Source organism: Klebsiella sp. NPDC088457 (genome assembly GCF_044900465.1).
Taxonomy (GTDB): Bacteria; Pseudomonadota; Gammaproteobacteria; order Enterobacterales; family Enterobacteriaceae; genus Klebsiella.
On sequence record NZ_JBJDNH010000001.1, the window covers coordinates 115,051 to 172,084 of the forward strand.

General features: G+C 58.2%; 51 protein-coding genes and 3 pseudogenes (1 of these 54 cut by a window edge). 19 read left to right on the top strand and 35 right to left on the bottom strand.

The annotated features are described in order from the left end of the window. The 6 genes and pseudogenes from ACI2JR_RS00500 to ACI2JR_RS00525 form a co-directional block, all read left to right on the top strand. Nucleotides 1-603, top strand: partial view of a NarK family nitrate/nitrite MFS transporter gene (locus ACI2JR_RS00500; protein WP_462477566.1) — the 3' end only. Its footprint begins 786 nt before the window's first position; the window shows 603 of its 1,389 coding nt (coding positions 787-1,389); its start codon lies beyond the left edge, outside the window; it ends in the stop codon at nt 601-603. Nucleotides 604-664: 61 nt separating this feature from the next. After that, a pseudogene (locus tag ACI2JR_RS00505) lies at nt 665-4,405 on the top strand (nitrate reductase subunit alpha). Then, nucleotides 4,402-5,928, top strand: a complete 1,527-nt coding sequence (narH, locus tag ACI2JR_RS00510; protein ID WP_462477567.1) for a nitrate reductase subunit beta — start codon at nt 4,402-4,404, stop codon at nt 5,926-5,928. The pseudogene ACI2JR_RS00505 and the gene narH overlap by 4 nt, the downstream one beginning before the upstream one ends. Then, complete coding sequence (gene narW, locus ACI2JR_RS00515; protein ID WP_132730911.1) at nt 5,928-6,623, top strand: nitrate reductase molybdenum cofactor assembly chaperone; 696 nt, start codon at nt 5,928-5,930, stop codon at nt 6,621-6,623. Before narH ends, narW begins: the two co-directional genes overlap by 1 nt. After that, the gene (gene narI / locus ACI2JR_RS00520) at nt 6,620-7,300 is read left to right on the top strand and encodes a respiratory nitrate reductase subunit gamma (RefSeq protein WP_132730910.1); all 681 of its coding nucleotides are present in this window, start codon (nt 6,620-6,622) and stop codon (nt 7,298-7,300) included. The genes narW and narI overlap by 4 nt, the downstream gene beginning before the upstream one ends. 185 nt (nt 7,301-7,485) lie before the next feature. Beyond that, nucleotides 7,486-7,758, top strand: a complete 273-nt coding sequence (locus ACI2JR_RS00525) for a hypothetical protein (RefSeq protein ID WP_132730909.1) — start codon at nt 7,486-7,488, stop codon at nt 7,756-7,758. Nucleotides 7,759-7,788: 30 nt separating this feature from the next. Here the strand turns inward: ACI2JR_RS00525 and ACI2JR_RS00530 are convergent, their stop codons facing one another. Next, nucleotides 7,789-8,712 carry a LysR substrate-binding domain-containing protein gene (locus tag ACI2JR_RS00530; protein ID WP_462477728.1) on the bottom strand — a complete coding sequence of 308 codons (924 nt, stop codon included), beginning with the start codon at nt 8,710-8,712 and terminating at the stop codon, nt 7,789-7,791. A gap of 105 nt (nt 8,713-8,817) precedes the next feature. On the opposite strand from ACI2JR_RS00530, the gene ACI2JR_RS00535 reads away from it, so the two are divergent. Together ACI2JR_RS00535 and ACI2JR_RS00540 are read left to right on the top strand one after the other, a co-directional pair. Beyond that, complete coding sequence (locus ACI2JR_RS00535) at nt 8,818-9,132, top strand: carboxymuconolactone decarboxylase family protein (RefSeq protein WP_132730908.1); 315 nt, start codon at nt 8,818-8,820, stop codon at nt 9,130-9,132. A gap of 10 nt (nt 9,133-9,142) precedes the next feature. Next, nucleotides 9,143-9,568, top strand: a complete 426-nt coding sequence (locus ACI2JR_RS00540; protein WP_462477568.1) for a tautomerase family protein — start codon at nt 9,143-9,145, stop codon at nt 9,566-9,568. Nucleotides 9,569-9,655: 87 nt separating this feature from the next. Here the strand turns inward: ACI2JR_RS00540 and nhoA are convergent, their stop codons facing one another. The 4 genes from nhoA to ACI2JR_RS00560 form a co-directional block, all read right to left on the bottom strand. Then, a complete protein-coding gene (gene nhoA, locus ACI2JR_RS00545) occupies nt 9,656-10,501 on the bottom strand; it encodes an N-hydroxyarylamine O-acetyltransferase (protein WP_462477569.1) in 846 nt (281 codons plus the stop codon). Between the two features lie 79 nt (nt 10,502-10,580). Next, on the bottom strand, nt 10,581-12,236 hold the full coding sequence (locus tag ACI2JR_RS00550) for an ABC transporter permease (protein ID WP_462477570.1): 1,656 nt from the start codon (nt 12,234-12,236) through the stop codon (nt 10,581-10,583). 101 nt (nt 12,237-12,337) lie between these two features. Further along, nucleotides 12,338-13,306 carry an ABC transporter substrate-binding protein gene (locus ACI2JR_RS00555; protein WP_132730904.1) on the bottom strand — a complete coding sequence of 323 codons (969 nt, stop codon included), beginning with the start codon at nt 13,304-13,306 and terminating at the stop codon, nt 12,338-12,340. Next, nucleotides 13,303-14,007, bottom strand: a complete 705-nt coding sequence (locus tag ACI2JR_RS00560) for an ABC transporter ATP-binding protein (protein ID WP_462477729.1) — start codon at nt 14,005-14,007, stop codon at nt 13,303-13,305. The genes ACI2JR_RS00555 and ACI2JR_RS00560 overlap by 4 nt, the downstream gene beginning before the upstream one ends. Before the next feature lie 211 nt (nt 14,008-14,218). Here ACI2JR_RS00560 and ACI2JR_RS00565 point away from each other — a divergent pair, with 211 nt between their 5' ends. Continuing rightward, a complete protein-coding gene (locus ACI2JR_RS00565; RefSeq protein ID WP_132730902.1) occupies nt 14,219-14,800 on the top strand; it encodes a flavin reductase family protein in 582 nt (193 codons plus the stop codon). Nucleotides 14,801-14,900: 100 nt separating this feature from the next. Here the strand turns inward: ACI2JR_RS00565 and ACI2JR_RS00570 are convergent, their stop codons facing one another. The 13 genes and pseudogenes from ACI2JR_RS00570 to ACI2JR_RS00630 form a co-directional block, all read right to left on the bottom strand. Further along, nucleotides 14,901-15,752 carry a DMT family transporter gene (locus ACI2JR_RS00570; protein WP_462477571.1) on the bottom strand — a complete coding sequence of 284 codons (852 nt, stop codon included), beginning with the start codon at nt 15,750-15,752 and terminating at the stop codon, nt 14,901-14,903. A gap of 199 nt (nt 15,753-15,951) precedes the next feature. Further along, on the bottom strand, nt 15,952-16,137 hold the full coding sequence (locus ACI2JR_RS00575) for a hypothetical protein (protein WP_462477572.1): 186 nt from the start codon (nt 16,135-16,137) through the stop codon (nt 15,952-15,954). Nucleotides 16,138-16,215: 78 nt separating this feature from the next. After that, nucleotides 16,216-16,446, bottom strand: a complete 231-nt coding sequence (gene pptA / locus ACI2JR_RS00580) for a tautomerase PptA (RefSeq protein ID WP_132730899.1) — start codon at nt 16,444-16,446, stop codon at nt 16,216-16,218. Between the two features lie 68 nt (nt 16,447-16,514). Beyond that, entirely contained in the window at nt 16,515-17,132 is a 618-nt protein-coding gene (locus ACI2JR_RS00585; RefSeq protein WP_462477573.1) for a glutathione S-transferase family protein, read from the bottom strand. Nucleotides 17,133-17,468: 336 nt separating this feature from the next. Further along, the gene (locus tag ACI2JR_RS00590; RefSeq protein ID WP_462477574.1) at nt 17,469-18,362 is read right to left on the bottom strand and encodes a transporter substrate-binding domain-containing protein; all 894 of its coding nucleotides are present in this window, start codon (nt 18,360-18,362) and stop codon (nt 17,469-17,471) included. After that, on the bottom strand, nt 18,359-19,135 hold the full coding sequence (locus ACI2JR_RS00595) for an amino acid ABC transporter ATP-binding protein (protein WP_132730896.1): 777 nt from the start codon (nt 19,133-19,135) through the stop codon (nt 18,359-18,361). Before ACI2JR_RS00595 ends, ACI2JR_RS00590 begins: the two co-directional genes overlap by 4 nt. Further along, nucleotides 19,119-20,045, bottom strand: coding sequence for an amino acid ABC transporter permease (locus ACI2JR_RS00600; RefSeq protein ID WP_132730895.1), 927 nt, complete (start codon nt 20,043-20,045; stop codon nt 19,119-19,121). Before ACI2JR_RS00600 ends, ACI2JR_RS00595 begins: the two co-directional genes overlap by 17 nt. A gap of 9 nt (nt 20,046-20,054) precedes the next feature. Beyond that, on the bottom strand, nt 20,055-20,564 hold the full coding sequence (locus ACI2JR_RS00605; protein WP_132730894.1) for a GNAT family N-acetyltransferase: 510 nt from the start codon (nt 20,562-20,564) through the stop codon (nt 20,055-20,057). 11 nt (nt 20,565-20,575) lie between these two features. Continuing rightward, nucleotides 20,576-22,846: pseudogene (locus ACI2JR_RS00610) on the bottom strand (NtaA/DmoA family FMN-dependent monooxygenase). A 52-nt stretch (nt 22,847-22,898) separates the two neighbouring features. Next, on the bottom strand, nt 22,899-24,020 hold the full coding sequence (locus ACI2JR_RS00615; RefSeq protein ID WP_462477575.1) for a M20 peptidase aminoacylase family protein: 1,122 nt from the start codon (nt 24,018-24,020) through the stop codon (nt 22,899-22,901). Then, nucleotides 24,017-25,018 carry an MsnO8 family LLM class oxidoreductase gene (locus ACI2JR_RS00620; RefSeq protein WP_462477576.1) on the bottom strand — a complete coding sequence of 334 codons (1,002 nt, stop codon included), beginning with the start codon at nt 25,016-25,018 and terminating at the stop codon, nt 24,017-24,019. Before ACI2JR_RS00620 ends, ACI2JR_RS00615 begins: the two co-directional genes overlap by 4 nt. A 105-nt stretch (nt 25,019-25,123) precedes the next feature. Continuing rightward, complete coding sequence (locus ACI2JR_RS00625; protein ID WP_462477577.1) at nt 25,124-25,669, bottom strand: AAA family ATPase; 546 nt, start codon at nt 25,667-25,669, stop codon at nt 25,124-25,126. A gap of 115 nt (nt 25,670-25,784) precedes the next feature. Further along, the gene (locus ACI2JR_RS00630) at nt 25,785-26,183 is read right to left on the bottom strand and encodes a (R)-mandelonitrile lyase (protein ID WP_132730888.1); all 399 of its coding nucleotides are present in this window, start codon (nt 26,181-26,183) and stop codon (nt 25,785-25,787) included. Nucleotides 26,184-26,297: 114 nt separating this feature from the next. Between ACI2JR_RS00630 and ACI2JR_RS00635 the strand changes: the two genes are divergently transcribed. Then, a complete protein-coding gene (locus ACI2JR_RS00635) occupies nt 26,298-27,185 on the top strand; it encodes a LysR family transcriptional regulator (RefSeq protein WP_462477578.1) in 888 nt (295 codons plus the stop codon). 189 nt (nt 27,186-27,374) lie between these two features. Beyond that, the gene (gene ansP / locus ACI2JR_RS00640) at nt 27,375-28,838 is read left to right on the top strand and encodes an L-asparagine permease (protein ID WP_132730886.1); all 1,464 of its coding nucleotides are present in this window, start codon (nt 27,375-27,377) and stop codon (nt 28,836-28,838) included. A gap of 45 nt (nt 28,839-28,883) precedes the next feature. Here ansP and ACI2JR_RS00645 read toward each other — a convergent pair whose 3' ends face one another. Both ACI2JR_RS00645 and ACI2JR_RS00650 read right to left on the bottom strand, forming a co-directional pair. Continuing rightward, entirely contained in the window at nt 28,884-29,105 is a 222-nt protein-coding gene (locus ACI2JR_RS00645) for a YgdI/YgdR family lipoprotein (RefSeq protein ID WP_462477579.1), read from the bottom strand. Nucleotides 29,106-29,248: 143 nt separating this feature from the next. Next, a complete protein-coding gene (locus ACI2JR_RS00650) occupies nt 29,249-30,310 on the bottom strand; it encodes a 7-bladed beta-propeller protein YncE (RefSeq protein ID WP_132730884.1) in 1,062 nt (353 codons plus the stop codon). Nucleotides 30,311-30,571: 261 nt separating this feature from the next. On the opposite strand from ACI2JR_RS00650, the gene pqqU reads away from it, so the two are divergent. After that, nucleotides 30,572-32,683, top strand: a complete 2,112-nt coding sequence (gene pqqU / locus ACI2JR_RS00655) for a TonB-dependent receptor PqqU (RefSeq protein WP_462477580.1) — start codon at nt 30,572-30,574, stop codon at nt 32,681-32,683. 269 nt (nt 32,684-32,952) lie between these two features. Next, a complete protein-coding gene (gene rihA, locus ACI2JR_RS00660; RefSeq protein WP_462477581.1) occupies nt 32,953-33,888 on the top strand; it encodes a pyrimidine-specific ribonucleoside hydrolase RihA in 936 nt (311 codons plus the stop codon). Nucleotides 33,889-34,155: 267 nt separating this feature from the next. On the opposite strand, the gene ACI2JR_RS00665 is transcribed toward rihA, so the two are convergent. From ACI2JR_RS00665 to ACI2JR_RS00685, 5 genes are all read right to left on the bottom strand, one after another. Beyond that, nucleotides 34,156-34,521, bottom strand: coding sequence for a DUF596 domain-containing protein (locus tag ACI2JR_RS00665; RefSeq protein ID WP_462477582.1), 366 nt, complete (start codon nt 34,519-34,521; stop codon nt 34,156-34,158). An 8-nt stretch (nt 34,522-34,529) separates the two neighbouring features. Continuing rightward, nucleotides 34,530-39,878 (bottom strand): DUF637 domain-containing protein, encoded by a 5,349-nt coding sequence (locus tag ACI2JR_RS00670; protein WP_462477583.1) that lies wholly within the window; start codon nt 39,876-39,878, stop codon nt 34,530-34,532. Between the two features lie 53 nt (nt 39,879-39,931). Further along, nucleotides 39,932-41,488 carry a ShlB/FhaC/HecB family hemolysin secretion/activation protein gene (locus ACI2JR_RS00675; protein WP_462477584.1) on the bottom strand — a complete coding sequence of 519 codons (1,557 nt, stop codon included), beginning with the start codon at nt 41,486-41,488 and terminating at the stop codon, nt 39,932-39,934. A 421-nt stretch (nt 41,489-41,909) separates the two neighbouring features. Further along, nucleotides 41,910-42,947, bottom strand: a complete 1,038-nt coding sequence (locus tag ACI2JR_RS00680) for an NADP-dependent oxidoreductase (protein WP_132730882.1) — start codon at nt 42,945-42,947, stop codon at nt 41,910-41,912. A 65-nt stretch (nt 42,948-43,012) separates the two neighbouring features. Next, nucleotides 43,013-43,588, bottom strand: coding sequence for a helix-turn-helix domain-containing protein (locus ACI2JR_RS00685; RefSeq protein WP_462477585.1), 576 nt, complete (start codon nt 43,586-43,588; stop codon nt 43,013-43,015). 205 nt (nt 43,589-43,793) lie between these two features. Here ACI2JR_RS00685 and ACI2JR_RS00690 point away from each other — a divergent pair, with 205 nt between their 5' ends. Further along, nucleotides 43,794-44,312, top strand: coding sequence for a GNAT family N-acetyltransferase (locus tag ACI2JR_RS00690; RefSeq protein WP_462477586.1), 519 nt, complete (start codon nt 43,794-43,796; stop codon nt 44,310-44,312). Then, nucleotides 44,309-44,758: a DMT family transporter gene (locus ACI2JR_RS00695; protein WP_132730879.1), complete on the top strand. Its 450-nt coding sequence runs from the start codon at nt 44,309-44,311 to the stop codon at nt 44,756-44,758. The genes ACI2JR_RS00690 and ACI2JR_RS00695 overlap by 4 nt, the downstream gene beginning before the upstream one ends. A gap of 9 nt (nt 44,759-44,767) precedes the next feature. On the opposite strand, the gene ACI2JR_RS00700 is transcribed toward ACI2JR_RS00695, so the two are convergent. Together ACI2JR_RS00700 and ACI2JR_RS00705 are read right to left on the bottom strand one after the other, a co-directional pair. Beyond that, nucleotides 44,768-45,001 (bottom strand): YdcY family protein, encoded by a 234-nt coding sequence (locus ACI2JR_RS00700; protein ID WP_132730878.1) that lies wholly within the window; start codon nt 44,999-45,001, stop codon nt 44,768-44,770. Between the two features lie 16 nt (nt 45,002-45,017). Beyond that, nucleotides 45,018-46,616 carry an ABC transporter substrate-binding protein gene (locus tag ACI2JR_RS00705; RefSeq protein ID WP_462477587.1) on the bottom strand — a complete coding sequence of 533 codons (1,599 nt, stop codon included), beginning with the start codon at nt 46,614-46,616 and terminating at the stop codon, nt 45,018-45,020. Between the two features lie 257 nt (nt 46,617-46,873). Between ACI2JR_RS00705 and ACI2JR_RS00710 the strand changes: the two are divergent. Continuing rightward, nucleotides 46,874-48,308 (top strand): annotated as a pseudogene (locus tag ACI2JR_RS00710) (aldehyde dehydrogenase). Between the two features lie 108 nt (nt 48,309-48,416). On the opposite strand, the gene ACI2JR_RS00715 reads toward ACI2JR_RS00710, so the two are convergent. Continuing rightward, nucleotides 48,417-49,187 (bottom strand): alpha/beta fold hydrolase, encoded by a 771-nt coding sequence (locus ACI2JR_RS00715; RefSeq protein ID WP_132730875.1) that lies wholly within the window; start codon nt 49,185-49,187, stop codon nt 48,417-48,419. 71 nt (nt 49,188-49,258) lie between these two features. Then, nucleotides 49,259-49,432 (bottom strand): GhoT/OrtT family toxin, encoded by a 174-nt coding sequence (locus tag ACI2JR_RS00720; RefSeq protein WP_132731002.1) that lies wholly within the window; start codon nt 49,430-49,432, stop codon nt 49,259-49,261. A 190-nt stretch (nt 49,433-49,622) separates the two neighbouring features. Here ACI2JR_RS00720 and yncL point away from each other — a divergent pair, with 190 nt between their 5' ends. After that, on the top strand, nt 49,623-49,718 hold the full coding sequence (gene yncL / locus ACI2JR_RS00725) for a stress response membrane protein YncL (protein WP_071844919.1): 96 nt from the start codon (nt 49,623-49,625) through the stop codon (nt 49,716-49,718). Between the two features lie 48 nt (nt 49,719-49,766). Here yncL and ACI2JR_RS00730 read toward each other — a convergent pair whose 3' ends face one another. Beyond that, nucleotides 49,767-50,066, bottom strand: coding sequence for a hypothetical protein (locus ACI2JR_RS00730; protein ID WP_462477588.1), 300 nt, complete (start codon nt 50,064-50,066; stop codon nt 49,767-49,769). 604 nt (nt 50,067-50,670) lie between these two features. Between ACI2JR_RS00730 and ACI2JR_RS00735 the strand changes: the two genes are divergently transcribed. Continuing rightward, complete coding sequence (locus tag ACI2JR_RS00735; protein WP_165905756.1) at nt 50,671-50,793, top strand: small membrane protein; 123 nt, start codon at nt 50,671-50,673, stop codon at nt 50,791-50,793. Nucleotides 50,794-51,408: 615 nt separating this feature from the next. Beyond that, a complete protein-coding gene (locus ACI2JR_RS00740) occupies nt 51,409-52,080 on the top strand; it encodes a hypothetical protein (protein WP_132730873.1) in 672 nt (223 codons plus the stop codon). 161 nt (nt 52,081-52,241) lie between these two features. Here the strand turns inward: ACI2JR_RS00740 and ACI2JR_RS00745 are convergent, their stop codons facing one another. From ACI2JR_RS00745 to ACI2JR_RS00765, 5 genes are all read right to left on the bottom strand, one after another. Further along, nucleotides 52,242-52,415: a GnsA/GnsB family addiction module toxin gene (locus tag ACI2JR_RS00745; RefSeq protein ID WP_132730872.1), complete on the bottom strand. Its 174-nt coding sequence runs from the start codon at nt 52,413-52,415 to the stop codon at nt 52,242-52,244. 414 nt (nt 52,416-52,829) lie between these two features. Beyond that, the gene (patD, locus tag ACI2JR_RS00750) at nt 52,830-54,254 is read right to left on the bottom strand and encodes an aminobutyraldehyde dehydrogenase (protein WP_462477589.1); all 1,425 of its coding nucleotides are present in this window, start codon (nt 54,252-54,254) and stop codon (nt 52,830-52,832) included. A gap of 22 nt (nt 54,255-54,276) precedes the next feature. After that, nucleotides 54,277-55,083, bottom strand: coding sequence for an ABC transporter permease (locus ACI2JR_RS00755; protein ID WP_132730870.1), 807 nt, complete (start codon nt 55,081-55,083; stop codon nt 54,277-54,279). Then, nucleotides 55,073-56,002, bottom strand: a complete 930-nt coding sequence (locus tag ACI2JR_RS00760; protein WP_132730869.1) for an ABC transporter permease — start codon at nt 56,000-56,002, stop codon at nt 55,073-55,075. Before ACI2JR_RS00760 ends, ACI2JR_RS00755 begins: the two co-directional genes overlap by 11 nt. A gap of 1 nt (nt 56,003) precedes the next feature. Beyond that, nucleotides 56,004-57,017: an ABC transporter ATP-binding protein gene (locus ACI2JR_RS00765; protein WP_462477590.1), complete on the bottom strand. Its 1,014-nt coding sequence runs from the start codon at nt 57,015-57,017 to the stop codon at nt 56,004-56,006. Nucleotides 57,018-57,034 lie beyond the last annotated feature (17 nt).

Genomic DNA, 57,034 nt, shown 5'->3' on the forward strand with positions numbered 1-57,034 from the left:
GCGACTTTTGGCTCGTTTATTGGCTTTTCGGCAGGCTTCGCCATGCTGGCCAAAACCCAGTTCCCGGACGTCAATATCCTTAAACTGGCCTTCTTCGGGCCGTTTATCGGCGCGCTGGCCCGCTCTTTCGGCGGCATCATTTCCGACCGGCTGGGCGGCGTCCGGGTGACGCTGGTTAACTTTATGCTGATGGCGCTGTTCAGCGGACTGCTGTTTCTGACCTTACCCGGCTCGGGCGCCGGTAGCTTCCTCGCCTTTTACATCGTGTTTATGGGGCTGTTTATCACCGCCGGTCTTGGCAGCGGCTCCACCTTCCAGATGATCGCCGTGATCTTCCGCCAGATGACCATCGATAGCGTCAAGCAGCGCGGCGGAAGCGATGAGCAAGCCCAGCGCGAAGCGGTAACCGATACCGCCGCGGCGCTGGGTTTTATTTCCGCCATCGGCGCCGTCGGGGGCTTTTTCATCCCCAAAGCCTTTGGCACCTCCCTGGCAATGACCGGTTCGCCGGTTGGCGCGATGAAAGTGTTCCTGATCTTTTATGTCGTTTGCGTGCTGGTGACCTGGCTGGTCTACGGCCGCCGCAGGCCCGCCGCGAAATAAACAGAAAAAATGCTGAGCAGTGTAACCCCGGGGGCTCCCGCCTCCGTCAGGAGATAATGTCATGAGCAAACTACTGGATCGCTTTCGCTACTTTAAGCAGAAAGGCGAAACCTTTGCCAACGGCCACGGCCAGGTGCTGGACACCAACCGCGACTGGGAAGATAGCTACCGCCAGCGCTGGCAGTTCGACAAGATAGTCCGCTCCACGCACGGCGTGAACTGCACCGGCTCCTGCAGCTGGAAAATTTATGTCAAAAATGGGCTGGTCACCTGGGAAACTCAGCAGACCGACTATCCGCGCACCCGTCCGGACCTGCCCAACCACGAACCGCGCGGCTGCCCGCGCGGCGCCAGCTACTCCTGGTATCTCTACAGCGCCAACCGCCTCAAGTACCCGCTGGCGCGCAAACGGCTGATTGAGCTGTGGCGCGAGGCGTTGACCCGGCATCCGGATCCGGTGGCGGCCTGGGACAGCATCATGCAGGATCGGCAACAATGCCTTAGCTACAAGCAGGCGCGCGGTAAAGGCGGCTTTATTCGCTCGACCTGGCAAGAGCTAAACCAGCTGATTGCCGCCGCCAACGTCTGGACCATCAAACGGTACGGCCCGGATCGCATTGTCGGTTTCTCGCCGATTCCGGCAATGTCGATGGTCTCTTATGCCGCCGGGACCCGCTACCTGTCGCTGATTGGCGGCACCTGCCTGAGCTTCTACGACTGGTACTGCGACCTTCCCCCCGCCTCACCGATGACCTGGGGCGAGCAAACCGACGTGCCGGAATCCGCCGACTGGTATAACTCCAGCTACATCATCGCCTGGGGCTCTAACGTGCCGCAGACCCGGACGCCGGACCCCCACTTTTTTACCGAAGTGCGCTACAAAGGCAGCAAAACCATCGCCATTACGCCGGACTATTCGGAAGTGGCAAAACTGTGCGATCAGTGGCTGGCGCCGAAACAGGGTACCGACTGCGCGCTGGCGATGGCGATGGGCCATGTGATCTTAAAAACATTCCATCTCGATAACCCCAGCGACTACTTCCTCAACTATTGCCGCCGCTACACCGACATGCCGATGCTGGTGATGCTCGATAGCCGGGATGACGGTAGCTGGGTGCCGGGACGCATGGTGCGCGCCTCCGACCTGCTCGATGGGCTGGGCGAAAGCAATAACCCGGAGTGGAAAACCGTGGCCTTTAACGTTAGCGGGGAATTAGTCGCTCCCAACGGCTCCATCGGTTTCCGCTGGGGCGAAAAAGGGAAATGGAACCTCGAACAGCGGGCCGCCGGGCAAGAGACCGAACTCACGCTTTCGTTGCTGGATCTCAAAGATGAGGTCGCTGCGGTGGGCTTCCCCTATTTTGGCGGCAATGAGAACCCGCATTTTCGTAGCGTGCAGCAGCAGCCGGTGCTGGTCCATCAGCTGCCGGCCAAACGGCTGACCCTGGCTAACGGCGAGCGCAAACTGGTGGTCAGCGTCTATGACCTCGTGCTGGCCAACTACGGGCTCGATCGCGGTCTGAATGACCAAAACGCGGCGCAAGATTTCAGCGAGGTCAAAGCCTACACCCCGGCCTGGGCCGAACAGATTACCGGCGTGCCGCGCCGACACATAGAGCAAATTGCGTGGGAGTTTGCCGACACCGCGCATAAAACCCACGGTCGGTCGATGATTATTCTCGGCGCCGGCGTCAATCACTGGTACCACATGGACATGAACTACCGCGGGATGATCAACATGCTGGTGTTCTGCGGCTGCATCGGGAAAAGCGGCGGCGGCTGGTCGCACTATGTTGGTCAGGAAAAACTGCGCCCGCAGACCGGCTGGCTGCCGCTGGCCTTCGCCACCGACTGGAACCGCCCGCCGCGTCAGATGAACAGCACCTCTTATTTTTATAATCACTCCTGTCAGTGGCGCTATGAAAAGCTGACCGCGCAGGAGCTGCTCTCCCCGCTGGCGGATGCCAGTCGCTTCACCGGCCATCTGATCGATTTCAACGTACGCGCCGAACGGATGGGCTGGTTGCCTTCCGCGCCGCAGCTGAACGTCAACCCGCTGACCATCAAACAGCTGGCGGACGCCGCCGGGCTATCCCCCGCCGACTACACCGTCCAGGGGTTGAAATCCGGCGCTATCCGCTTTGCCTGCGAGCAACCGGATAGCGGTAAAAACCACCCGCGGAATATGTTTATCTGGCGCTCCAACCTGCTGGGCTCCTCCGGGAAGGGCCATGAGTATATGCTCAAATATCTGCTCGGTACCGACAGCGGGATTCAGGGCGATGAGCTGGGGGCGACGGATGAGGTGAAACCGGAAGAGGTGGAGTGGCAAACCGCCGCCATCGAGGGCAAACTCGACCTGCTGGTGACCCTCGACTTTCGCATGTCGAGCACCTGCCTGTTCTCCGATATTGTCCTGCCGACCGCCACCTGGTACGAAAAAGATGACATGAACACCTCGGACATGCATCCGTTTATCCACCCGCTCTCCGCCGCCGTCGACCCGGCCTGGGAGGCCAAAAGCGACTGGGAGATTTATAAAGAGATCGCCCGGGTCTTTTCGACGGTTTGCGTCGGCCACCTGGCGAGCGAAAGCGATGTGGTGCTTACCCCCCTCCAGCACGATTCCGCCGGCGAGCTGTCGCAGCCGTTTGAGGTGGTGGACTGGCATAAAGGCGAGTGCGATCTGATCCCTAGCAAAACCGCGCCGGCCATCGCCGTGGTTGAGCGCGACTACCCCACCACCTACGAGCGTTTTACCTCCCTGGGACCGCTGCTGGATAAACTCGGCAACGGTAGCAAAGGCATTACCTGGCAAACCGATGACGAAGTCGCGTTCCTCGGCAAGCTGAATTACGTCAAACCCGACGGCCCGGCAAAAGGCCGCCCGCGGATCGACAGCGCCATCGACGCCAGCGAGGTGATCCTCAGCCTGGCGCCGGAGACCAACGGCCAGGTGGCGGTCAAGGCCTGGCAAGCGCTCGGGCAGTTTACCGGGCGCGATCATACCCATCTGGCCATCAACAAAGAAGATGAGAAGATTCGCTTTCGCGATATTCAGGCCCAGCCGCGCAAAATCATCTCCAGCCCGACCTGGTCCGGTCTGGAAAGCGAGCACGTCTCCTATAACGCCGGCTACACCAACGTCCACGAGCTGATCCCCTGGCGCACGCTCTCCGGCCGCCAGCAGCTGTATCAGGATCACCCGTGGATGCGCGCCTTCGGCGAAAGCCTGGTGGTCTACCGACCGCCGATTGATACCCGTAGCGTCAGCCATATGCATGAGATTCCGCCGAACGGCTTCCCGGAAAAGGCGCTCAATTTCCTTACGCCGCACCAGAAATGGGGGATTCACTCCACCTAAAGCGAAAACCTGCTGATGCTGACCCTGTCGCGCGGCGGACCGATCGTCTGGCTCAGCGAAACCGACGCCAGAGAGCTTGGCATTGAAGATAACGACTGGATTGAGGCCTTCAACGCCAACGGCGCGCTGACCGCCCGGGCGGTGGTCAGCCAGCGCGTTCCCCCCGGGATGACCATGATGTACCACGCTCAGGAGCGGATTATCAACATTCCGGGTTCCGAAGTGACCGGGCGTCGCGGGGGGATTCATAACTCGGTGACCCGCATTTGCCCCAAACCAACCCATATGATCGGCGGCTATGCCCAGCTGGCCTACGGCTTTAACTACTACGGCACCGTCGGCTCCAACCGCGATGAGTTCATCATAATTCGCAAAATGAAAAACATTGACTGGCTGGATGACGAAGGTCGCAATCAGATACAGGAGGCGAAAAAATGAAAATACGCTCGCAAGTCGGCATGGTCCTGAACCTCGACAAATGCATCGGTTGCCACACCTGTTCGGTCACCTGTAAGAACGTCTGGACCGGTCGCGAAGGTATGGAATATGCCTGGTTCAACAACGTGGAGACCAAACCCGGCATCGGCTACCCGAAAAACTGGGAAGACCAGGAGGAGTGGCAAGGCGGCTGGATCCGTGGGATCACCGGCAAGCTGACCCCACGCCTCGGCAATCGCGTGGGCGTGCTGGCAAAAATCTTCGCTAACCCGCAGCTGCCGGGCATCGACGACTACTACGAACCCTTCACCTACGATTACCAACATCTGCATACCGCGCCGGAGAGCCAGCATCTGCCTACCGCCCGCCCCCGTTCGCTGATCAGCGGCAAGCGGATGGAGAAAATCAGCTGGGGCCCCAACTGGGAAGAGCTGCTCGGCGGCGAGTTTGCAAAGCGCGCCCACGACCGCAACTTCGAGGCCATGCAGAAGGAGATGTATGGCCAGTTCGAAAACACCTTCATGATGTATCTGCCGCGCCTGTGCGAACACTGCCTTAACCCGAGCTGCGTCGCCACCTGCCCGAGCGGCGCCATCTATAAGCGCGAAGAGGATGGCATTGTGCTGATCGACCAGGATAAATGCCGCGGCTGGCGGATGTGCATCAGCGGCTGTCCGTACAAAAAAATCTACTTCAACTGGAAAAGCGGCAAGTCGGAAAAATGCATTTTCTGCTATCCGCGGATTGAATCCGGCCAGCCGACGGTCTGTTCGGAAACCTGCGTCGGACGTATTCGCTATCTTGGCGTGCTGCTGTATGACGCCGATCGGATTGAAGAAGCGGCCAGCACCGAACATGAGACCGACCTCTATGAACGTCAGTGCGATGTGTTCCTCGATCCGCACGACCCGGCGGTCATTGAAGAAGCGCTGCAGCAAGGGATCCCGCATAACGTCATCGACGCGGCGCAGAAATCCCCGGTCTATAAGCTGGCGATGGAGTGGAAGCTGGCTCTGCCGCTGCCCCCGGAATATCGCACCCTGCCGATGGTCTGGTACGTTCCGCCGCTGTCGCCGATTCAGTCCGTCGCCGATGCGGGCGGCCTGCCGAATAACGGCAGCATCCTGCCCGCCGTCGAAAGCCTGCGCATTCCGGTCCAGTATCTGGCTAATCTGCTGAGCGCGGGCGACACCGGCCCGGTGCTGCGGGCGCTGAAACGGATGATGGCGATGCGCCACTATAAACGTTCGCAGACCGTGGAGGGGGTAACCGATACCCGGGCGATTGAAGAGGTCGGATTAAGCGTTGAGCAGGTCGAAGAGATGTATCGCTACCTCGCCATCGCTAACTATGAAGATCGCTTTGTCATCCCCACCAGCCACCGTGAAATGGCGGAAGACGCCTTCCCGGAACGCAACGGCTGCGGCTTTACCTTCGGCGACGGCTGCCACGGATCGGATAGCAAATTCAATCTGTTCAACAGCCAGCGTATCGATGCGATCAACATCGGGGAGGGAGACTAATGCGGATCCTCAAAGTCATCGGTCTGCTGCTGGAGTACCCGGATGATCTGCTCTGGGACAACCGCGCAGAGGCGCTGGAACTGGTCCGCGCCGACGCGCCGGCGCTGCTGCCGTTTGTCGAGCCGCTGCTGGCCGCCCCGCTGCTCGATCGCCAGGCGGAATGGTGCGAAGTCTTCGAACGCGGACGGGCCACCTCGCTGCTGCTGTTTGAGCATGTGCATGCCGAATCCCGCGACCGCGGCCAGGCGATGGTTAACCTGATGAATCAGTATGAACAGGCCGGTTTACACATCGGCTGCCGCGAGCTGCCTGACCATTTGCCACTCTATCTGGAGTACCTTAGTACCCTCCCGCGGCAGGGCGCGCAGGAGGGGCTGCAAAACGTCGCGCCGATTCTGGCGCTGCTCGGCGGGCGGCTAAAGCAGCGGCGCTGCGCATATTATCAGCTGTTTGACGTGCTGCTGGCGCTGGCCGGCAGCAAACTCAATAGTGACAGTGTCACCAGACAGGTGGCGGGTGAACAGCGCGATGATACCCGCCAGGCGCTGGATGCGGTGTGGGAAGAGGAACAGGTGAAATTTATCGAAGATAACGCCACCGCCTGCGACAGCTCCCCGCTGCAAAACTATCAACGTCGCTTTAGCCAGGACGTCGCGCCGCAGTACGTCGACGTCCGTGCCGGAGGCCCGAAATGATACAGTACCTGAACGTCTTTTTTTACGATATCTATCCGTATCTGTGCGGTACGGTGTTTCTCATCGGCAGCTGGCTGCGCTATGACTACGGTCAGTACACCTGGCGCGCCTCCTCCAGCCAGATGCTCGATAAACGCGGCATGGTGTTATGGTCGAATCTGTTCCACATCGGCATTCTCGGCATTTTCTTTGGCCACCTGTTCGGCATGTTGACCCCGCACTGGGTTTACTCGTGGTTCCTGCCGATGTCGCAAAAGCAGCTGATGGCAATGATTCTCGGCGGCGTTTGCGGCGTGCTGACGCTGGTCGGCGGCGCGGGGCTGCTGATTCGCCGCCTGACCAACCCGCGTATTCGCGCGACCTCATCGACAGCGGATATTCTGATTCTGTGCATTTTGCTGCTTCAGTGCGCGCTCGGTCTGACGACGATCCCCTTCTCCGCTCAACATCCGGACGGCAGCGAAATGCTCAAGCTGGTGGACTGGGCGCAGGCGGTGGTCACCTTCCACGGCGGCGCCTCGGCGCATCTGGATGGCGTGGCGTTTATCTATCGCATTCATCTGGTGCTGGGGATGACCATCTTCCTGATCTTCCCGTTTACTCGCCTGGTGCATGTCTGGAGCGCGCCGATAGAATATTTGACCCGCCGCTACCAGCTGGTGAGAACCCGACGCTGAATATTTTACCTCCCTCTCTGTCAGCCCTTATGGGCTAACCATCAGCCTCCGCGCCAGGAGGCTGATGCTTTTAAAACAGGAGGTGCCTGTAGTCGCTTCCCGCAATGGCTTATACTCTTCCCCGCGCTTGCTCTCTTCTCTTGAAAAGCGCTGACTCAACCCGATGATACGTATGTGAGGGAACCATGGGGAAATACGTCATTTTTATCAGCAGCCGCGGCGGGAAAGCCGTGGCAAAAGACGCAGTGACATCCTCTTTGATTAAAGAGATGAAACGACAGGGATTCAGAAAACATCACGTTGAGGTAGACGCTGAAAACGAAACAGATGCCGTTAAAGCGTTCAATAGATTTAATGACGATTATCTGACGGAGGTAAAGGACTACACCGCAAGCGTTATATTTGGGTGCCTGTGCGCTATTCCTGTTTTCATCATTATTCTATTGTCAAACGGATAGCAAATTTGCGCCTCAGACGCAAAAAACAGATTAACAGACCGGGGCTCCGCGCACAGCGAAACTATCCGTCGGCGGCATATGCAGCGCAAAACAGGCGGTAATGGTATGCAGCAGCAGTTTCGCCGGCCCGGCAAGCCGATTTTCATCGCCATATAACCCCACTCCAATGTCACCCGCCGCAGGCAATTTTGCGCAATGAACGACCTGCAGCGAAGCAGGCATGCCCATCGTTGTGCGTAGCGCCACCCCCAGCCCTGCAGATGCGGCGGCCCAGATACCGTTCAGGCTGCGGCTGGTAACGGCAATACGCCAGGGAATACCGGCGTTGTCTAACGCCGCGGTGGCGGCGGTGCGCATGACGCACGGCGCTTCAAAGGCCAACAGCGGCAGCGGCTGGTTTCTGTCGAGATAACGGGCAAGATCGAACTCCGCCGCGGCGATCCACTGCAGCGGCAGTCTCCCCAGCAGATGATCAAAAACCGGTTCGTCGCGCCCTTCCCAGCTCAGGGCCAGATCGAGCTCCTGGCGCATCATCGCCTTGCGCAACGGCGCATTTCGCGTGACGGTAACCGCAATCTCCACCTCGGGACAGGCCCGGGAAAATTGCCCGAGGACCGCCGGCAGTAACACCTCGCCAAAATCCTCCTGCAGTCCGAGGCGAACCTCGCCGCTCGCTCCTCTGGCCTTCAGCGCAGCCCAGGCTTCGTCATTCAGGCTAAGCATTCGCCGCGCGTAGCTCAGCATAATCTCCCCCTCCGCCGTCAGCGCCAGATGACGCCCAGCCTTTTGTACCAGCGCCGTGCCGCTCTGCTGCTCAAGCTTTTTAAGCTGAGCGCTGATCGCCGACGTTGAACGCCCCAGGCGTTCGGCGGCAAGGGCAAAACTGCCGAGCTCCATTCCGGTCACGAAAGCGCGTAGCGCGTCGGCATCAAAGGTCAGTGGTCGTCTGGTCATCATTAATCATCCCATTTTTCAGGATTGTTATTCATAAATTATATGATTATCGAAACCATCATAACCGGATATCGTCTCCGTGACATCCCACATATGAGGTTGAAAATGGACAAAGTTAATCTGACACGGGAAAACCTGGCGGCGCTGGCGCCAAAGCTGGCATCACTGAGTGAAGAGGTCCTGTTTGGCGATATCTGGCAGCGCCCGGCGCTGTCACCGCGCGACAGAAGCCTAATCACTCTCAGCGCGCTGGTCGCAATGTATCGTCCTGAACAGCTTGCCTGGCACCTGAAATTCGCCCGGAAAAACGGCGTAACGGAGAGCGAAATCACGGAGCTTTTTACCCACCTGTCGTTTTACGCCGGATGGCCAGCGGCGGTGTCGGCACTCAATGTGTTTAGCCAGCGCGATACCGAATGAGGGGATGCTTATGCCCATGACCCGCATCGCCATTTCTGAGTCGCGTTTCGCGCAATGGCACGCTCAAATTTCCCTGGATTTGCAGCAGGCGCTTGAAGACCATTTTTCGGTGCCGCCTGGCGACTGCTTTCAGCTTTTTGACTGCTACAGCCCGCGACAGCGCGTGTTTGACCCTGACTATCTCTGCGGCGCAGAGGGCAGGCGCAGCGACGATTATCTGCTGTTTCTGATAACGGCAGGCAAAGCGCGCAGCCCGCGCCAGAAGCAGGCTTTTTATCAAAATTTAGTCGCCAGACTTGAACGCTCGTTGGGGATCGGCCCGCATAACATCATGGTGGTCATTGGATTTACCGAGCCGGAGGACTGGTCATTCGGCGGCGGGAAAATGTTTTGTTTAGCGGATATCCCACCGCCGTCGCGACCCGAGGAGGAATAGCGGGCAAGCGCAAACGCTCGGGCCGGAACGAATGGCTTCCGGCCCCGAGATTCCCGACCAGTTGACCGGGCAGGAGGCGCTCAGCGCCTACTTGCCCGCGTCAGGATGGGTATCAAACGCCGCCATCACCGCCGCCAGTTCGGCCTCGCTGAAGCCATGTTTGGCATCATCGACGCCGAGGCCAAAGCGCGTCTGCAGCGCATCGTACAGCGTGGCGACATCCGGGAGGTCCACTTTCTCCACCACATGCTGGTTATCCCAGTGGGTAAAATGGAAATTGGTCAGGGTCATCTTGCCGCCGTCGGGCAGATGACGGCACATCAGCAGGTGGTGGCGAAAATGCGACTGCGGCCAATGAGCCGACCAGAAGTTACCCATCACATAATCGGCGGCAAACTGGCGATCCAAATCGAAATGGTACATCGATTGCCAGTGCTCATGATGGTTAAACTGCAAGGTCCACAGATCGCCTTCATGCAGCAGACGATAGGTGCCGTGCGGAGTTTGCTGAGGAATATCCGCCAGCAGCTTAATCGGCGCGGTCAGGGTCTGGCCGCCAAAGCCGACGTCGGCAATCCAGCGCTCTCCCTCCACTTCCACCAGCAGCAGCCGATGGGTACGCGGCGGCATTTGCGGCGGATTCGCCAGCACCACCCGGCCGAGCAGACTGCGCACCCGGAAGCCAATCTCACTTAAGGCGCGCTCAAACAGGCCGTTTTGTTCAAAACAGTAGCCGCCGCGCCGAGCGCCAATCAGCTTATCTTCCAGCGCCCGATCGTCGAGATGGATCTCCCTCGGCAGCAGCACATCCAGATTTTCAAACGGGATCGCGCCAGTGTGGTGAAGATGCAGCGTCCGCAGCGTGTTAATCGACACATCGGGGGTTCCCGTCCAGCCCAGACGAGAAAAGTACGCACGTAAAAATGGGCTCATCAATGCCTCCAGCAAACGGTGTGCGTCATTTATAGCGTATTTTTAGCCGCGCACTGGCAATTTTGTGCGATCGCCCGCGTCAGCGGGCGGTACGCTGCATCAGCGCCAGGGCGCCAAGCATCAACAGCAGGCCGCTGAAAAGCGTCAGGCTTGCCATCGCCATTCCCTGCCCCGGCGAACCTTGCTCAAACTGACGCCAGATAAACACCGCCACGGTCTGGGTGCCCGCCGGCGCCAGCAGCAGGGAGGTCACCAGCTCACGCGATGCCACCGCAAACACCATTAACATCGCCGCCAGCAGTGCCGGGAAGACCAGCGGCAGGACGATCAGCCGCAGCGCCTGCAGCGACGATGCGCCATGTACCCGCGCCGCCGGTTCAAGGTTCGCGCCAAGCTGACGCAGCGCGCTGCCGACGTAACGCACCGGCCACGGCAGCAGCAGGCAGCAATAGGAGAGCAGCAGCATAAACCAGGTGTTATAGGGCGACACCGGCCAGAACGGGCGGTTCCAGAGCAGGATCAGGCCGACGCCCACCACCACCCCGGGCAACGCCGCTGGCATCAGCGACAGGGCATCAATCAGCGCGCTGCCTTTGATTTTTTGCACCAGCACCAGCCAGGCGGCGACCAGACCGAGCACGCCGACAATCAGCGCCGAAGCCAACGCCAGAGAGAGGCTGGTGCCCAGCGCCGATAGCGCATCGCCCTGCTGACTGAAGAGCGCGGCAAAATGTCTGAAGGTCAAATTGTCCGCATTCAGGCCGCCGGAAAGCGTACCGCTCAGACTGGTGGCCACCATCGACGCGCCCGGCAACAGCACCGCCAGCCCGCCGACCGCCGCCAGCAATAAGAGGGCCGGCGCGGTCAACCAGCCCAGTTCAGCCCCGCTGTTTTCACCCGGTTTGCCGGTCACGCTGGTCACCTCTTTGTCGCCAACCAGCCGCTTTTGCAACCACCAGGCGAGGAGCGCCAGCGTAATTAACAGCAGTGACAGCAGCGACGCCCCGGTCAGGTCGATTGGCCAGTCGGCGAGTTTGTTTTCAATACCGACGGTAAGCATCACCACCCCCGCGCGCGACCCCAGCGCCGCGGGCACGCCATACTCCTCAATCGCCAGGGTAAACGCCAGCAGCATCCCCGCCGCCAGCGCCGGAGAAAGCATCGGCAGCGTCACGTGCCAGAACGCACGCCAGGCGCTGGCGCCGTGGACCCTGGCGACCATAGCCAGCCGCTGCCCGCTCGCCAGCAGGCTGCGCGAAACGGCAAAATAGACCACCGGGAAAATATTCAGCGTCATCACCAGCACGATTCCCGTGCGGCTAAACAGCAGATCGTTAAGATCCCACCCGGTGAGCTGCTGGAGATAACCGTTACTCTGCAGCAGCAGCATCCATGACAGCGCCGCGATGTAAGGCGGCGTCAGAAACGGGATCAAAAACAGCAGATCCCACAGGCGCGACAGCGGCAGATTAAACAAGCCGCGCAGCACGCCGAGCGGTAGACCAATCGTCACGCTGACCAGCGCGACGCCGCAGGCAATCCATAAGGTCCCGCCCAGCATGGCCGGTATTTGCGGATCGGCCAGCAGCGCGGAAACCCCGCTGAACGGGCCCTGGAATGATCCGCCGCTAAACTGCGGAAACACCGCCTGTAAGAGAATAAAAAGCAGCGGCAACGCCACCAGCAGCAGAAGCGCCGCCAGCGTGATGCCGGGAATCAGTTTCTGTTTCACCATATCTTCCTGGGGACGAGCGAAATCATCCGGGCGGCGGCCAGACGCAAACCCGACGTCTGTCCCCCCGGCCGGCACCGCGCCGCCGGGGAGAATAGCCGAACTTATTGTCCGAACAGGGTATTGAAGCGGGCCAGCACCGCGCGACGTTCGCTGCTGCCGTCGCCGGTGGTTGGCAGAACCTTCAGCTCGTTGAGCAGCGGACGTTTGGCGGTAATGTCGGCCCGCGCCGGCATCAGCCAGGCCCCGGCGACCAGCGCCTGCCCTTCCGCCGACAGCACATAATCGACAAAGGCTTTGGCATCATCCGCATGCCGGGTGGTTTTGAGGATCATCATCGGCCGCGGGGCGATCACCGTACCGCTGGCGGGGAAAATCACCTTCAGCGATTCACCCTGGTTGATATTGCCGTAGGAAACGTAATCCACCGCGCCGAAGACCGCCGCTTTCGCGCCTTGCATCACCGGCGTAACCGCCTGGGCATTCGGTCCGCTCACCACCATACCGTTCTTTTTCAGATCGTCGAACAGCGCCCAGGCCTTATCGCCCATGCCATTTTGCAGCCCGATCAGCAAATCTAACGATGCGCCCGACAGCGCCGGGTCCGGCGTCGTCACTTTGTCTTTAAACGCCGCTTCGGTCAGATCGCGCCACTCTTTCGGCTCCGGGGTCCCGCTTTTGCTGTTCCAGACGATCCCCAGCGCGGAAATCCCCTGCGCGACGTAGTCCGCCGACTGCAGGTTGGCCGGTACCTTTTCGGCATTGGCGCTCTGGTACGGCAGGAGCCAGCCGCGGTTATGCAAATCCTCCGCGGTATCCCACGACGCGGAGATCAGCACATCCGCCTGCGGGTTAGCCTGTTCGGCTTCGAGCCGCGCCATCACTTTGCCGGTGGTGGCCTGGAAAATATTCACCTTGACGCCGGTTTTCTTTTCGTATCCGCTGGCAAGGCTTTTCGCCAGCGTACCCGGGCCGGCGGTATATACGGTCAGCGCGTGGGCGCTGGAGATCATCGTGGCCGATAGCATAATCGCGAGCGTAGCTCCTTTCTTAAACGTCATAACGGATTTCATGCGGTTTCCCCTGAGGATGAAGTCACGGTGCGGACGGCGGCGATGCTGCCCGCGGATAAATGCACAATACGGTCAGCCAACAGCTCTGCTTCGCGGCGGTCATGGGTGACATACACCGCGGTGATCCCGAGCTGGCGCAGCAGGCGGCTCATTTCGATACACAAGGATTCGCGCAGTTCGCTATCGAGGTTGGAGAGCGGTTCGTCGAACAGCAGCACCCGCGGCTCGGCAACGATGGCGCGCGCCAGCGCCACCCGCTGCTGCTGCCCGCCGGAGAGACCGGACGGTTTGCGTTCGGCGAAACCGGTTAAACCGACCCTCGCCAGCGCAGCGTTCACCCGCTGCTGGCGTAGGTTGCGCGCCACGCCGCGCATCCGCAGCGGGAAGGCAATATTTTGCGCCACCGTCATATGCGGCCACAGGGCGTAATCCTGGAACACCATGCCAATATCGCGCTGCTCCGGAGGCATTCCCCATCCGCTTTTGGCGATCAGCCGATCGCCAAAATGGATTTCGCCTCTGGCCGGAACGGTTAATCCCGCCAGCAGGCGCAGCAGGGTGCTTTTGCCGCAGCCGGAGGGGCCCAGCAGCGCGACAATGCTGCCCGCGTCGATATGCAGATCGATATGGTTAAGTACGGTATGAGTGCCGAAAGCGAAAGAAACGCTATCGAGTTTGATGCCGGTAAGCGCACGCATTATCGCCCTCCCCGCCGGGAAAGCGATGCTCTGCCGGCGGTCAACATCCGCCGGGCCGCGCCCACCTGTGCTAAAAACAGGGGAGCTAACATAGTGTTATCCTCTTTGGGACTTAGTGCTGCCGACTATAGGCAGCCTGTATGACGTATTGATTACATTTTCATTGCGGCTTAACGTGTTGTCTGGCATCAGACCCATTTACCAAGGAACGCTTATGAGCCGTTTTCGCCACGTGGAACTCCAGTACGCCAGTCGCCTGCTCAATCACGGCCCGACTATTCTTATCACCAGCTATGACGCGGCATCAGAACGCCGCAATGTGATGGCCGCCGCCTGGTCGATGCCGGTGGAGTTTGCGCCGCCGCGCCTCGCCATCGTGGTCGATAAGAGCGCCTGGACACGGGAAATTATTGAACGTAACGGGACCTTCGGCATCGTGGTGCCGGGCGTCGCCGCCGCCAGCTGGACCTATGCGGTCGGCAGCATCAGCGGGCGCGACGAAGATAAATTCAACGCCTACGGTATTCCGGTGGTCAATGGCCCGGTACTGGGGCTGCCGTTAATTGAGGAGAAGTGTCTGGCGTGGATGGAGTGTCGCCTGCTGCCGCCGACCGCCGCTCAGGAGCAGTACGACACGCTGTTTGGCGAGGTGGTTGCCGCCGCCGCCGATGAGCGCGCGTTTATCAGCGGACGTTGGCAGTTCGACGACGATAAGCTCAATACGCTGCATCATCTCGGCACCGGAAACTTTGTCGCCAGCGGCCGACATGTGCGGGCCAATACCCCGGAGGAGTAGTTTGCTTACTGCCCCCGGCGGCCTGGCGACCATAGCGCCAGAGACAGAAAAGCGCCGTTTCACCCTACGCGGGCGGGCGCGGCCAACGGCGCGCAGCCGTTTACGACGCTGACCCGCAGAACGCAACCGCCGCAATAATCAATCCGCCGCCGATAAAAACGGCCGGCCCCGGCAGCGAGCCAAACCAGATGGCGGCAAAGAAAACCGCCCACAGCGGCTCCAGCGCTATCACGATCGCCGCTTTGCCCGCGGCGACGTATTGCAGCGCAAAGGTCAACAGGCTGTAGGCGATACCGGTGCACAGCACGCCTATTAATATAACGTGCAACAACGTCTCACCGTCGGCGCTGCGGATGGCGGAATATCCCCAGGGAAGCGTGGCCAGCGCGCAGGCGCAACACTGGAGCCATGCGGACTGCAGCGGCGAAGCGCCGGTCTTCGCATGGCGGTTATACAGCACAATCACCGCGTAAGATAAACCCGCGGCTAGCGCCCACAGCAGCGCGCTTCCCCCGCCCTGCGCCGACAGCGCTTCAGGCGAAATGACCAGCAGGCCAACCGCCACCATCACCATCGCGGCGACATCCCGCCGGGTAATCGGCGTGGCGAAGATAACCCGGCCAATCAGCGCCACAAACAGCGGAAAACAGGCGAAGCCCAGCGTCCCGACCGCCACACCGCCCTGTTCAACGCCGGTGAAAAAGCAGATCCAGTGCCCGGCCAGCAGCAGGCCGTTAATCGCCAGATGAGACAGCTCTCGCCAGGATAGCCGCCGCCACTGACGACGCGCCAGCAGCAAAACTGCGGATAAGGTCACTACCGCCCAGGCGGCGCGCCCGGCGACAATCGCGCTCACCGGCAGCGGCAGCCCTTTCGCCAGCACCGCCGAGAGACCAAATAACATCGTGCAAAGCTGCACGCCGGCTAACGCCTGAAACTTTCTTAAATCCATATTATCCCCCACTCTGCGCAGAGCAGGCTAACATTGCGGGACGCTTTTATAAAATCTCATCATCGATGGGGTATCGATTCGACCAGCGGCCGTCGGACCTCAAGCCTTTACCCGCCGCTATCCCGCGCGCAAGCCAAAAGAGGGGCTTCTGAAGGGAACCCGCATGCGGTGTGTTATGCCGCATCCGGGTAGCGCCGGATCAGGTAATGATAATCGCCCGAATATTGTTAACGTTGGTCAACGTCGGGCCGGCGATCGCCAGATTCCCCTGGGCGGCAAAAAAACGATCGCGAACCGGCGTCCGGGACTGCCGTTGGCGGCAATGTGGGTGAAAGAAACCCAGCATGACGTCCGCGCGGCGATGCTCCGCGTCCGGGCTTCGCATCCTGAATTGTATGCTGAGACCGGCGATGGGGGATAGCCCGGCAACGGGCGGCCTGGACGCCGCCTTGCGGGACAGGTATTACGACATGCTGTAGCCCGGTTTTTTAATCAGCCGCGCCATCTGCGGGGCAATCTCGCTGTCCCAGACCTGCTGCCAGTCGCTTTGCTCAACCTGATTGAGGGCGACGCTCACCGCGCCCTCTTTGCTATTGAGATGACGGACAAGCACGTCGGTGATATCGGCGGCCAATGCGCTTTTTTGTTCATCGGTCAGATCGCGGGGAAAACATTTAATATCAACATGTGGCATAGCAGGCTCCTTATTTGTCAGATCGATAAACTAGCATAGCGCCGCGGAGTCGGTTCGCCTTTTGTGTTTTAAATCAACTCGTTGTCACGCAGAACCTGCTGTAGCTCCGGCCGCTGGTACACCTTGTCCGCCACGGCGACAAACTTTGGCGTGTGCTCCATAAACCACGCCCGCCGCGGCCCCCAGTTGCACATCGCCGCGATATAACAATCGAGCAGCGAAATGTCGGCCCCCAGCGCATAAGGCTCCGCGCGCAGCTGCTGTTCCAGCCACAGATAGAGCGACTTGCGATAGCGAATGCAGTTCTCCCGCAGCTGCTCAGGCGCATCGTCGGTCCAGCGCTGTGGATAATCGGCATAGGTGAACGTGGGGTAGACATTGGCCACCAGCCAGATCAGCAGGCGCTGAAACTGCTGGCGCTGCGGCGTCCCCGGCGCCGGCGCCAGATCCGGGCGCTGGTCAAGGATCATTAAGGCCATCGCGGCGGATTCGGTCATCACGCTGCCATCATCCAGCCGCAGGGTCGGTACCTGACATAGCGGGTTTAGCTGCAGCAGGCTGTCGCGCTGCGGGCCCGGCTGATCGAAACCGGCAACGTTGACGAAGCGATAAGAGATCCCGGCCAGGGTCAGCATCAGCTCGCCGATCGCCGACCCCCAGCCCGGTACACCATAGACGGTTATCATTTTCGGCCTCCACGATAAACATTAAGTTTAGGCACAAAATCGGGCTGGCATGCCGGCCCCCCCGCGCAAAAGTACGACGCAACATGATACAGAATACGCTGTTGCCGGTAGCGTTGCCCCCGTCGTGGCGACGCCCAACCCTGCAATACCGCATACAAATCCGCCACACAACGCATAAAGTGACATTGACATCATCTTTGCCGATTTGTGAACACCGCGATGAAAGTCGATATCAATAATTATCCGGTCCGCTGGCAACATCAGCGCCTGATTTAATACCGCTGGCGAAAGTTCGTCCCGCTGTTTCGCCCTGTACTCCGGCGAAACAGCGGTTTTTTAGTAGGTGATCCCCGGGGGATTTACCTGAGACTGTGCCACCGCTTCGCCCTGCTCTCCCCAGCGTGCCAGCACCTGCTGATACTCGCCGCGCGCGATCGCGCCATCAAGCGCCGCCTGCAACGCAAACACCAGGCCATTGCCCTTTTTAGTGGTGGTGGCGACGTACGCTTTTTTCGGCCCCAGCCCGACAACTTTGGTGGTCCCGGTCAGCGCCGCTTTGTAGGCCGCCACCGACTGAGGGCCAAAGAAGACATCGGCGCGCCCGGACTGGATGTACAGATTGCCGGAGGCGTCATCAGTCAGGTACACCGGCAGCGCCGGCTGGCGCCCTGCGGCGGCGTTCTCTTCGTTCCAGCCGAGCAAAATGCGCTCCTGATTAGTGCCGGAACCGACAATGACCTTCCGGCCGGAGAGATCCGCCGCGCCGCTGATGTGAGCGATACTGCTGGTGGATTTAACCGAAAAAGCCAGCGAATCGACACGATAGGTGGCGAAATCGAACTTCTCCTTACGCTGTTCGGTGACTGCGATATTGACCAGCGCCACGTCATAACGCCCGGAGGTAATCCCCAGCGGCCAGTCTTCCCACGCCGTCGGCACCAGCTTCAGCTTCAGGCCTAAACTCCCGGCCAGCAGGCGGGCAATATCCGGGTCGCTGCCAATCCGCGTCCGGTTATCGCTCGCCAGCAGCGCCAGCGGCGGCGAGTTGAGCGCCGAGATCGCCACCGTCAGGGTACCGGGCTCAACAAAGTGATAACCGGCCGGGATCCTGGCGATCGCCTGCTTATCCAGCGTGACCGGTAGCGGCTGCTCATTCGCCCGCAGATCGATTTCCGCCTGCGCCCCCGCAGAAACGGCGCAGAGGGCCAACGCGACTATCCCCGTTCTCATACCAGTACCTTCGATAAAAATTGCCGCGTCCGCTGATGCTGCGGATGGTTAAGCACGGCGTCGCTGCTGCCCTGTTCAATGATTTTGCCATCGACCATAAACACCACCTGATCGGCGACCTCGCGCGCAAACCCGATTTCATGGGTCACCACCACCAGCGTAGTGCCGGAGCGGGCCAGTTTTTTAATCACGTCAAGGACTTCCCCTACCAGTTCCGGGTCCAGCGCCGATGTCGGCTCATCAAACAACATCACCCGCGGCTTGAGGGCCAGCGCTCTGGCGATGGCGATGCGCTGCTGCTGGCCGCCGGAGAGATGGCGTGACCAGGCATCGGCCTTATTGCGCAACCCCACCACATCAAGCAGCTCATAGGCGCGTTCGACCGCTTCCTTACGGCTGGCCTGCTTGTGGGCGATCGGCGCTTCAATCAGGTTTTCCAGCACCGTCAGATGGGGGAACAGGTTGAAGTTCTGAAACACATAGCCCACGTTAACCCGCTGGCGGAGGATCTCTTTCTCCTTCAGTTCATACAGTTTGTCGCCCTGCCGACGATAGCCGATGTAATCGCCATCGATCTGGATAAAACCTTCATCGACCCGCTCCAGGTGGTTAATGGCGCGCAACAGCGTTGACTTTCCCGACCCGGACGGACCGAGGATCACCGTGACCGTCCCGGGCGCGATCTCCAGCGAAACGTCGTCCAACGCCTTGTGGCGACCAAAATATTTGCTGACGCCGGTAATCGAGATATGGCCGTTATGAGAGTTGGGCATGGATAGTCTCCTGCGGTTGCGGCTGACGGGGCGATTCGGCGCTGCGGGCGCGGCGCGGCGAGTTCACCGCAGAGCGACGTTCGCTGCGCGCGAGGGCGCGCTCCACCAGATATTGAATCAGCGACAGCACGCTGGTGATCGCCAGATACCAGACGGCGCCAACCATCAGCAGCGGGATCACCTCCTGGGTGCGGTTGTAGATCATCTGAATGGTGTAGAACAGCTCCGGCATCGCCAGCACATACACCATCGCCGTACCTTTGGCGAGACTGATAATTTCATTAAAGCCGGAAGGCAAAATCGTCCGCAGCGCCTGCGGCAGAATAATACGCAGCGTGCGGCGCCACGCGGGCAGGCCCAGCGCGGCGGCCGCCTCATACTGCCCGTGGTCGACGCCGAGAAAACCGCCGCGGATGATCTCCGCGGTATAGGCGCTCTGCACCAGCGTCAGTCCGACTACCGCCGTGGAAAACTGTCCCAGCACGTTAATGGTCTGGTAGTTGCCCCAGCTGATATGGGTAAAGGGAATACCCAGCGACAGCGTGTCGTAAAGATAGGAGAAGTTGTAGAGGATAATCAGCACCACAATCAGCGGCAGCGAACGGAACAGCCAGATATAGCCCCAGGCAAGGCTGCTCAGCAACCATGAGGAAGAGAGTCTGGCCAGCGCCAGCAGGCCGCCGAAAATGACGCTCAATACGCTACCCAGCAGCGTCAGCAGCAGCGTTTGCCCCAGCCCTTCGAGGATAACCGGATCAAAGAACCAGCGGGCAAAGACCGCCCACTCCCAGCGCGGGTTAAAGGCCACCGATTGCACCACCACCGCCAGAACCAGCAGCGCCAGCACCGCGCCCACGGCACGTAGCGGATAGCGCGCCGGGACCACTTTAATCGTTTCCGATGTTTTCATGTTCCCTCCTCAGGCGCTGTGGCTTAGGGCGCTGACCGCCAGCGCTTTGGTGAACCGCAGCCGGCCGTCAAACGGCGGCTGGCTGTACTCTTCCGGGTTGCGCGTCAGGTCAAACTGCGCGTCATAGCCCTGGCTCAGATAGAGCCTGACCGCTTCCGGCTGGCGAAAACCGGTGGTCAGGTAGATATGGCTGTAGCCCGCCAGCACCGCCCGCCGCTCCAGCTCCTGCACCACCCTGGCCGCCAGCCCCTGCTGACGCAGGGCATGATGAGTCCAGATACGTTTTATTTCCGCGGTGTGGGTATCTTTCGGTTTGTAGGCGCCGGTGGCGATAATTTCCCCCTCCCGCTCCAGCACGATAAACAGCCCCTGCGGCGCCAGATACCATTCGGTCAGTTCGACTTCCGCATCGCGGGAAAAATAGTCGCCGTAGCGCGACGCGTATTCAGCGAACAGGCCGTTGATAATCGGCTGTAGTTCAGGCGCTTCGGGTGAAATATCGCGGAATAGATCGCTCATACTGCCTCCTGTTAATCGCCGAGCCCGGCCGGGTTAATTTCTGATTGCGGGATGCTCTCCACGCCTTCGCCCCAGCGGTTAAGCACCCTGGCGTAATCGCCGTTGTTAATCGTACCGTTCAGCGCCGCCTGCACGGCATCCACCAGGCCGCTGCCTTTTTTCACCGTAACCGCAATATGCGCCGCTTTTGGCCAGCCGCCGTCCACGCTGCCAACCAGTTTGGTTTTCCCGGTCAGCGCCGCTTTCCACGCCCCGATGACGTTCGGGCCAAAGAAGGCGTCGGCGCGACCGGACTGGATCGCCAGCGTCTGGGCGGCATCATCTTTGGTGTAGACCGGGGTAAACGGCTTCAGCCCCTTCTGCAGGTTTTCCGCATTCCACGCCAGCAAAATGGCTTCCTGATTGGTACCGGAGCCGACGATAATGCGCAGCCCGGCGATATCCCCGGCGGTGTCAATTTTGTGCAGCGGGCTGGTGCTCTTGACGTAGAAGCCCAGCGAATCCTTACGGTAGGTGGCAAAATCGAACTTCTCTTTACGCTCTTTGGTCACGGTAATATTGCTGATCGCGGCATCATATTTGCCGGAAGCCACGCCCAGCGGCCAGTCCTCCCATGACGTCGGCACCACGTTCAGCTCCAGCCCGAGGCTATCGGCGACCAGGCGGGCAATATCGGCCTCGCTGCCAAGCAGGGTCTTGTTATCATCCGAAAATACGGTCAGCGGCGGTGAGTTCAGCGCCGCCACCGCCACGGTGAATTTCCCCGGTACCGCGAAGTGATAGTTGGCCGGCAACAGGGCAATGGCCTGCGGATTTTTCGCCGTGTGAATCGGGGCTTTATTCGCCTCCAGACTTACCCCGGTACCGTTAATGTTGACGTCCTGCGCCCATAACGGGGCGCTGAAGGCCAGGGCAAGCGCCAGTAAAAGTGACTTTTTCTGCATAGCGAGAGTTCTCTGTTGTTATTGTTGTTGTTGGAATTGATTAACCGGCAGCGTCAGCCCCAGGCTTTCGCGCAGCGTCGTTCCCGGATACTCCCGGCGGAACAGCCCGCGCTCCTGCAGAATCGGCACCACCCGGTCGACAAAGCGCGGGAAGGTATCCGGCGTGCCGCCCTGGATAATGAAGCCGTCGGCCGCGCGCTGTTCAAACCACTGTTGTAGACCGTCGGCCACCTGCTGTGGCGTCCCGGCAAAGCGCGGGCGTGGGCTGGCGGCTTCCAGCGCGACCTGGCGCAGGGTCAGGCCGCGCTCGCGGGCGTTGCGCTTGATTTCATCGGTGGTGCTGCGGAAGCTGTTTTTGCCGAGGTCGCCAATATCCGGGAACGGTTCATCCAGCGGGTACTGCGCAAAGTCATGGTGTTCGAAATAGCGCCCAAGGTAGTTGAGGGCATCCTCGATCGACACCAGCGCGGCGGTGGTCTGATATTGCTGTTCAACATCGTCGGCATCGTCGCCGACGATCACGCTGACTCCCTGGAAGATATGGAGCTGGTCGTCGCGGCGGCCATAGGCTGCCAGCTGACTTTTGACATCGCGATAAAAGGCCTGCGCTTCGTGCAGCGACGCCTGATGGGTGAAAATGGCGTCGGCATGACTCGCCGCCAGCTTTTTGCCATCATCAGAGGCGCCGGCCTGAAAAATAATTGGCCGTCCCTGCGGAGTCCGGGAAATATTCAGCGGCCCGGCGACCTGGAAAAAATCGCCGTGATGATCGAGGGTATGCAGCTTATTTTTATCGAAGAATTGGCCGGTCGCTTTATTACGCACAAAGGCATCCTCTTCCCATGAATCCCACAGGCCTTTGACCACGCGTAAATATTCATCGGCGATGCGGTAGCGCAGCGCGTGGTCAGGATGCCGGGCGCGGGAAAAGTTCTTCGCCGACCCTTCCAGGGGGGACGTCACCACGTTCCAGCCCGCGCGCCCCTGGCTCAGGTGGTCAAGGCTGGCGAACTGTCTCGCGGTGGTGAACGGCTCGCTATAGGAGGTGGACAGGGTCCCGACCAGCCCCAGCCGCCGGGTGATCGCCGCCAGCGTCGACAGTACCGTCAGCGGTTCAAAGCGATTTAAAAAATGCGGGATCGATTTCTCGTTAATATATAAGCCATCGGCGACAAATAAAAAGTCCAGCTTGCCCTCTTCCGCTTTTAAGGCCGTCTGTTTGACGAACTCAAAATTAATGCTGGCATCCGCCTGGGCGGTCGGATGACGCCAGGCCGACATATTTCCCGATGCGCCATGTAATATCGTGCCCAGACGCAGTTGTCGTTTTTCAGACATAGCAACCCCTTTCCTTGCCGAAAATGAAAATAAAAGCCTGAGGTCTCAGGCGTTAAATCTGGCGTAATGCCTGTTGCGCCAGCGCCGCGAAATAGCGGGCCGCCGGAGCAATTAAGTTGTCATCCGGATTGTAGGCCGGGTGGTGAAGACCGAATTCGCTGGCGCTGCCGATGCTGACAAACGCGCCGGGAATATGCTGCAGGTAAACGGCGAAATCTTCGCCGCCCATGTGCAGATCCGCATGACGGGTGCGGTAGCCGGACTGTGCGGCAACCTCGCTGGCAAATGCCGCCCAGCGTTCGTCATTGACCAACGCCGTCGGCCCGGCGTACCAGAAGACGTCGATTTGCGCGCCAAAAGCGCTGGCGAAACCGGCGGCAATTTCACTGACCCGCCCCTTGACCCGCTGCTGCACCTCGCTGCTGTGGGTACGCAGGGTCCCTTCAAGCTCCACGCTTTCCGGCAGCACGTTCCAGGTATTGCCGCCCTGGATCCGCGTCACGCTCAGGACCACCGAATCGAGGGTATTCACCTCGCGGCTGGCAACGCTCTGCAGGACGGTGACCAGCTGGCTGGCCAGTAAAATCGCATCTTTGCCTTCGTGCGGCCGGGCGGCATGCGCCCCTTTACCGGTGACCTTAAAGACGAAGCGATCGACGTTGGCGTAGAACGCCCCGCCGCGGGTGGCGAACTCGCCCAGCGGCAGGCCGGGTTCATTGTGCATGCCGAAGATCGCGGAGACCCCCTCCAGCGCCCCGGCGCGAATCAGGGTTTTCGCCCCGCCAAAGTTCTCTTCCGCCGGCTGGAACAAAATGCGCACCCGGCCCGGCAGCTGCGCTTCCCGTTCTTTCAGCAGCAGCGCAGCCCCCAACATCACGCTGGTGTGGATATCGTGACCGCAGGCGTGCATCACCCCCTCGTTTTGCGAGCGATACGGCAGACCGGTGGCCTCCGCAATCGGCAGCGCGTCGATATCCGCCCGCAGGGCGATAACCTTGTCACCGCTGCCGACTTCCACCACCAGCCCGGTTTTCAGCTCGTAGGGCAACACCCGCAGGCCGCCGCTCTCGAGCCAGTCGCGAATGCGCGCGGTGGTCGCCACCTCCTGCAAGGAGAGTTCCGGGTACTGATGCAGCTCGCGCCGCCAGTTGATCAGCTGTTGTTCAAAGCTCATGGCAGCGCCTCCGCACCTAGATGGGCCTGGGCCAGCAGGCGCAATGAGTCGAGACGCGCCTGCCCTTCGCTGAGCGGCGTGTCGATAATGAATTCGTCAATATTCCAGGCGCTATGCAGGGCGTCGAGCTGCGTTTTGACCTCCCCGGCGGTGCCGGCCAGCAGCGAAGACTCGCGACGGGCGATCCGCGTCGGCTGACTCCCGGCCTGGCGCGCAAAAGCCGCGGCCTGCGCTTCGCTGCCGACGGTGACCCGCTGGCCGTTTTCCAGTTCAACGCCCCAGACTTCGACCTGTTTAGCCAGCGCGGCCGCCGTCGCGCTATCCTCCGCCACGATGACCTGCACCGCGACGATGGCGTCCCGGCGGCTGAGGGCGCGCCAGCGGGTCAGGACATCGCGCAGCAGGGTTTTATCGCCGTTAAGGTGGGCGGCAAAGACAAAGTTCCAGTCCAGCTGAGCGGCCAGCTGGGCGCTTTCGAGGCTGGCGCCGAGCAGAAAACCGTCGGCGCGGCGCGGGGGGATTGGCGTGGCGCGCAGGCTCTCCTCACCTTCAGCATCGGTAAGCGACAGCCAGTTATCCAGCTGCGCGAGGCGGTCGGCAAAGGTTCCCCCCTCTTCAGGATGCAATCCCTGTTGCAGGGCGCGGGTGGACAGCGGCAGGCCGCCCGGGGCTTTACCGACGCCCAGATCGACGCGGCCCGGCGCGATAGAGGCCAGCAGGTTGAAGTTTTCCGCCACTTTATACGGGCTGTAGTGCTGCAGCATGACGCCGCCGGAACCAACGCGAATCTGGCGGGTCTGGCCGAGGATCCAGGCGATCACCACTTCCGGCGACGGGCTGGCTAATTGATCGGTATTGTGGTGCTCGGCAATCCAGAAGCGGTGATAGCCCCAGGCTTCCGCCTGTTGCGCCAACGTTAATGTACGCGTCAGCGCCTGAGCGGCCGTTTCCCCCGCCGCCAGCGGACTTTTATCCAGGATACTGATTCGATAAGACATTTCGCAGGCTCGTATTAATTAACATGCCTGCATTATTAGAATCTGCCGCGGCCACTGAGAAACAATTTATTTACATGTACTCTGCCGGAAAATAGATATACCCCCTTAACGCGACGCCACCCGCCGCTGTAGCTGGCGGATAAATTCCTCGGTTTGCCGCGGGTGACGCAGGCGTACGAAGCGAATATGCCGATACGCCGGGTCGGCCATATCAGACTGATAACGCTGGCGATTTTGTTTCCAGGTTTTGATGGTCCACCAGATAATGGATTCGCGGCTAAAAAAAGAGCGACGGAAGCTTTCACGGTTGCCGGTCCCCGGCCACAGCTCCTGGCGGCGGCTGGCGCGGGAGGCTGCCCGGCAGACGGCCTGCCTCAGCGTGCGGCAGAAACCGTAGTCCAGCCACACCACCAGATCGACCTCGCGCCACTTGACCGGGCGGCTGCGGTGGTAATTGCCGTCCAGCACCCAGCCGGGGGCGTCGGTGGCGGCGGCGATTTTTGCGAAGAACTCATCGTCCGGCGTCCCCTGCCACTGCGCAAGCCAGTACAGACGATCCATTTCGATACAGGGTACGGACAGCGTCTGCGCCAGGCGGCGCGCCAGCGTCGATTTGCCGACGCCACTGGTGCCCACTACGTTGATTTTCATCGTTGTCTCTCAGCGGTTGCCGGCTGAGAATCATAGCCTGAAAAAGGGAAACGGCGCTACCGGCTCGCCGCAAGGCGGGCGTCAGGGTATCCCACCTTCCGACGAGCGGCGGCGATTAGCTTGCCGGATACTGCTCGTCGGTCACTTTTTCCAGCCAGGTGACCGGGCTGCCGTTTTCGGCTTCGGCGATGGCGATATGCACCATTGCGGTATCGCTGCAGGCGCCGTGCCAATGCTTAACCCCCGGCGGGATCCACGCGATATCGCCCTGGTTCAACGCCTGCGGCGCGTTGCCCCACTCCTGCAACCAGCCGCGCCCCTGGGTGACGATCAGCGTCTGGCCCAGCGGATGGGTGTGCCATGCCGTCCGCGCGCCGGGCTCAAAGGTGACCGTCGCGCCGCCGACCTTCGCCGGCTCCGTCGCCTGAAACGGCGCGTCAATGCGAACGTCCCCGGTAAACCAGCTGTCCGGGCCTTTTCGTGAAGGCTGCGAGCCGCTACGGATAATATGCATTTTTCTCTCCTCTCAACTTGACCTGTCTGTTCAAGGTAGCGCAATGTTGCCGCGAGGATTAGACTGCGAAATCAGAAAGGAACCATGAGCAGAATTCATTAATGCGGGAAAACGATGTTAAAAGAAAACGTTAACGACCTGCTGTCGTTTATGGTGGTGGCCCGCGAGCGCAGTTTTACCCGTGCGGCCGCCCAGCTCGGGGTCTCACAGTCCGCCCTCAGCCACGCGATGCGCAATCTCGAGGCCCGGCTCGACGTTCGTCTCCTGACCCGGACGACCCGCAACGTTGCGCCAACCGAAGCCGGTGAGAAACTGTTCCAGAGTCTCGGCCCGCATCTGAAAGAGATCGAGCAGGAGCTCAATGCGCTGCGCGATACCCGCGATCGGCCGGCGGGCAACATCCGCCTCTCCGCCGGGGATCATGCCACCAGCGCCGTACTGTGGCCCGCGCTGAAAAACTTTATGCGGCAATACCCGGATATCAATATCGAAATCACCGTCGATAACGGCCTGACCGACATCGTCGATGGCCGCTTTGACGCCGGCGTTCGCCTCGGAGAACAGGTCGCCAGAGATATGATCGCCGTGCGTATCGCCCCCGATATGCGCATGGCGGTGGTCGGCTCGGCGGACTATTTTCAGCGCTTTGGCATTCCGTCAACGCCATATGACCTCGAACAGCATCGCTGCATCAATATGCGTCTGCCGACCCTCGGCGGCATTTATGCCTGGGAGTTTGCCCTGGACGGTCGCGAGGTTCGGGTACGCGTCGAGGGGCAAATCACCCTCAACAGCCTTGCGCAGCGGATTGATGCCGCCGAATCCGGGCTTGGGCTGGCCTATGTCCCGGAGGACAGCGTCGGGCAGGCGCTGGCGGAGGGACGACTCATCCGGGTGCTCGATAGCTGGACCCCCTCCTTCGCCGGCTATCACCTCTATTACCCCAGCCGCCGCCAGCATACCACCGCTTTTAGCCTGCTGGTGGCGGCCCTCCGCTATTGAACTCATTGATATCTAAGCAAGTGCGCTACAGCAATGTTTTACGTGCGTCACTATCTCGTTACGTGTAGGATGCTGCGCCATGCCGTGCTTATCTCCTACGTCAGAATGATGGGAAAGCCAGCATAACGTGCTGCTACTGAGCGGTGCGATGAACCACTCATGGACATTGACAGGAAAATGGGTACATCAATGAATACAAAGCAAAACACGGCGGCGGAACAGCATGCCGCCAGGCGTCACTGGCTTAACTCTCACGAATCGGGCTATCACAAGGCCATGGGTAACCGGCAGGTGCAGATGATCGCCATCGGCGGCGCCATCGGTACCGGTTTGTTCCTCGGCGCAGGCGCGCGCTTACAGATGGCAGGGCCCGCGCTGGCGCTGGTTTATCTGGTCTGCGGCCTGTTCTCGTTCTTCATCTTACGCGCCCTCGGCGAACTGGTTCTCCACCGTCCTTCCAGCGGCAGTTTCGTCTCCTACGCCCGTGAATTTCTGGGTGAAAAAGCGGCCTACGTTGCCGGCTGGATGTACTTCGTCAACTGGGCGATGACCGGCATTGTCGACATCACCGCCGTGGCGCTGTACATGCACTACTGGGGCGCTTTCGGCGATGTCCCGCAGTGGGTATTCGCCCTCGGCGCGCTGGCGATTGTCGGCACCATGAATATGATCGGCGTGAAGTGGTTCGCCGAAATGGAATTCTGGTTCGCCTTAGTCAAAGTGCTGGCGATTGTCGCCTTCCTGGTGGTCGGGACCATTTTCCTCGGCAGCGGCAAGCCGCTGGACGGCAATGCCACCGGCTTCCACCTGATTACCGATAACGGCGGCCTGTTCCCGCACGGGCTGATGCCTGCGCTGGTGCTGGTTCAGGGGGTGGTGTTCGCCTTTGCGTCCATCGAACTGGTGGGTACCGCCGCCGGTGAATGTAAAGATCCGCAGACCATGGTGCCGCGCGCGATCAACAGCGTGATCTGGCGTATCGGCCTGTTCTACGTCGGCTCCGTACTGCTGCTGGTTCTGCTGCTGCCGTGGAACGCCTATCAGGCGGGGCAAAGTCCGTTTGTCACCTTCTTCTCGAAGCTGGGGGTACCGTATATCGGTAGCGTGATGAATATCGTGGTGCTGACCGCCGCGCTCTCCAGCCTTAACTCTGGCCTGTACTGCACCGGGCGCATTCTGCGTTCGATGTCGATGGGCGGTTCCGCGCCGAAGTTTATGTCGAAGATGAGCCGCCACCACGTTCCGTATGCCGGGATTCTGGCGACGCTGGCGGTGTATGTCGTCGGCGTATTCCTCAACTACCTGGTGCCGTCACAGGTCTTCGAGATTGTCCTTAACGTGGCATCGCTGGGGATTATCGCGTCGTGGGGCTTTATCGTGGTGTGCCAGATGCGGCTGCGTAAAGCGATTAAGGAAGGTAAAGCGGCGGACGTGAGCTTTAAAATGCCGGGCGCGCCGTTTACTTCCTGGCTGACCCTGCTGTTTCTGCTCAGCGTGCTGGTGCTGATGGCCTTCGACTATCCGAACGGCACTTACACCATCGGTTCGATTCCGCTGATTGCGGTCCTGCTGGTCGCCGGCTGGTTCGGCGTGCGTAAGCGCGTCCAGGCGGTGCACAGCACGGCGCCGGACGCGCCGACTGTACAGAAATAACCTTAGCGCGGTTTGTCCGTCAGCGGGCAAACCGCCACTTGCTGCTTAGTTATCTTCCACCAGCTGCGACACATCGCTGCTGTTAATCTGCCGACGATGGCCAGATTCATCCACGTAGCTGGTCATCCCGGTGTCTTTATCCAGACGCGGCTTGCCCTGAGTCACAATGGTCTGCCCACTTTTCGTGGTGATCACGTAGTTTGAAGTACACCCCGCAAGCAGCGCCAGCATCGCGCCGGCGCACAGAACCATAAATGGCTTATTCATACATCCTCCAGAATGTTTATCGCCGCCTAACGTAAGCGGGAAAGCATTGATTGTAAAACCATTACATTGCTGAGGCCAATAGGTGTTTGTAACAGAGGGTGATTCCGCGGGACTGGAGGGGTTTCCCCCTCCTTAAAGATAACTTACAGCGCAATGCGGATAACGTCATCCGGCTGGGTGGCTTCTTTCTGACGGGTAGATTCCTGTTTCACGCTGACATACAGCGTTTTACCGTCGGCAGAGAGCGCCAGGCTGTTCGGGAAGGTTGGCGTTTTGAAGGTTTTTACCACCTTATAGGTTTTACCGTCAATTACGCTAACTTCACCGGCTTTACGGTGCGTCACGTAGGCTTCGTTACGCGTCGGGTTGAACAGCACCGCCAGCGATTCCGGCGCGGCGATTTTCTCCAGCACTTTACCGTCACGCAGGTCAACAACCAGCACTTCCGGCTGTTTGCTGTCGGTGATGAAGGCGCGGTGACCCGCGGTATCGAGGCTCAGGTTCAGATAGAAATGCTCTTTACCGTCATCCTGCAGCTTTTTACGGCTCAGAATTTTGTTGCTGTCACTGTCGATGGTCAGCAGTTCGCCATCGGCGTTGGTGGTGTAGATCCGCTTCGCGTCAGCATCCACCGCCAGGCCGGTCGCCATGGCGCCGGTATTGGTAATAGTCTCTTTCAGCGTCAGCTTTTCTCCGTCGACCACCCAGATCACGCTCTCTTTACCCAGCCCGGTGATATAGACGGTATTGGTTTTTTCATTGACCGCCAGTTCACGCGGCGCCAGCGGACGCACGGTTTCGCTGCGTTTACGGGAGTCCAGCACCAGACGGCCTTTGACGGCGCCGGTTTTCGCATCAATCGCGGTGACGGTGCTGTCGGTGGTATTACCGAACCACAGCGTTTGCGTCGCGTTGTTGATGGTCGCGCCGAACGGTTTCAGATCGTTATGGATAACCTGGGTGACCTCCAGGGTGGTCGGGTCGAGACGATACACAATCCCGCCTTTATCCAGAGAACGGCTTTGTGAGGTAGCGACCCACAGCGCATTTTCTTGCTGGCTGTAAGCCATTTCGTATGCGCCCTTGCCGACCGCTTTACGCAGCATTTCTTCTGCCGCATGAGCGCTGAAGCTCCCTGCCAGCAGTAAAGAGGTTAATAACAGTGAACGACGCAGACGCGGCGCGGACAGATGACGTAATGACATGACGACTCCCTTTGATAAAACAAATATGTGCCTGCTCGACATTGCTTCCGTGGCGCAAAGTCATGGCTTTGCGCTATTTTTCAAATGCGAATAGTAATCATTATTTGCCCTAAAGTGGAGCGCTATTTCGTCATACTGGCGGCTAAAATAGTCATTCGGTGCCATTCTTTAACGGAATCACCGTTAATAATTTTCAAAAAATTACAAAAGAGTTAACATATGCGGACATGTTCCGTTTGGTTCGTTTGACGAGTAGCTCCCATGAAAATCCTTTCCGTGCGTACGGTCGCGCTGCCTGCCCTGCTTTTTCCCCTGATTGGCGTGGCGCAGGCCAGCGCCGCTGACGAACAAACCATGGTCGTGACCGCCGCCCCGACGGCGGTTTCCGAACTCGACACTCCTGCCGCCGTTAGCGTCGTCAACGGCGACGAGATGCGCCAGGCCACGCCGCGGGTGAATCTCTCCGAGTCGTTGGGTGCGGTACCCGGCCTGCAGGTGCAGAACCGGCAGAATTACGCCCAGGACCTGCAGCTGTCGATCCGCGGTTTCGGCTCCCGTTCCACCTACGGCGTGCGCGGGCTACGCATCTACGTCGACGGGATTCCGGCAACCATGCCCGATGGGCAGGGACAAACCTCGAATATTGATATCGGCAGCGTCGAGAGTATCGACGTCCTGCGCGGGCCGTTCTCCGCGCTGTACGGCAACTCCTCAGGCGGCGTGATTAACGTAACCAGCCAGACCGGCGGCCAGCCGCCGACCATCGAGGCCAGTAGCTATTACGGTAGCTTCGGCACCTGGCACTACGGTCTGAAGGCCACCGGCGCCGTCGGCGACGGCACCCACGCCGGTGACGTCGATTACACCGTGTCGACCAACCGCTTTACCACCCACGGCTATCGCGATCACAGCGGCGCGCGTAAAAATCTTGCCAACGCCAAACTCGGCGTACGTATCAACGACGTCAGCAAGCTGACCTTGCTGTTTAACAGCGTGGACATTAAAGCCAATGACGCCGGCGGTTTGAGCGAGGATGAGTGGCGGGACAACCCGCGCCAGTCGCCGCGCGGCGATCAGTACAATACCCGCAAATCGACGAAGCAGACCCAGGCGGGATTACGCTATGAGCGTCAGCTGAGCGAGCAGGACGACCTGAGCGTGATGATGTACGCCGGCGAGCGTGAAACCACGCAATATCAGTCAATCCCCCGCGCGCCGCAGCTCAATCCTGGCCATGCCGGCGGCGTGATTGACCTGACCCGCCACTATCAGGGCATCGATACCCGCTGGACCCACCGCGGCGAGCTACTGGTCCCGGTCACCTTCACCACCGGCCTCGACTACGAAAACATGAGCGAGCGCCGCAAAGGCTTTGAAAATTTTGTGATGGTCAACGGCACGCCGCAGTATGGCGAAGAGGGTAATCTGCGCCGTAACGAACGCAACCTGATGTGGAATATCGACCCCTATCTGCAAACTCAGTGGCAGCTGACGGAGAAACTCTCCCTTGATGCCGGGGTGCGCTACAGCTCGGTGTGGTTCGACTCCAACGACTATTACATTACGCCAGGCAACGGCGATGACAGCGGTGACGCCAGCTACCATAAATGGCTGCCGGCCGGGTCGTTGAAGTACGCGGTCACCGGGGCATGGAACGTCTATCTCTCCGCCGGTCGCGGTTTTGAAACGCCGACCATTAACGAGCTCTCCTATCGTTCAGGCGACCAGAGCGGCCTCAATTTCGGCCTGCAGCCGTCGACCAATGAAACGGTTGAGATCGGCAGTAAAACGCGGGTCGGCAATGGCCTGTTTACCGCCGCCCTGTTCCAGACCAATACCGATAACGAAATCGTGGTGGATGCCAGCAGCGGCGGGCGCACCAGCTACAAGAATGCCGGTAAAACCCGCCGTCAGGGGATGGAGCTGGGGCTGGATCAGCAGTTCGGCGAAAGCTGGCGTCTGAAAGCCGCGTGGACCTGGCTGGATGCGACCTACCGGACCAACGTTTGCGACGACGCCAGCTGCAACGGCAATCGTATTCCGGGTATCGCCCGTAATATGGGCTACGCCTCATTTGGCTATCAGCCGGATCGCGGCTGGTACGCCGGCAGCGATATCCGCTATATGAGCGATATTATGGCTAACGATGAGAACACCGCCAAAGCGCCGTCCTGGACGGTGGTCGGCCTCACCACCGGCTATAAGTGGAGCTACGGCAAGCTGGATATGGATCTGTTTGGCCGCGTGGATAACCTCTTCGATCGCAGCTACGTCGGCTCGGTGATTGTCAACGAGTCCAATGGTCGCTACTACGAGCCGGCGCCGGGACGTAACTATGGCGTGGGCCTGAATCTCGCCTGGCGCTTTGAGTAATCCTCCGTCGCCCGGGGTCAACCCCGGGCAACGCGTCAACGCCTGACCCGGCGGCTGCCGGTTCGAACTTCTTCTTAGCCCGGCAAGCGTAGCGCGAACGGGGGAATATCCCTCACAAACCCGCAGCGCCGGTAAGCGCAGCGCCAGCGGGGAATCGTCCCCTCACCATCATAATGCGGCATACTTCACGCTTTGATTTATCCTTTCTCGTCTGTTGTGCCCCAGAGCGTTACCCTTATCACAAATAACGCCCATAAAAAGGAGCCGCTATGGCACTGCCAATCATCCTTGATTGCGACCCGGGTCATGATGACGCCATCGCTATCGTTCTCGCCCTCGCCTCACCCGAACTTGACGTCAAAGCCATCACCTCCTCCGCCGGTAACCAGACGCCGGAGAAAACCCTGCGTAACGTGCTGCGCATGCTGACGCTGCTGCAACGCCAGGATATTCCGGTGGCCGGCGGCGCGCGTAAGCCGCTGATGCGGGAGCTGATCATCGCTGACAACGTTCACGGCGAAAGCGGGCTCGACGGCCCGGCGCTGCCGGAGCCTGATTTTGCCCCGCAGAGCGTTACCGCCGTGGAGCTGATGGCGAAAACGCTGCGCGAAAGCCCGCAGCCGGTGACGATTGTCGCCACCGGCCCGCAAACCAACGTCGCCCTGCTGCTGAATAGCCACCCGGAACTGCATGACAAGATCGCGCGTATCGTGATGATGGGCGGCGCGATGGTGCTCGGCAACTGGCAGCCCGCCGCCGAGTTTAATATCTACGTCGACCCGGAGGCGGCGGAGATCGTCTTCCAGTCGGGTATTCCGGTGGTGATGGCCGGGCTGGACGTCACCCATAAGGCGCAGATTCATGGCCTGGATATCGAACGTTTCCGCCAGCTCGGCAACCCGGTAGCCACCATTGTTGCCGAGCTACTCGACTTCTTTATGGAGTATCACAAGGATGCTAAATGGGGCTTCACCGGCGCCCCGCTGCACGACCCCTGCACCATCGCCTGGCTACTGAAGCCGCAGCTGTTTACCAGCGTTGAGCGCTGGGTCGGCGTGGAAACCCAGGGGAAATATACCCAGGGCATGACGGTGGTCGATTATTACTTCCTCACCGGCAAGCAGCCGAATACCACGGTGTTGCTGGATGTCGACCGGGAGGGTTTTGTCGACCTGTTAGCCGAGCGGCTGGCGTTTTATGGCTGACTTTAGATTCTGCAAGACGTTAAAGGCTGCGATACTGCCTTCTGGATAAAGACGATCGTCGGCAGTTTGCAGAGTATCAGGCGACGAGTTTGTCAGGCGCAGGCCCTGTCCGCTCGTTCGTCAATAACCCTGCCTTTGGTCTGTCCAGGTTGGCTCTATCAGAGGCAGGCAGCGCCGTTAATTTCAGTATCGTGACCGACAAACAGCGTTTATGCGGGATATATTCAAGGATAACGGCTCCGAAGAGCCGTTATGACTAGCGGTGTATCAGGTCCAGTCTTCATAGCCATTGTCATGGATCCAGACTATGCCGCCAGGGCATTTTTCCGTCAGAAACCAGAAGCCATCAAAAGCATCCTCTTCCATTTCCTCCTGGTTTTTGGGAAAGTTTTCACGATACAAGGAAATTTGTTCGTCGATGCTTCCTTCCAGATACTTGCCGTTACTGGCTAATCTAACTCTCCCCTCACGCATCAGTCTATTCAATAGCCAAAAAAATGTATCCTTTTGTTTTTGAAATGGGTAATGTTTTTCCCCAACAAATTCATCAGGTCTGCTAGCCCCCCAAACAGCGCCAATTGACATCCCTTCTAAAGTTATTTTCCTTTCTTCATATTGGTTTTCTGTCAGCATTGTTGGCCTTATTTTAATTTAACCTCTACTCGATCGATAGAACTCTTTCCTGTAGCTTTATTAATACTCTCTACGTTTATTATATCAATCGTCCAGCGCGCTTTGGTATCTTTCTTACTATCTGAATACTCTCTCAGGTTGATTACTACACCATCTTTTTTTGCAACATAGATGATCCCTGTAGGTGTTCTTTTCTCCACAAGGGGAACTGCGCCTGCCAGAGATTGTGCATAGTCAATGATTTCCCTATCAGATAGTTTTTCGGTCGCAAAGACTTTGGCCGTTCCTGATTTATTACTCCCACCGACTCCAAATACCTGCGCAAACTCCTTCCCGAACACATTGAGCTTATCGCTACTCTGTTTTGGATCAAACACTTTAACTAACTGGTCAGTATTGGTTTTCTGAATATCGCGGACATAATCTGCCGTTTTCGTAGAAAGATTCGTCCCGGCGGCTGTTTCTCCTTTGATAAAACTGGCAACAGACTGAGTATTGAACCTTTTTGTTTGGTTAAACTCATCAAAAACGTTCACCAACTGTCGACCCAGCTTCTTCATGCTATCTGCGGTTTTACCCAGAATCAATGTGCTGCCGGTCGTTACAGCGCCTGTACCAATGATAGCCTCTGGTGCCACAATATCTGCCGCATAAATACCCGCCTGATTCAGGCAAAGCGCAGGATTTGTTTTACAACTAGCGATGACCAATCTTGCCGCCAGAACCAGCTCGGGGGCCGCACCTACCAGGGTCATCCCACCTGCGGTCAGGGCCATACCTCCACCGCTGGCAGCAGCCACGATAATCGCCGCTTCCCTCCGGGCCTGAACGCGTTTAGCTGCTTCCTTATCCCCTTTATCTGCCGCCAGAATATCCCGCTGATTATCCAGAGCATACTGTTGCAGCATATGCTCCGTCATATTGTAACGGTAAACATTTTGCGCACTGTCTGCACCGCTATACGCGCCTTCGGGCGTATGCGTGGTCAACGCACCGGTCAACGCGCCAATCACGCGGGCCGTTTGCTCTTTTGCCTCGTTACCGTTTAGTGCTTCCTGCAGACGCTGCAACTGGCGCTCTTGCTCATTCAGATTAGCGGGTTCGAACAACGAACTTTGCATGATGACGCCGGCCAGCTCCGCCGCCAGGGCGCCAGCGGCCGCTCCTTTCCCGTCCCCCTGCCCAATTTCCGCGCTGATGCCCGCCAGCACAGCATGGCTGACCGATTTCCCGGCCACGCCTAACACTTCACCGTTATCCCCAATCAGCCCGGCCCCTTCAGCCTGAACCTGATTACCAATATTTGATAACAGCGCATTGACCAGATTGTCCTTGAAGCTGCCACCATTGATGCCGGTGTTCAGGCTGGAACTGATAACCGACTGCCCGGCCACGCGCTGGACAACCTTGCTCCATCCCTCATTCTTCACCAGAGCCGGCAGGCGCGTCTTGTCCGGCGCCACGCTGACGTTCATCACCTCATCGAATCCGGCCAGCGCCCCGCCGATAGCCATGGAGGTGGCCAGAGATTTGACCGAACTGCTGCTTCCCAGTGCCGACAGGGTTTTTGACAGATTGCCCTGATTTTCAACCAGCGCAACCGCCGCCTGGGAAACCAGGGATGTCATACCTGCATAGGCTGAGCCATACACTGCCGCGGAAGCCGTTGCGCCCGTAACGCCGGTTGCCGTAATCGCGCCGCTTCCAGCCAAAGCAGCGAGCCCCGTTCCGGCAGTCACTGCAGCAGCGGCTATCGCAATCACCGCGGCAACGGCCGGATTCAGGCTCTGGCTTTTATAGTTCCAGCTGTCGTAAGCATCCTTGACCACATTCCACTGCACGTCATTGCGGGTGTTCAGCCCTTTTAGCCATTCGGTACCCGGCTGAACGCTCAATGCGGTAATGGCTCCCTGCAGCGCCTGACCATTTTTGGTTTTAACATCAGCACTGATACCGTTTGCCGCGTCCACCGTCAGCTTACCGCCGGCGTAAACGGAAGGCAGGACCCATTTCCCTTCGCTGTAGCCCTTATTTGCCTGTTTAATATAAAAGCCTTTCGAGGTGCTGACGGTCTGCTCGAAGGTCGTATTCTTCACCGCCAGGAAATTAACTTTCCCGTTGGTGCTGGTCAGCGTCGCATTTTTCCCCGCCTCGATTTTACTGGCTTCATAGGTACTGTCATCGCGACTCAGCAGGTTAAGATTGCCTCCGGCGGTAAACTCAGTCACCCGATTGGTGATCGTATGCTTTGTCTGCTTAACCGTGGTTTTCTGCCCCCACCATTTCCGTTTGGTGGTTTGTTTCTCATAATGACTGGACTCTTCCATCGCCTGGGCATATAGCCAGCCGCCTTTCGCCGCCACGTCCATCGCGCCTTTCGCCAGCAGGCGCGATGCCTGGAACAGGATACTGCCGCCAGAAATCACCGTCAGGGCACCGCCCGCATTCAGCGTCACTCCGGTCTGGCTGACGGTCTCCGTCCAGGTGTTCCCGGACTCCCGATAAACGGTCCCCCGCGCGGACTGAAATTGCATATTTCCGCCGGAGGTCAGCGTGATATTACCGTTCGATGTCAGGGTACTGCCGTCGGCCAGGATACTTTCGTTTGCCGCCAGCGTAAGTGCCCGCGCCCCGCGCAGGTAGGTAAGCACATTAAGCTCATCGCGATTGTTATCGTTCTGACTATCCGTTACTCCATAGCCATAAGCGCCTAGCCAGATATTTTTCCCGGCCTGCAGGGTAGTTTTATTTCCGGCTATAACACTGGCGCCAGGCAATGCAATATCCGCAGCAGCATTAATGAGGATATCTTTTCCCGCGGTCAGTGAACTGCGCAATTCAGGCGTGCGGTTTTCAGCAAAGTATGGACTGAACCGGCCGCTCAGGGTGCGCATATTCATATCAGCATGCACGCCAGCGGTCATGTTTATGTTCCCGCCGGCTTCAGCCTGAATACCTCTCAGAATTAAGTACTTTCCACTGCTTAGTGTGATATCCCCGGAAGCACGCAGCGGCTCTCCGGGCAGCATCCGGTTAAACAGTTCCTGTTTGCGGGCCTGGGTCAGGACAACGCCCGTGCGCTCATGGTCCAGCATCGCTTCATTTTTATCCAGGGTGATATTACCATTCGCAACCAGAGAAATGTTCTGGCTCAGGACCGGGAAACGGGTGTTCCTGAGCAGAATATTACCCCCCGCGGTCACGGACAAATCACGTGAGGCTTCCAGACTACCCAGCCATCGCATGCCATCTGCATGGAAATAGTTCGGCTGTTCACTGGTGTGCGAGTTCACGTCGCCAGTACGGCTGACGAGAGTGATATTCTGCCCCTTAAGTTCACTCTGCCATGAGTCCACCGCTCCGTCCGCCACTACGGAGAGATCCTTCCCGGCCGTCAACAGAGCCAGTGCGACCTTGATACCTTTTTCTGACTGAAGGGTGATGTCTCCGGCGGCTTTCATCACATCGGTGGTGATAATTTGCCCTGCATGCAGGAAAATGTTTTTCGCCGTAATGGTATCCGGGCGCGACATCACACCGGAATACTGCACACTGGTATCATAAGGTTCATTACTTTCGATACGATCAGCGAAATCTGCTACCAGATTATTGCCTGCGCTAAGCAAGGATGACTGATATCCCTTTGGCTGCCATGTGAATAACTCTTGCTGTCTGGTATAGGGCGCTTTTTCTGTGACGTACAATAAATCCCAGTCGCCAGGAGGTGCATCCTCATCACGGACAAAGTCCCCCACGCCAAAAGTGTTTGTTCCTAAACTCCAGTACCGATCTTTCTGACCCAGTGCGAGACTTTTTACGGTTAAATTCTTCCCTGTCAGGATCAAATCCTTTCCCGCTTTTATACTGGATTGATCGTTCCATAGTGAAATCGCATTGATATATGCGTTGTTACCTGAACTAATCACTCCCGGACCCTGAGATTTCACAATCACATATTCTTCGCGGCCCACATTAACCTTATCGCCTTTCGAAAGATTTATTTCGCCGAACCAGCTTCCCAGCTCGGGAATTTGCAACTCAGGCTCCAGCCTCACTACAGCATCCACCCCCTGTCGTGTACCGTAATAACTCCCGACGAAAGATTTATTAAATGCTTTGGAGTTGCCTGAAATTGTTTTCCAGCCCGTACTGACCTCATTTCGCACATTATCGAGCCTGTCGGTGCGTATCACCAAATCACCGGTATTGGTCTGAATACGTGCAGAACGGTTCTCCACCAGGGTCGCTTTATTACCCTGCGCATCCTTCTGTATCCACAGATTGTTGTTACTGTGCAGGGCCGCGCCCTCGCCGGTGTTACGCACCGTGGAGGCAAACACCCGCATATCCCCGTGGGCGGTGGTATTGCTGCGGTTATCCACGGTGGTGGCCGCCAGCGTCATATCGCGCTCTGCCCGTACGCTGCTGCCGGCGGGCGTGACGATCTCCCGGCCGCTGACGTTCAGGTCTGTCTGTGCTTTAACATTGCTGAGGGTGATTTTCCCGGCCGTCGTCAGGGAAATATCCCGCTGGGTTGAGGTAACGCTATTCAGGTTGACCCCGACGCCGTCCTCAGTGGCGACAAGGCGGATTTTTCCGGCGTACATGCCGCCCAGCGCCTTCGTATCGACAGCAAGCTGAGGCTTTGCGCCCTCGCCGGTAATGGGTTTTACCGTGCCATCCTTAAAGCTGACCTGGTTCGCCCCCTGGGTCAGGGTCAACGTTTTTGCGTTAATTTTTCCATTCAGCTCGGTTGCCCGGCTGATAATATCAACATACTCCGCGCTGTTTCCGTCAAGGCCGTTGCTGCCGATAATCACCGAGCCTTTCTTAACGGCTAATGCATCCAGCGCCCCTTGTTTATCAAACTGCGGCTTGCCGGTGGTCAGGGTCACCGAAGGCGTATTGATAAACCCGCATCCGTCACAGGTGATACCGTTCGGGTTGGCTATCATTACGCCAGCTTTATTACCAAACACTTCCAGCTTACCTTTTAACTCTGAGCGATTGCCGCTGGTCACCTCGTTGATAATGAGTTCAGCCGGTTTGCCTTTTAATCTGCTGTTACCGTTGTCAATGGTGACGCCCAGCTGGGTTTTTCCGCCCTGCGTCGCGTTATTTAACACGGCACCGGGGGCCCCCACGTTGAAATCCTGATAGGTGTTATGTGAAATGCCGGCACCGTTTGGCGTGGCGATATTCACCACCGGTACGTTACCGGGCTTGATGACAACCTGAGTATTCCCGTTAGCTGCAACGATGCCGGCGGCAATCGCGGGATGTAAAGGCTGAACGGCGGTAAGGTAGATCAACAGCCAGCTGGCGCCCCTGGCCAGCGGATGGGCAAGCTTATCCATATCTGAACATCCTTTTATTATGGAGCCAAAGGGCCCCTGCTGTGTGCCGGCAGTTAAAGTGAGACGGTGGCCTGCCAGTAAACCACCTGTTTATCCGGGTTAAGTCGGTCGGGATACGATAGCGGCATGGCAACGGTCAAAGACTGGCTGAACCAGCGGCCCGCCAGCTCCAGTCCGAGAGAGGTCCCCGCCAGCGAGCCGCCATCGGTTATCCCTTTCTGGCTCACCACATGCCCGGCATCCAGCGCGCCCGTGGCCGACAACGTTCCCACACCGGGAATGGTCATCCATTGCCATGTCAGTTCATTGCGCCAGTAGCCGCCGCGGTTGCCGCTGAGATACTGTTCTTTAAATCCTCTGACCGAGTACTGCCCGCCAACGGACAGCTGCTCGCTGGCGTAAAGGCGATCGGGCGTGGTTTGTCCGTATGCGGACGTCAGCCAGTACAAAGAGGGCGTGAGGGGATAAAACCAGCTGGCGCTCAGGCTAAAGCGGCGGAATTCACTGCGCGGTAGCTCAGGATGAGCGGGGTCGTTGCGGGTGGCCCCGGCGAGGCTCAGGCCATGTGAAAGCGATGGGCCGACCGTCAGGTAGCCATTACCGAGAGTACGACTGTAGCTGAGCCCGGCTATTACGCTGGTCAGCGTTGGACTGCTGACACCGAGACGTACGTCTCCCAGGCGATTCTCGGTTTCCCGGCGAGAAAAGGCCATATCCGCCGCCATCCGCTGTTTCCCGTCACGCCATAGCGTTCGGCTAACCGCCAGACGCTGAGTCCGGACGGTCCCGTCGTACCGCCAGCGAGAGCCCGAATCGCCAACCGATAACGTTTGATAAAAATCGGACCAGCCGTATTGCGCGCTGAACAGCCAGTATCCGTAAGGTACTGTGACTCCGGCCTGAAGGTTACGACTGCGGCGGTCATGATGAAACTCGCTGTCCCTGCCTGCGGATAGCATCCATTGATCCGCCAGGCTGAGCGGATTATCTACGGTCAGTTGGGCATTCATCTGTCTGCTGCCGGTACTTTTTTGCCCGCTATTATCAGCCCCTAAGCTCAGGCTCACCGGTAAATGATGATCAGTCGCGATCAGCGCTACCCGGGAAAACCCCTCTCTGCTCCCGGGAAGAATATCTATGGTCAGGGCCCTGGAGTGCAGGCGATTAAGCTGGTCAAGTCCCTGCTCAAGGTCCCGCAGATTCAGAATCTGACCTTCGGCCTGCGGAAAAGCCATCCTGAGGTCAGTATCGTAGTTGCCATCAAGAGTGATGGTTTCCACTCTTCCTTCCGTGACCTCAATCAGCAGGAGGCCCCCTGAAATATCCTGTTCCGGTAGCCAGGCACGGGAGGTAATGAAACCACGGGAGAGATAGGCCTGGGTGATATCGCGAACGCGTAGCTGGATTTCCTGCAGGGTCATACACCCTTTGGCCGGCACCCTCACCAACGCCCTCTTCGTATGATGAGGCAGGACCGTACTTCCGTGCAGCTGGATTTGCCTGACCGTAAAGCATGGCCCTTCGTCAGGCAACTGACGACTGGCGGGGGCGGGCAGGATGGGTGTGCTATTTCGTAAGGCCTCCCGCTGTTGCTCCGTGCGGTCCAGCAAAGCCTTTTGCTATTGCTCAATGGCGTTCTGATCAGCGGGGCTCAAGGGGGCCGCTGAGAGCGCCAGCGGTATAAGTAGCAGCGCAACCGCAACACAACCGCTGCGCCAGACAGATATTGGCATCGACATCAAAAACTCCTTTTTTTGAAATGTTGCGACATTGAATGTAATATTTTGTAATTAAATGTCCATTAAAAATTCAATATTGCATCTCAGATCGCGCCAGAAAAATCCGAATAGCGCTGGAATATGAGCCATTTGAGCGACATATTAACGTGCGGGATAAGCCCAAAGAGTTGATTCGGGGACAGTTGATAGCGGGATGCGATAAGGGGAAGCGCGGATAGCGCTTGCGCGTGATGCGGGCTACCGTCCGGGGCGTCGCCCCCGGTCAGCGCAGCGCGACCGGGGGCAGCGTTTGTTATTCGTCAGGAGAAACGCGGATGACCACTTTGCCGAAATTCTCTCCCTTCAGCAGGCCAATCAGCGTCTGTGGCGCATTTTCGAGGCCCTCAACGAGCTGCTCGCGGTATTTGATTTTGCCTTCCTGCACCCAGCGCCCCATCTCTTGCTGGAATTCGGCAATGCGATGCCCGTAATCCAGGCCGATGATAAACCCCTGCATACGGATACGTTTCTTCAGCAGCGTCGCCATCAGCAGCGGCAGGCGGTCCGGGCCATCCGGCAGCGAGGTCGCGTTATAGCCGCTGACCAGGCCGCACACCGGTACCCGCGCCGAGGTGTTCAACAGCGGCAGCACTTCATCGAAGACTTTGCCGCCGACGTTTTCGTAATAGATATCAATTCCCTGCGGGCAGGCTTCCAGCAGCTGTACGGCAAAGTCCGGTGCCCGGTGATCGATACAGACATCAAAGCCCAGCGTTTCCACCGCGTAACGGCACTTCTCGCTGCCGCCCGCGATCCCCACCGTCCGGCATCCCTTCAGCTTAGCGATCTGCCCTACCGTGGCGCCCACCGGCCCGGTTGCCGCGGCAACCACCAGCGTTTCCCCGGCTTTCGGCTGGCCAATATCCAGCAGCCCCATATAGGCGGTAAAACCGGGCATCCCAAGCACGCCCAGCGCCCAGGAAGGATGCTGAGGATCCTTGCCCAGCTTCACCAGACCGCTACCGTCGGACAGCTCATAGTCCTGCCAGCCGCCGTGGCCCAGCACCCATTCACCGGGGGTAAAATCAGCATGATTCGACGCCTCAACGCGGCTGACCGTACCCCCCACCATCACCGCGCCAACCGCAACGGGAGGCGAATAGGAGGGGGCATCGCTCATGCGACCGCGCATGTAGGGGTCTAAAGAGAGGAAAACGGTACGTAGCAGCACCTGTCCGGGACCGGGCGTCGGAACCTCTGCCTCTTCCAGACGGAAGTTCTCCCCGGTCGGCTCGCCGTGCGGGCGGGAAGCCAGCAGCCAGCGGCGGTGACGTTGCGGATGAAAAGCCATAGCAAACTCCTCTTTTTAAAGGCCTGTACTGAGGCTAGTCGCAATTCGCGCCCTGTACATTGGCATTATGAGGCAGATTGATTTAATCGCACCACCAGGTAGGTGCATGCAGCGCTGGATTCATTGATAAACCGGCAGTCGTTTGGCGGCCCCAGTTCGAGACAATCTCCGGCCTGCATCACATGACGCGTCGACCCCTCAACAAAGATCAGCTCGCCCTGCTGCAGCCAGATCAGCTGACGCGCCAGCGCATAAGAGGCGGCGGGCATCGGCACATCGCTCCCCGCCGGCAGTTCCACCTGCACCAGATCGATAGGGAGATCGCTACGCGGGGAGACGTGACGCCGCAGATAGTGGCTCTGCGGGTCGCGCCACACCGGCTGCTGCGCAAAGCGCAGCAGCTTGCCCTCCTGCACTTCCGCCCGGGCGATCAGCGTCGACATGCTGATACCAAAGGCGCCGGAAAGCCGCCCCAGCATTGATGCCGTCGGGCTGCTCTCACCGCGCTCGATCTTGTGGATCATGGCGCGTGAGGCCCCCGCCCGTTCCGCCAGTTCGCTGAGCGACCAGCCGCGAGACTCGCGCTCGATGCGAATGCGGGCGCTAATGCGCTGATTGATATTGTCTTCAATAGTATTCATAGCGTAGTACTATAGTGTATGAATCGATCGCCAACAAGGCCGCGTTCGGCGAAGCCCGCTTAGCCGTTCTCACCGCTCCTCCGCCATCCATACTCGCCTCTCGCCGCATCGCCCGCTAAAATTTATCGCTAAAACAGATGACAGCATTGCGTACATTATTGTAATAATACCGTACTACTATAGTGTACAAACATTGAGGCTTACTATGTCCATTCGTTATGCCTGCAAACAAGACTGCGCGGCGATCGCCGAAATCTACAACCACGCGGTGCTGCACACCGCCGCTATCTGGAATGACAAAACCGTCGATACCGATAATCGCATCGCCTGGTTTGAAGCCCGTCGGCTGGCAGGCTTCCCGGTGCTGGTAAGTGAAGAAGACAATGTGGTGACCGGTTACTCTTCGTTCGGGGACTGGCGCTCCTTTGACGGCTTCCGCCACACCGTAGAGCACTCGGTGTATGTGCATCCCGATCATCAGGGCAAAGGTTTGGGCCGCGCCCTGCTGGTTGCGCTGATTAACGAAGCGCGTCGGCTGAACAAGCACGTGATGGTCGCCGGCATCGAAGCGCAGAACCATGCCTCTTTGCATCTGCATGAGACGCTAGGCTTTGTCACTACCGGGCAGATGCCGCAGGTCGGTACCAAATTCGGCCGCTGGCTGAATCTGACCTTTATGCAGCTCCAGCTCGACGATCGTCTCGATCCGGATGCCGGCGCATGAATCAGTCGCTGACGCTCGCCTGTCTGATCGCCGCCGGGGTCGGTCTGGTGGTGCAGAACACGCTGATGGTGCGGATCACCCAGTCCGCCTCCACCATCCTGATTGCGATGCTGCTTAACTCGCTGGTCGGAATCGTGATTTTTGTCACTATCCTGCTGCTGCGCCACGGCGCGGCAGGCTTTCAGGAGCTGGCGGTCAGTATTAAATGGTGGACGTTGATTCCGGGCCTGCTGGGCTCTTTCTTTGTCTTCGCCAGCATCAGCGGCTATCAGAATGTCGGCGCGGCGACGACCATCGCGGTGCTGATTGCCAGCCAGCTGGTCGGCGGGCTGGTGATGGATATTATTCGCGCCCACGGCGTGCCGTGGCGAGCGCTGCTGGGGCCGCTGTGCGGCGCGGTCATGCTGGTGGCAGGCGCCTGGCTGGTAGCCAGGCGCCAGTTTTAGCGCGCAAGATCAAAGAATGGCGCCACCTTTGTTCAACTGCTCGCGACGCGCCTCCTGCTCTTCCTGATGCTGGCGCCCGTGATGCGCAATGGTGGTACGTAAACGCTGCTGCTGGGTAAAGCGCTCGTCGCGACTCAGCTCAGCATCGTCGCTCAGCTCGACCAGCAGCTCGTTCATGTGAGTAATCACCCCCTCGGCAATCGCCGCATCTACGCGGGCAATAACGTCATCCAGATGTGCCATCTGTTCTCCTTTCGGCTTAGTTCAACTTAACCTTCGAAAAATCGCTACCCATCAGGCTCACGCTATAGCCGCTGACATTGCTGCGGGTGGCGTAGAAGGTTTTTCCGCTCGCGAGGGTAATCCACGGCGCCTGCTGATAAAAGATCTCCTGCGCCTGAGCGTACAGTTTGGCGCGCGCCTGTGGGTCGCTTACCTGGATCGCTTTTTTCACCAGCGCATCGTAAGACTTATCGCACCAGCGGGCAACGTTGGAGCCGGTCTTGATGTTATCGCAGCTCAGCAGCGTACCGGCAAAGTTGTCCGGATCGCCGTTGTCTGACATCCAGCCAAACAGAGCGCTGTCATGCTCCCCTTTACGCATCCCGGAGAGATATTCCCCCCACTCATAGGTTACGATTTTGGCCTTGATACCCACCTTACTCCAGTCACTCTGAATCATCTCGGCAATACGGCGTGAATTGGGGTTATACGGCCGTTGCACCGGCATCGACCACAGGGTGACCTCAGCACCTTTTTCCAGGCCTGCCTGTTTCAGGAGATCTTTGGCCTTTTGCGGATCGTAGCCGTAATCCGGCAGATCTGACTTATAGCCAGACATATTCGCCGGCAGCGGTGATTTGGCGACAACGCCAGAATCCATAAACACCGCTTTGACAATTGCCTGCTTGTCGGTGGCGTAATTCAGCGCCTGGCGCACCAGCACGTTATCAAACGGCTTTTTCTCAGTGTTAAACGCCAGATAGCCGACATTCAGCGCTTCCACGGAGTGGAGCGCCAGATCTTTGTTGCCATTAATGACGGCGAACTGCACCGGGGATGGCGCCGGGATGATCTGGCACTCGTTGGTCTGCAGCTTCGCCAGACGCGTTTCGACATTCGGGGTGATCGAGAAGATCAGATGTTTTGTTGGCACTTCACCTTCCCAGTAGTGCGGGTTGGCGATATAGCGGATCAGCGAATCGACTTTATATTGCTGAAGCGCGTACGGGCCGGTGCCGATAGGCCAGGTATCAACGTACTCCGGCGTACCTTTCTTCAGCATGGCCTCGCCATACTCTGCCGACAGTATCGAGGCAAAATCCATCCCCCAGTCGGCAAGGAAGGCCGCATTCGGCTCCGTCAGCACGAACTGGACGTGATAATCATCGACCTTTTTCACCTCTTTAATCAGTTGATCCAGCCCGACATCATGAAAATACTCATAGTTACCCTGCGATACGTTGTGATACGGATGGTGCGCATCCTGCTGACGCAGCACCGAGAAAATAACGTCATCGGCGTTAAAATCGCGGGTCGGTTTAAAATATTTATTGCTGTTGAACTGCACCCCTTTACGCAGGGTAAAGGTCCAGGTTTTTCCATCCGGGGAGACGGTCCACCCGGTGGCCAGCGACGGAACCGGCGTGTTTTTTACCGGGTCAAAGGTAATCAGACGGTTATAGAGGACCTGCGAGCTGGCGACAAACGAGGGGCCGGAGCTGGCAATCTGCGGGTTAAAGGATTCCGGCGAGGCTTCAGAACAATAAACCAGCGTATCGCTGTTTGCCGCCCACGCGGCGCCGGCCGGCAGTAATGTACTGAGTGCCAGCGCAATCAGCGTTTTCCCTGTAGACATGGTTATAAACCTTATGAATTTGTTATATGTACGCTAATAACAGCACAGCATGATGCAGCGGGCAAATAATCAATTGGTATCAGGTTATGCTGAAAGCCCCGTTTTCGGCGATTTATTCCACAACCGCAGGCCAGAAACGCTGAAGTTGTGAACCAGATACAAAACCGGGAAAAAATCGTGCGATAACCGCCCTGCGCTCACCGCGCCGGCCCCCTGCCCGGTACACTCGGAAAACCGCTGCATAATGAGGCTTCCCGATGACGATAAACTGCAACTTATATACCCATGGCCAATGGCACGATGCTGAAGATCGCGCCACCTTCAGCCGCAGCAACCCGCTGAGCGCCCAGACCGCCTCTGTGGCCGCGGCGGCTAACCTCAACGATGCGCGGCGTAGCGTCGAAGCCGCGGCCGCCGCATTCCCCCTCTGGCGCGATACCGCCCCCTGCGAACGGCGTCGGTTACTGCTGGAAGCCGCAGAGCAGATGCGGCTTCGCGAAGCTAAATTTATCGCCGCGATGGCCGCGGAAACCGGCGCAACGGCGCACTGGGCAGGTTTTAACGTCCATCTGGCCGCCGATATTCTGCGTGAGGCCGCCGCACTCACCACTCAGATAGAGGGCCAGGTCATCCCGTCGAATGTGCCGGGGAGTCTGGCAATGGCCGTCCGCCAGGGGGCGGGCGTAGTGCTGGGGATGGCGCCGTGGAATGCGCCGTTGATCCTGGCGACCCGCGCCATTGCCACCCCGCTGGCCTGCGGCAACACGGTGATCCTCAAGGGGGCCGAGCTATCGCCCGCCAGCCAGGCGCTGATTATCGACGCTCTGGCGGCGGCGGGGTTCCCCGCTGGCGTGGTGAACTATCTGACCTGCGATCCTGCGGATGCTCCGGCGCTGGTGGAATCGCTGATTGCCCACCCGGCGGTACGCCGCGTTAATTTTACCGGATCCACGCCGGTGGGTCGCATTATTGCCCGCGCCTGCGGTCAGTACCTTAAACCGGCGGTTCTCGAACTCGGTGGCAAAGCCCCGCTGCTGGTCCTTGATGATGCCGACCTCGAACAGGCCGCGGCGGGTGCGGTGTTCGGCGCTTTTGCCAACGCCGGGCAAATCTGTATGTCGACCGAGCGGATTATCGTCGACGAGGCGATAGCCGACGCCTTTATCGCCCTGCTTAGCCGCCGCGCGGCAACCTTGCCCGTCGGACTGATGGGGCCGGTTGTCGATATGAAAACCGTTGCGCGCTGCAATGCGCTGATTGACGATGCGCTGGCGAAAGGGGCGCGGTTATTAACCGGCGGCAAAGCCAGTTCCACACAGATGGCGGCGACGCTGCTTGACGGCGTCACCCGCCAGATGCGGATATGGCATGAAGAGTCCTTCGGGCCGGTGAAAGCCATTATTCGGGTACATGACGAACAGGAAGCGCTGGCCGTCGCTAACGACAGCGAATATGGACTCTCGTCGGCGGTATACAGTCGCGACAGCGCCCGGGCATGGAACGTGGCGCAGGCTCTGCAAACCGGCATTTGCCACATTAAATGGCCCCACCGTCCACGACGAGGCGCAAATGCCCTTTGGCGGCTGCAAAGCGTCTGGCTACGGGCGCTTCGGCGGGCGCGCAGGCATTGCTGAGTTTACCGAACTGCGCTGGATAACGCTGCAAACCCGCCCGCGCGAACTGCCGTTTTAGCGTGCACGACAGCGGCAGATATGCCATCCGCGGCCGGACCTTAAACGTGCGGAGCGCTACACGCTCGCGGAGATCTCTTCTGATCCAACGCGCGCTGACGATCGCCGGTCAGGCTTCTGCCCCGGGCGGGTCGAGGAATACCGCCACCCTGTCAGCCAGCGCGCCGGGATTTTCCCAGGCCATCGAGTGCCCCGCATCTGGCACCACCAGCAGCGGAATACCTGCGGCTTGCGCCGCGGTTGCCTCCCCGGCCGGAAGGGAGCGGGCGCCGTAAATCAGGACTTTGCGACAGGATAATGCAGCAAAACGCGCAAACCATGAAGGCATGACCCCGGCGACCAGGCTGCTGGCGCCGCGCCATACCGCCCAGGGAGCGCTGTTTTGCAGACACCCGGCCCACGCGGACGTTTCGCCCGCCAGCGTTTGCGCATAGCCGTGAGCGACAAAATCCGCCTCCGCCTGCCCGGCGATGGCCCGACTGTACATTCCGCCCCCGGCATACAGATTGGGTTCCGCCACCAGCAGAGCCAGCACGCGTTCCCCGAGTCGCTCAGCGGCTTCGATGGCGATACTGCCGCCCATGCTGTGCCCATACAGATAGCAGCGCGCAAGCTGCAGATGATCGAGCAGTTCCACAACGACCTGCGCCTGTTCCCGGGTACTGTAGCCAAATGCGCGGGGTTTATCGCTATAGCCGTAACCCGGCAGGTCGATGAGCACGGCCCGCCGTCCGCAAAAGGCGGGATCGGCCACCACTCGCGGATAATCATAGGAGGAAGCGCAGCCCAGTCCGTGAATAAAGACCACCGGTTCGCCGTGCCCGGGGAGATCGAACCAGCGCACGGTGGCGCCGGCCAAAGAAGAATAAAAGCCGTTCATAAGATTACCCGTCAATGGTTACTGTGTTTTTATACAGCCACCTTGCCGCAGTTGCCAACGATTTTATGCCTTCAGAATAAGGAGACTAATAAGGCCGTGGGGAAACTAAACGGCCAGGTTGCCCCGATCAGCAGTGCGGCCAGCAGGCGAATCAAACGGCTTTCTTTGGTTAAAAACCAGCTGATAATTGCGCAGATAAAGCCCATAACTGCGTAAAAAATCAGCATTTTTTGGTATAGGGTCATTCTTATTCCTTCCCTGATAAGCATCATCATGACCTGGACTCTTTACGCATCGGGTGAACGTCAGAGTTCGCTAAATCATATTATGAATAGCGCACTTAATCAGTGGAAAACCTCCAATTCAGCCTTGTCCGATAGCACATCCTTTAACCTCGTACTATACCTGTAGAGGCTTACTCATAAAGGTGGCGTTATGGATGTTTCCAGCAAAACCGTAATTCTGATTAATGTCGGCGCAGCTTTCGCGCTTATCAGCCTGTTATCTGTTCGTTTCGGTTGGTTTTACTGATTTTTTCAGCAATGAAACCTAAAAAAGCAGCCTCTGCGGGCTGCTTTTTTACGCTTTAATCGCGACGGTATTATCTGCGCCTGTCTGAGACAGAGCCTGTTCACGCTGCACGGCAACAGACTTAATATTGTCAGGGTTATATTGCGGCAGAAGATTGATTTTTTCATTGTCCCACTCTGCGGCCACGCAAACGGCCTCACTGGCCCCCTGCTTTACACAACCGCTAATGCGCTGAGCAGGCAAATTGCCGTAGAGGATTGCCGCGGCGCAGGCCACTGACAGGAAAAATGCGATATTTTTCAAAACAAGATCAACGTCAAAGTAACAAATTATGACAAATGTTCGCATGGGCGGCCATATAAAGTCAAATGTCAAACGGCTTGCCCACGGTTATCCGCAGCGGGTGGGCGCTTATTTTAACATTTTATCTACATTTCCCGCGGCTGAATAAAAGAGGCGGCCAGACAAAGTTGCCATAATCGTTATCTGCGACAATACTTATTGCGCTAAGTGAATAAGCGAGCGAGCTTCTTTTTATTACAATTTAAGGGGGTATTTAATTTAATAAAACAAATGAATCTGCGCGGTTTTATGCAGAGAATGCTTTAGCACCGTGAGCCTCAACACTCAATAAACAGAACCTATAAGAAAAACCTTAAAAACCAGTGTAAAACAGATGCCTATAGATAATTAATAATAATGTATGGATAACTTAGTTATTAGCGGAAAATGCGATACTTCTTAAATCTTTGTTCTTCAACAGACAGAGAGAATGCCACTTAAGCCAATGTTTAATATGGAATTTATTATCCCCCGCGCACATTTTCTCGCGGTAACAGGATGCTACCGTCTGCAAATACTATTTGCGTTATCCATCATTAGAATTTACATTCATAATCACAAGTTATGAGTGTTTGATTTTGCTTTTTCTCATTTTATTTTGAGGTGGTATATGTCCGGAATTATCGTGCTTATTGTGGCGCTAATACTGCTGGTGATTGCAGCGTACAATCTTGTTTCTTACATTCGCGAACGCCGCCAGTCCAGTTTGCCGACCAAAAAAACAAAGCGATAGGGTGAAGTGCCGCTGGTCAAAAATTACATTTATTATAGAAAAAATTTATTTGTCATTCTCACTTTGTGCGCCATCCAGCCCCTGTTCCGGGCGAGCATTTCCTCCCGCACTGATTCTCTTCTCTCCCGCTGACCACATCAGTCGAATTTCGGCGACACAAACGGGTGAAAGACAAAAAACCCCTGCAACTGCATGCAGGGGCTCAATAAAGATTGTCAGTTCCCGCCGATCTTGATCATCGTCTCTTCGCCGACCGGTCACTCACTACAGGTGTTTTGCGCGCCCCACCCGGCGCTTATCTCCGGCACTCACTATGGCTTAGCTCTTGAAGGGGTATAAGAATATTCTCATATCATTGCGCTTTTGTTTTAACAATAACTGCTATTGTTACTATTAGCTTGCTAATGTAAGCATGAGGTAACTATCCCGGACGTTAGCAGCATGCCAAAAAACCCAATGTCTAAAACGGATTATTCGACGCCGACCCGCCTGTTCTGTTACAGAATCCTGTGCCATGATTTAACAGGATAATCATTAAAACTCCCTAAGAGTTAATCGCCCAAGGATCCCGGCCTCGCCGCGCCTGTTTGTATCCATCACAAGGAGCCCTGCATAATGCATAGTCACCCCCTGTATGAGCATGTGCCGCTGAATGATTCGCGGCTGTTGCAATTTGCTGAGCAAATCAACCCCTTCTCTAAACCGATCCTTGTCCCGGTTATTGACTCCCCCGGCCCCGCGGGGAATTCATACTGGAATGTGGATGCCGCTATCCAAAAAGTGGGGGGAAAAATGCAGCCTGGTTGGGATGTTAATCTATGGCGCGGCTGCTTTATGGTCGCCACCCATCATGCGGTCCTGCTTGCGAATGATGGGGGGTATTACGATGTCACCAGGCGGCCACCTGTCGCCGGAGCTGCGGGCGTCACGACGTTCATACCTGATGATTCGATCCCGATAGATCTGGATAGAACCCCGGCGATCGCCTCACAGTTCCTGGTCCTGGGCGAAAGCCCGGAAATCACCGGCTATATCCGAACTTACGAAAACCTTAACTTATTTGAAAAGAAAATGAGTGAGGTAATGTATGCGCACGGTTATCGCTGTGAGACCAACAAATCCCTGGCAAAAGGTGTACCGGGGCCCGCGGCGAATCTTGTAAACCTCAATGAAAAAGAGGTGATGGAGATCAGGGATAAGATTGCCGAACTTAGCTGGGTAATGAAAGATAAGATCATAAAATTAAAGAAATACTCTGACACGCTTAATGGCTTAACTCGTCACTAATATCGCCTGGACACTAACCTCTGCGGGCTCATCTCACGCTAAAATCACCAGCCACAGGTGAGCCACGCAGACCATCACGGCGGAGGGCTTCGGTTGAACCGTCACAATCTCCCCCCTCATAAAGAAGGGTAAAAAGGTCGCCTCAGCGACCTTTTTGCTTTTCACATCAGCTTTATTTTCACTTCATAGCCGTCAAGCCCCGTCATCGTCTCATGAGGAATGAACTCGATTTCAGAGACTTCCTGCCCGGTTTTCTTCCTCAATTCTGCCACTTTTTTTGCAATCAGCGCAGAGATATCCTCTTCAGCTTTACGTGTCAGTTCTTCGCTTTTCATTGGTCAACTCTCCTTGAATTCAAGATCTCGTATAGCAATGAAGTGGTTATACTTCATCCAAAAAATAACCATAACCTATTATAAATAATAGACTATCTTGATTGAAGTCGTTTTGAACGTTGATCCCAGCTGACAAAACAGTCGCCAGGCTGGCGATTTACGCCGCCAGAAAGGGCAAAAAACAAACCAGAAAGTCACCCTCCGGGAGAATGCCATGAGGGTCAGGATTACGGCCAGAGAAGAGCATGTCGGCGGCGTATTGATGGCCTCTGGCGTCGTTAACGCGGTGATTGGCATGTCGCTTTGCGGATAATCTCCGGCAGCCATACCGGGCAGCAAACAATGAATGTGTAAGAATGGCCCGCAGTGCCCCAGCGGAAAGTAGCCAACGGGCCCGTTGGCTACTGACCGTTGTTAGTGTTTTACCATCACATGGCGCACCACCGTATAATCTTCCAGACCGTACATCGACATGTCCTTACCGTATCCGGAGAGCTTCTGCCCACCGTGCGGCATCTCGCTGACCAGCATAAAGTGGGTATTGACCCAGGTGCAGCCGTACTGCAAACGGGCGCTCAGACGGTGCGCTCTGCCAACGTCACGGGTCCAGAGCGATGAGGCCAGGCCATACTGCGAGTCATTAGCCCATGCCAGCACCTGATCCTCATCGCTGAACGCCGTCACGCTGACCACCGGACCAAACACTTCGCGCTGGACGATGTCATCCTCCTGTCTGGCCCCTGCCAGCAGCGTCGGCTGATAGAAGTATCCCTTGCCCGGGACCGGACTGCCGCCGGTCACAACCTTGATATGCGCCAGCTCGCGAGCGGCGTCAACGGCGGCGCTGACCCGCGCCAGGTGCGCCTGCGAACTCAGCGGCCCCAGTTCGGTCGCCGGGTCGTCGGGCTGGCCGACCTTGAGACTGGCCACCGCGGCCCCCAGTTTCTCCACCAGCCGATCGTAGATCCCTTGCTGGGCATAGAGTCGACAGGCGGCGGTACAGTCCTGGCCGGCGTTATAAAAACCGAAGGTCCTGACGCCCTCCACAACCGCGTCAATATCGGCATCATCAAAGACAATCACCGGCGCTTTGCCACCCAGTTCCATATGGGTACGTTTAATCGAAGAGGCGGTATGACCGAGAATATGCGCCCCGGTAGCAATCGACCCGGTCAGCGAGACCATGCGCACTTTCGGGTGGCCGGTCAGCGGGTCGCCGACGCTTTTCCCGCGGCCAAACAGGACATTCAGCACCCCGGCCGGGAAGATATCTTTTGCCAGTTCTGCCAGCGTCAGCGCGGTCAGCGGGGTGATTTCTGACGGCTTAATCACCACACAGTTGCCTGCGGCCAGCGCCGGCGCCAGTTTCCACGCCGCCATCATCAGCGGGTAGTTCCACGGCGCGATAGAGGCCACCACCCCGACCGGATCGCGGCGGATCATTGAGGTGTGACCTTCCAGATATTCACCCGCCGCCATGCCCGGCAGACAGCGCGCCGCCCCTGCAAAAAAGCGAAACACATCGGCAACCGCCGGCAATTCATCGTTAATAACGCAGTGCAGCGGCTTACCGCAGTTTAGCGACTCCAGTTTCGCCAGCGACTCCGCGTGCCCGGCAATCGTATCGGCCAGCGTGAGCAGACATTCCGCTCGGGTTTTCGGCGTCGTCTGGCTCCAGCTGACAAATGCCCGATCCGCCGCTTCGACGGTGGCGTTGACCTGCGCTTCGCTAGCTTCCGCTATCTCGAGAATGACTTCACCATTGGCAGGATTAAATACCGGCACCCTCTCACCTTCACCCGCCACCAGCTCGCCGTTAATCAAAAGGTTATGTTGCATAGCATGATCCTGTAGATGTGAATTATTTTCCGTTTTCGGCGCTCGCGTCGCCGTCACGGGTTAGCCACCAGGCCCCCAAAATCGGTATCGTCGTCACCAGCATCACCAGCAGCGCAACCACGTTGGTGACCGGCACATCGCGCGGCCGGCCTAGCTGATTCAGCAACCACAGCGGCAGCGTGCGCTCATGCCCGGCGGTAAAGGTGGTGACGATAATTTCATCAAATGATAACGCGAACGCCAGCATTCCTCCCGCCAGCAGAGCCGAACCGAGGTTAGGCAGCACCACGTAGCGAAAGGTCTGCCAGCCCGTGGCGCCTAAATCCATTGACGCTTCCACCAGGCTCCACGACGTCCGGCGAAAGCGGGCGATAACGTTGTTGAACACCACCACCACGCAAAAAGTGGCATGCCCCACCACAATCGTTAACAGACCGGGTTCAAGATTGATGGCCTTGAACGCGGTTAGCAGCGCAAGACCGGTAATAATCCCCGGTAGCGCAATCGGCAACAGCAACAGCAGCGACACCGCGTTCTTACCAAAAAAAGTGCTGCGCCAGAGTGCTCCTGCAGCCAACGTGCCAAGTACTAACGCAATGGCCGTCGACAGCGCGGCAATTTTAAGTGACAACGTCACAGAATCGATAATATCGCTACGCCCCGCCGCCTCGCTGAACCAGCGTAATGTCAGGCCCTGAGGCGGAAAGCTAAAGGCAGCATCCTCGGTATTAAAGGCATACAGGGCGATAATCGCCAGCGGGAAATGGAGGAAGACGACCCCACCCCAGGTGGCGATTTTCAGCAACAGCGGTGCGCGTTCAGAGTGCATCAAACGCTCCCAGACGCTTCACCAGCGCCAGATAAAGGGCAATCAGGACAATCGGTACCAGGGTAAACGCGGCCGCCATCGGCATATTGCCGATCGCCCCCTGCTGGGAATAGACCATGTTGCCGATAAAGAAGCCGGGCGGCCCCACCAGCTGCGGGACGATAAAATCCCCCAGCGTCAGGGAGAAAGTAAAAATCGACCCGGCGGCAATCCCCGGGATCGCCAGCGGTAAAACCACATAGCGGAACGTCTGCCGCGGGCGGGCGCCGAGATCGGCCGACGCCTGCAGCAACGAGGGGGGTAAACGTTCCAGCGCCGCCTGAACCGGCAGAATCATAAACGGCAGCCAGATATAAACGAACACCAGGAAGCGGCCCAGTCCGGAAGTCGACAGCGTATTTCCCCCCACCGCCGGGATGGTCAGCAGCAGGTTTAGCCCCCCTTCCAGCCCCAGATGGCCGAGAAACCACTGCGCCACGCCATCTTTCGCCAGCAGCAACGTCCAGGCATAGGCTTTAACGATATAGCTCGCCCACATCGGCAGCATCACGGCGATGTAAAAAAACGCTTTCATTTTGCCGCGGGTATAGCGCGCCATATACCACGCCATCGGCAGCGCCAGCACCGCGCTGGCGAGCGTCACCGCCAGCGCCATGACCAGCGTGCGGATGATGATGTCGTAGTTTGCCGGGTTAAATAACGCTTTCAGGTTAGCCAGCGTCAGGTCATGGGTCACCGACATGGTGAAGTCATCAAAGGTATAGAAGCTTTGCCATAACAGGGTGAGCAGCGACCCCAGATAGACAATGCCAAACCACATCAGCGGCCCAAGCAGCAATAAGAACAGGCCCAGCGACGGCCTGCGCCAGAACAGCCCGGACAGGCGCCCGGTTGACGCGTGAGGAATGACCATCGTCATCTCAACCTCCGCTATCCAACGGGACCATCGCCGCGCGCGACCATGATGCCAGCACCGTTTGTCCGGCCTGCGGCGCGCTGAACACCGCGCCGTCATCAATATTCGCCTGACTCACCAGCAGCTTATCGCCATCCTTCAGCTTCAGTTCAATGCGCGTCGCCGCCCCCTGGTATTGCACCGCCTGGACAACCCCCTGGACCTGCACTTCGCCGCCGCCGTCCAGGCGAATATGTTCCGGACGCAGTGACCAGACGCCCGGCATCCCGCACAGGCGGGCGGCAACTTCGGCAGGAAACACGTTGGCGGTGCCGACAAACCCGGCCACAAAGGCGGTTTTAGGCCGCAGATAGAGATCGTGCGGCGCATCCACCTGCTCAATGCGCCCGTTATTAAACACCGCCACCCGGTCGGACATCGACAGGGCCTCTCCCTGATCGTGAGTGACAAAAATAAAGGTGATACCCAGCGCCTGCTGCAGTTTCTTGAGTTCCAGCTGCATCTGCTCGCGCAGCTTTAAATCCAGCGCGCCAAGCGGTTCATCCAGCAGCAGTACCCGCGGCTCGTTCACCAGCGCCCGGGCAATCGCCACCCGCTGCCGCTGGCCGCCGGAGAGCTGCGACGGCTTACGGGTATGGACAAACCCGAGCGCCACTTTTTCCAGCGCCGCCTGGGCGCGGTTATGACGCTCTTTCTTACCGACACCTTTCACCATCAGCCCGTAGGCGACATTATCGAGGATCGACATATGGGGAAACAGCGCATAGTCCTGAAAGACGGTATTGACATCACGCTGCCACGGCGGCAGCTCGCTGGCCTGTTTACCGAAAATCGAAATCGCCCCGCCGGATAGCTGTTCGAATCCGGCGATAAGCCGCAGGCAGGTGGTTTTGCCGGAGCCGGACGGCCCCAGCATCGAGAAGAATTCACCATCACGGATAGCCATGCTGACGCCATCCACCGCCCGCACGTCAGCGTAAAAACGCGAGACATTATGAAACTCTACCGCGTACGTCATGTTGTGCCTCCGGCCAA

Bases quoted from the DNA above. Each gene is read 5' to 3' on its own strand.
- narH (WP_462477567.1), top strand. From the start codon at position 4,402: ATGAAAATACGCTCGCAAGTCGGCATGGTCCTGAACCTCGACAAATGC.
- narW (WP_132730911.1), top strand. From the start codon at position 5,928: ATGCGGATCCTCAAAGTCATCGGTCTGCTGCTGGAGTACCCGGATGAT.
- narI (WP_132730910.1), top strand. From the start codon at position 6,620: ATGATACAGTACCTGAACGTCTTTTTTTACGATATCTATCCGTATCTG.
- ACI2JR_RS00525 (WP_132730909.1), top strand. From the start codon at position 7,486: ATGGGGAAATACGTCATTTTTATCAGCAGCCGCGGCGGGAAAGCCGTG.
- ACI2JR_RS00530 (WP_462477728.1), bottom strand. From the start codon at position 8,712: ATGACCAGACGACCACTGACCTTTGATGCCGACGCGCTACGCGCTTTC.
- ACI2JR_RS00535 (WP_132730908.1), top strand. From the start codon at position 8,818: ATGGACAAAGTTAATCTGACACGGGAAAACCTGGCGGCGCTGGCGCCA.
- ACI2JR_RS00540 (WP_462477568.1), top strand. From the start codon at position 9,143: ATGCCCATGACCCGCATCGCCATTTCTGAGTCGCGTTTCGCGCAATGG.
- nhoA (WP_462477569.1), bottom strand. From the start codon at position 10,501: ATGAGCCCATTTTTACGTGCGTACTTTTCTCGTCTGGGCTGGACGGGA.
- ACI2JR_RS00550 (WP_462477570.1), bottom strand. From the start codon at position 12,236: ATGGTGAAACAGAAACTGATTCCCGGCATCACGCTGGCGGCGCTTCTG.
- ACI2JR_RS00555 (WP_132730904.1), bottom strand. From the start codon at position 13,306: ATGAAATCCGTTATGACGTTTAAGAAAGGAGCTACGCTCGCGATTATG.
- ACI2JR_RS00565 (WP_132730902.1), top strand. From the start codon at position 14,219: ATGAGCCGTTTTCGCCACGTGGAACTCCAGTACGCCAGTCGCCTGCTC.
- ACI2JR_RS00570 (WP_462477571.1), bottom strand. From the start codon at position 15,752: ATGGATTTAAGAAAGTTTCAGGCGTTAGCCGGCGTGCAGCTTTGCACG.
- ACI2JR_RS00575 (WP_462477572.1), bottom strand. From the start codon at position 16,137: ATGCGAAGCCCGGACGCGGAGCATCGCCGCGCGGACGTCATGCTGGGT.
- pptA (WP_132730899.1), bottom strand. From the start codon at position 16,446: ATGCCACATGTTGATATTAAATGTTTTCCCCGCGATCTGACCGATGAA.
- ACI2JR_RS00585 (WP_462477573.1), bottom strand. From the start codon at position 17,132: ATGATAACCGTCTATGGTGTACCGGGCTGGGGGTCGGCGATCGGCGAG.
- ACI2JR_RS00590 (WP_462477574.1), bottom strand. From the start codon at position 18,362: ATGAGAACGGGGATAGTCGCGTTGGCCCTCTGCGCCGTTTCTGCGGGG.
- ACI2JR_RS00595 (WP_132730896.1), bottom strand. From the start codon at position 19,135: ATGCCCAACTCTCATAACGGCCATATCTCGATTACCGGCGTCAGCAAA.
- ACI2JR_RS00600 (WP_132730895.1), bottom strand. From the start codon at position 20,045: ATGAAAACATCGGAAACGATTAAAGTGGTCCCGGCGCGCTATCCGCTA.
- ACI2JR_RS00605 (WP_132730894.1), bottom strand. From the start codon at position 20,564: ATGAGCGATCTATTCCGCGATATTTCACCCGAAGCGCCTGAACTACAG.
- ACI2JR_RS00615 (WP_462477575.1), bottom strand. From the start codon at position 24,020: ATGAGCTTTGAACAACAGCTGATCAACTGGCGGCGCGAGCTGCATCAG.
- ACI2JR_RS00620 (WP_462477576.1), bottom strand. From the start codon at position 25,018: ATGTCTTATCGAATCAGTATCCTGGATAAAAGTCCGCTGGCGGCGGGG.
- ACI2JR_RS00625 (WP_462477577.1), bottom strand. From the start codon at position 25,669: ATGAAAATCAACGTAGTGGGCACCAGTGGCGTCGGCAAATCGACGCTG.
- ACI2JR_RS00630 (WP_132730888.1), bottom strand. From the start codon at position 26,183: ATGCATATTATCCGTAGCGGCTCGCAGCCTTCACGAAAAGGCCCGGAC.
- ACI2JR_RS00635 (WP_462477578.1), top strand. From the start codon at position 26,298: ATGTTAAAAGAAAACGTTAACGACCTGCTGTCGTTTATGGTGGTGGCC.
- ansP (WP_132730886.1), top strand. From the start codon at position 27,375: ATGAATACAAAGCAAAACACGGCGGCGGAACAGCATGCCGCCAGGCGT.
- ACI2JR_RS00645 (WP_462477579.1), bottom strand. From the start codon at position 29,105: ATGAATAAGCCATTTATGGTTCTGTGCGCCGGCGCGATGCTGGCGCTG.
- ACI2JR_RS00650 (WP_132730884.1), bottom strand. From the start codon at position 30,310: ATGTCATTACGTCATCTGTCCGCGCCGCGTCTGCGTCGTTCACTGTTA.
- pqqU (WP_462477580.1), top strand. From the start codon at position 30,572: ATGAAAATCCTTTCCGTGCGTACGGTCGCGCTGCCTGCCCTGCTTTTT.
- rihA (WP_462477581.1), top strand. From the start codon at position 32,953: ATGGCACTGCCAATCATCCTTGATTGCGACCCGGGTCATGATGACGCC.
- ACI2JR_RS00665 (WP_462477582.1), bottom strand. From the start codon at position 34,521: ATGCTGACAGAAAACCAATATGAAGAAAGGAAAATAACTTTAGAAGGG.
- ACI2JR_RS00670 (WP_462477583.1), bottom strand. From the start codon at position 39,878: ATGGATAAGCTTGCCCATCCGCTGGCCAGGGGCGCCAGCTGGCTGTTG.
- ACI2JR_RS00680 (WP_132730882.1), bottom strand. From the start codon at position 42,947: ATGGCTTTTCATCCGCAACGTCACCGCCGCTGGCTGCTGGCTTCCCGC.
- ACI2JR_RS00685 (WP_462477585.1), bottom strand. From the start codon at position 43,588: ATGAATACTATTGAAGACAATATCAATCAGCGCATTAGCGCCCGCATT.
- ACI2JR_RS00690 (WP_462477586.1), top strand. From the start codon at position 43,794: ATGTCCATTCGTTATGCCTGCAAACAAGACTGCGCGGCGATCGCCGAA.
- ACI2JR_RS00695 (WP_132730879.1), top strand. From the start codon at position 44,309: ATGAATCAGTCGCTGACGCTCGCCTGTCTGATCGCCGCCGGGGTCGGT.
- ACI2JR_RS00700 (WP_132730878.1), bottom strand. From the start codon at position 45,001: ATGGCACATCTGGATGACGTTATTGCCCGCGTAGATGCGGCGATTGCC.
- ACI2JR_RS00705 (WP_462477587.1), bottom strand. From the start codon at position 46,616: ATGTCTACAGGGAAAACGCTGATTGCGCTGGCACTCAGTACATTACTG.
- ACI2JR_RS00715 (WP_132730875.1), bottom strand. From the start codon at position 49,187: ATGAACGGCTTTTATTCTTCTTTGGCCGGCGCCACCGTGCGCTGGTTC.
- ACI2JR_RS00720 (WP_132731002.1), bottom strand. From the start codon at position 49,432: ATGACCCTATACCAAAAAATGCTGATTTTTTACGCAGTTATGGGCTTT.
- yncL (WP_071844919.1), top strand. From the start codon at position 49,623: ATGGATGTTTCCAGCAAAACCGTAATTCTGATTAATGTCGGCGCAGCT.
- ACI2JR_RS00730 (WP_462477588.1), bottom strand. From the start codon at position 50,066: ATGCGAACATTTGTCATAATTTGTTACTTTGACGTTGATCTTGTTTTG.
- ACI2JR_RS00735 (WP_165905756.1), top strand. From the start codon at position 50,671: ATGTCCGGAATTATCGTGCTTATTGTGGCGCTAATACTGCTGGTGATT.
- ACI2JR_RS00740 (WP_132730873.1), top strand. From the start codon at position 51,409: ATGCATAGTCACCCCCTGTATGAGCATGTGCCGCTGAATGATTCGCGG.
- ACI2JR_RS00745 (WP_132730872.1), bottom strand. From the start codon at position 52,415: ATGAAAAGCGAAGAACTGACACGTAAAGCTGAAGAGGATATCTCTGCG.
- patD (WP_462477589.1), bottom strand. From the start codon at position 54,254: ATGCAACATAACCTTTTGATTAACGGCGAGCTGGTGGCGGGTGAAGGT.
- ACI2JR_RS00755 (WP_132730870.1), bottom strand. From the start codon at position 55,083: ATGCACTCTGAACGCGCACCGCTGTTGCTGAAAATCGCCACCTGGGGT.
- ACI2JR_RS00760 (WP_132730869.1), bottom strand. From the start codon at position 56,002: ATGACGATGGTCATTCCTCACGCGTCAACCGGGCGCCTGTCCGGGCTG.
- ACI2JR_RS00765 (WP_462477590.1), bottom strand. From the start codon at position 57,017: ATGACGTACGCGGTAGAGTTTCATAATGTCTCGCGTTTTTACGCTGAC.